At 67.8% G+C, this 57671-nt stretch carries 47 protein-coding genes and 1 riboswitch (2 of these 48 cut by a window edge); of the genes, 19 read left to right on the top strand and 28 right to left on the bottom strand.

The window, feature by feature from the left end:
• The 9 genes from AE618_RS16980 to AE618_RS16940 all read left to right on the top strand — a co-directional run.
• A protein-coding gene (locus AE618_RS16980; RefSeq protein ID WP_054210250.1) for an ABC transporter permease crosses the window boundary here: on the top strand, positions 1 to 137 show its 3' portion. It extends 775 nt beyond the left edge of the window; the window shows 137 of its 912 coding nt (coding positions 776–912); the start codon falls outside the window, past its left edge; the stop codon is at positions 135 to 137.
• Between the two features lie 126 nt (positions 138 to 263).
• Positions 264 to 1967, top strand: a complete 1704-nt coding sequence (locus tag AE618_RS16975) for a dipeptide ABC transporter ATP-binding protein (protein ID WP_054210486.1) — start codon at positions 264 to 266, stop codon at positions 1965 to 1967.
• Between the two features lie 110 nt (positions 1968 to 2077).
• On the top strand, positions 2078 to 2977 hold the full coding sequence (locus AE618_RS16970; protein ID WP_054210249.1) for a polysaccharide deacetylase family protein: 900 nt from the start codon (positions 2078 to 2080) through the stop codon (positions 2975 to 2977).
• Positions 2978 to 4141: 1164 nt separating this feature from the next.
• Positions 4142 to 5179: an OmpA family protein gene (locus tag AE618_RS28850; protein WP_248310914.1), complete on the top strand. Its 1038-nt coding sequence runs from the start codon at positions 4142 to 4144 to the stop codon at positions 5177 to 5179.
• A gap of 148 nt (positions 5180 to 5327) precedes the next feature.
• The gene (locus tag AE618_RS16960; RefSeq protein WP_054210248.1) at positions 5328 to 5624 is read left to right on the top strand and encodes a hypothetical protein; all 297 of its coding nucleotides are present in this window, start codon (positions 5328 to 5330) and stop codon (positions 5622 to 5624) included.
• A gap of 87 nt (positions 5625 to 5711) precedes the next feature.
• On the top strand, positions 5712 to 5909 hold the full coding sequence (locus tag AE618_RS16955) for a hypothetical protein (RefSeq protein WP_054210247.1): 198 nt from the start codon (positions 5712 to 5714) through the stop codon (positions 5907 to 5909).
• Positions 5910 to 5946: 37 nt separating this feature from the next.
• A riboswitch (TPP riboswitch) is annotated at positions 5947 to 6050 on the top strand.
• Positions 6051 to 6126: 76 nt separating this feature from the next.
• Positions 6127 to 8019: a phosphomethylpyrimidine synthase ThiC gene (gene thiC / locus AE618_RS16950; protein ID WP_054210246.1), complete on the top strand. Its 1893-nt coding sequence runs from the start codon at positions 6127 to 6129 to the stop codon at positions 8017 to 8019.
• A 5-nt stretch (positions 8020 to 8024) separates the two neighbouring features.
• Positions 8025 to 8756 (top strand): hydroxyethylthiazole kinase, encoded by a 732-nt coding sequence (locus tag AE618_RS16945; RefSeq protein ID WP_054210484.1) that lies wholly within the window; start codon positions 8025 to 8027, stop codon positions 8754 to 8756.
• A 65-nt stretch (positions 8757 to 8821) separates the two neighbouring features.
• Complete coding sequence (locus AE618_RS16940) at positions 8822 to 9562, top strand: M48 family metallopeptidase (protein ID WP_054210245.1); 741 nt, start codon at positions 8822 to 8824, stop codon at positions 9560 to 9562.
• Between the two features lie 16 nt (positions 9563 to 9578).
• Here the strand turns inward: AE618_RS16940 and AE618_RS16935 are convergent, their stop codons facing one another.
• Positions 9579 to 9971: a DUF5675 family protein gene (locus AE618_RS16935; RefSeq protein ID WP_054210244.1), complete on the bottom strand. Its 393-nt coding sequence runs from the start codon at positions 9969 to 9971 to the stop codon at positions 9579 to 9581.
• Between the two features lie 157 nt (positions 9972 to 10128).
• Here AE618_RS16935 and AE618_RS16930 point away from each other — a divergent pair, with 157 nt between their 5' ends.
• Positions 10129 to 11325: a multidrug effflux MFS transporter gene (locus AE618_RS16930; protein ID WP_054210243.1), complete on the top strand. Its 1197-nt coding sequence runs from the start codon at positions 10129 to 10131 to the stop codon at positions 11323 to 11325.
• Between the two features lie 3 nt (positions 11326 to 11328).
• On the opposite strand, the gene AE618_RS16925 is transcribed toward AE618_RS16930, so the two are convergent.
• A complete protein-coding gene (locus tag AE618_RS16925) occupies positions 11329 to 13482 on the bottom strand; it encodes a transglycosylase domain-containing protein (protein WP_054210242.1) in 2154 nt (717 codons plus the stop codon).
• Positions 13483 to 13844: 362 nt separating this feature from the next.
• Here AE618_RS16925 and AE618_RS16920 point away from each other — a divergent pair, with 362 nt between their 5' ends.
• Positions 13845 to 14243, top strand: coding sequence for a DoxX family protein (locus AE618_RS16920; protein WP_054210241.1), 399 nt, complete (start codon positions 13845 to 13847; stop codon positions 14241 to 14243).
• A gap of 97 nt (positions 14244 to 14340) precedes the next feature.
• Here AE618_RS16920 and trxA read toward each other — a convergent pair whose 3' ends face one another.
• The 9 genes from trxA to ahcY form a co-directional block, all read right to left on the bottom strand.
• Complete coding sequence (gene trxA / locus AE618_RS16915; RefSeq protein ID WP_054210240.1) at positions 14341 to 14661, bottom strand: thioredoxin; 321 nt, start codon at positions 14659 to 14661, stop codon at positions 14341 to 14343.
• 129 nt (positions 14662 to 14790) lie between these two features.
• Positions 14791 to 15450 (bottom strand): DUF1345 domain-containing protein, encoded by a 660-nt coding sequence (locus tag AE618_RS16910; protein ID WP_054210239.1) that lies wholly within the window; start codon positions 15448 to 15450, stop codon positions 14791 to 14793.
• Positions 15447 to 18938 carry a double-strand break repair helicase AddA gene (gene addA, locus AE618_RS16905; RefSeq protein WP_054210238.1) on the bottom strand — a complete coding sequence of 1164 codons (3492 nt, stop codon included), beginning with the start codon at positions 18936 to 18938 and terminating at the stop codon, positions 15447 to 15449. Before addA ends, AE618_RS16910 begins: the two co-directional genes overlap by 4 nt.
• Positions 18935 to 22042, bottom strand: a complete 3108-nt coding sequence (gene addB, locus AE618_RS16900) for a double-strand break repair protein AddB (RefSeq protein ID WP_054210237.1) — start codon at positions 22040 to 22042, stop codon at positions 18935 to 18937. The genes addA and addB overlap by 4 nt, the downstream gene beginning before the upstream one ends.
• On the bottom strand, positions 22035 to 22757 hold the full coding sequence (locus tag AE618_RS16895) for a nucleotidyltransferase family protein (RefSeq protein ID WP_248310936.1): 723 nt from the start codon (positions 22755 to 22757) through the stop codon (positions 22035 to 22037). Before AE618_RS16895 ends, addB begins: the two co-directional genes overlap by 8 nt.
• Positions 22758 to 23189: 432 nt before the next feature.
• Entirely contained in the window at positions 23190 to 23591 is a 402-nt protein-coding gene (locus AE618_RS16890) for a sel1 repeat family protein (RefSeq protein WP_054210235.1), read from the bottom strand.
• Positions 23592 to 23674: 83 nt separating this feature from the next.
• Complete coding sequence (gene tsaE, locus AE618_RS16885; protein WP_054210234.1) at positions 23675 to 25219, bottom strand: tRNA (adenosine(37)-N6)-threonylcarbamoyltransferase complex ATPase subunit type 1 TsaE; 1545 nt, start codon at positions 25217 to 25219, stop codon at positions 23675 to 23677.
• Positions 25216 to 27606, bottom strand: a complete 2391-nt coding sequence (locus AE618_RS16880; protein WP_248310912.1) for a sensor histidine kinase — start codon at positions 27604 to 27606, stop codon at positions 25216 to 25218. Before AE618_RS16880 ends, tsaE begins: the two co-directional genes overlap by 4 nt.
• Positions 27607 to 28143: 537 nt before the next feature.
• Positions 28144 to 29544: an adenosylhomocysteinase gene (gene ahcY, locus AE618_RS16875; RefSeq protein ID WP_054210233.1), complete on the bottom strand. Its 1401-nt coding sequence runs from the start codon at positions 29542 to 29544 to the stop codon at positions 28144 to 28146.
• Between the two features lie 210 nt (positions 29545 to 29754).
• Here ahcY and AE618_RS16870 point away from each other — a divergent pair, with 210 nt between their 5' ends.
• Positions 29755 to 31074 carry a Zn-dependent hydrolase gene (locus AE618_RS16870; RefSeq protein WP_054210232.1) on the top strand — a complete coding sequence of 440 codons (1320 nt, stop codon included), beginning with the start codon at positions 29755 to 29757 and terminating at the stop codon, positions 31072 to 31074.
• Positions 31075 to 31095: 21 nt separating this feature from the next.
• On the opposite strand, the gene AE618_RS16865 is transcribed toward AE618_RS16870, so the two are convergent.
• The 5 genes from AE618_RS16865 to AE618_RS16845 all read right to left on the bottom strand — a co-directional run bounded on the left by AE618_RS16865 (position 31096) and on the right by AE618_RS16845 (position 35187).
• Positions 31096 to 31419 (bottom strand): HPr family phosphocarrier protein, encoded by a 324-nt coding sequence (locus AE618_RS16865; protein ID WP_054210482.1) that lies wholly within the window; start codon positions 31417 to 31419, stop codon positions 31096 to 31098.
• A 29-nt stretch (positions 31420 to 31448) separates the two neighbouring features.
• The gene (locus AE618_RS16860; protein ID WP_054210231.1) at positions 31449 to 31850 is read right to left on the bottom strand and encodes a PTS sugar transporter subunit IIA; all 402 of its coding nucleotides are present in this window, start codon (positions 31848 to 31850) and stop codon (positions 31449 to 31451) included.
• Positions 31851 to 31961: 111 nt separating this feature from the next.
• The gene (locus tag AE618_RS16855) at positions 31962 to 32453 is read right to left on the bottom strand and encodes an HPr kinase/phosphorylase (protein WP_197280809.1); all 492 of its coding nucleotides are present in this window, start codon (positions 32451 to 32453) and stop codon (positions 31962 to 31964) included.
• Positions 32454 to 32591: 138 nt separating this feature from the next.
• Entirely contained in the window at positions 32592 to 34202 is a 1611-nt protein-coding gene (locus AE618_RS16850) for a phosphoenolpyruvate carboxykinase (protein ID WP_054210229.1), read from the bottom strand.
• 208 nt (positions 34203 to 34410) lie between these two features.
• A complete protein-coding gene (locus AE618_RS16845) occupies positions 34411 to 35187 on the bottom strand; it encodes a HugZ family protein (protein ID WP_248310911.1) in 777 nt (258 codons plus the stop codon).
• 142 nt (positions 35188 to 35329) lie between these two features.
• Here AE618_RS16845 and AE618_RS16840 point away from each other — a divergent pair, with 142 nt between their 5' ends.
• The 3 genes from AE618_RS16840 (at position 35330) to AE618_RS16830 (ending at position 39009) form a co-directional block, all read left to right on the top strand.
• Positions 35330 to 36031 (top strand): response regulator transcription factor, encoded by a 702-nt coding sequence (locus tag AE618_RS16840; protein ID WP_054210227.1) that lies wholly within the window; start codon positions 35330 to 35332, stop codon positions 36029 to 36031.
• Positions 36032 to 36144: 113 nt separating this feature from the next.
• Positions 36145 to 37944, top strand: a complete 1800-nt coding sequence (locus tag AE618_RS16835) for a sensor histidine kinase (RefSeq protein ID WP_054210226.1) — start codon at positions 36145 to 36147, stop codon at positions 37942 to 37944.
• Positions 37945 to 38001: 57 nt separating this feature from the next.
• On the top strand, positions 38002 to 39009 hold the full coding sequence (locus AE618_RS16830) for an Lnb N-terminal periplasmic domain-containing protein (RefSeq protein WP_054210225.1): 1008 nt from the start codon (positions 38002 to 38004) through the stop codon (positions 39007 to 39009).
• Between the two features lie 9 nt (positions 39010 to 39018).
• On the opposite strand, the gene AE618_RS16825 is transcribed toward AE618_RS16830, so the two are convergent.
• From AE618_RS16825 to AE618_RS16815, 3 genes are read right to left on the bottom strand one after another with little or no spacing between them, the layout of a single operon-like run.
• On the bottom strand, positions 39019 to 39825 hold the full coding sequence (locus tag AE618_RS16825) for an ABC transporter ATP-binding protein (RefSeq protein WP_054210224.1): 807 nt from the start codon (positions 39823 to 39825) through the stop codon (positions 39019 to 39021).
• Positions 39801 to 40553: an ABC transporter permease gene (locus AE618_RS16820; RefSeq protein WP_054210223.1), complete on the bottom strand. Its 753-nt coding sequence runs from the start codon at positions 40551 to 40553 to the stop codon at positions 39801 to 39803. The genes AE618_RS16825 and AE618_RS16820 overlap by 25 nt, the downstream gene beginning before the upstream one ends.
• Positions 40554 to 40557: 4 nt before the next feature.
• Complete coding sequence (locus AE618_RS16815) at positions 40558 to 41583, bottom strand: ABC transporter substrate-binding protein (RefSeq protein WP_054210222.1); 1026 nt, start codon at positions 41581 to 41583, stop codon at positions 40558 to 40560.
• Positions 41584 to 41744: 161 nt separating this feature from the next.
• Here AE618_RS16815 and AE618_RS16810 point away from each other — a divergent pair, with 161 nt between their 5' ends.
• Entirely contained in the window at positions 41745 to 42212 is a 468-nt protein-coding gene (locus tag AE618_RS16810) for an Lrp/AsnC family transcriptional regulator (RefSeq protein ID WP_054210221.1), read from the top strand.
• 298 nt (positions 42213 to 42510) lie between these two features.
• Here AE618_RS16810 and AE618_RS16805 read toward each other — a convergent pair whose 3' ends face one another.
• The 9 genes from AE618_RS16805 to AE618_RS16765 form a co-directional block, all read right to left on the bottom strand.
• The gene (locus AE618_RS16805; RefSeq protein ID WP_156330317.1) at positions 42511 to 44361 is read right to left on the bottom strand and encodes an ABC transporter ATP-binding protein; all 1851 of its coding nucleotides are present in this window, start codon (positions 44359 to 44361) and stop codon (positions 42511 to 42513) included.
• A gap of 42 nt (positions 44362 to 44403) precedes the next feature.
• Positions 44404 to 45345, bottom strand: a complete 942-nt coding sequence (locus tag AE618_RS16800) for an ABC transporter permease (RefSeq protein ID WP_054210220.1) — start codon at positions 45343 to 45345, stop codon at positions 44404 to 44406.
• The gene (locus tag AE618_RS16795; protein ID WP_054210219.1) at positions 45311 to 46270 is read right to left on the bottom strand and encodes an ABC transporter permease; all 960 of its coding nucleotides are present in this window, start codon (positions 46268 to 46270) and stop codon (positions 45311 to 45313) included. The genes AE618_RS16800 and AE618_RS16795 overlap by 35 nt, the downstream gene beginning before the upstream one ends.
• Positions 46271 to 46427: 157 nt before the next feature.
• Complete coding sequence (locus AE618_RS16790; protein WP_054210218.1) at positions 46428 to 48215, bottom strand: peptide ABC transporter substrate-binding protein; 1788 nt, start codon at positions 48213 to 48215, stop codon at positions 46428 to 46430.
• A 212-nt stretch (positions 48216 to 48427) separates the two neighbouring features.
• Positions 48428 to 49291, bottom strand: coding sequence for a formyltetrahydrofolate deformylase (gene purU, locus AE618_RS16785; RefSeq protein ID WP_054210480.1), 864 nt, complete (start codon positions 49289 to 49291; stop codon positions 48428 to 48430).
• Between the two features lie 87 nt (positions 49292 to 49378).
• Positions 49379 to 50017, bottom strand: a complete 639-nt coding sequence (locus tag AE618_RS16780) for a sarcosine oxidase subunit gamma (protein WP_054210217.1) — start codon at positions 50015 to 50017, stop codon at positions 49379 to 49381.
• Positions 50010 to 53006 carry a sarcosine oxidase subunit alpha family protein gene (locus tag AE618_RS16775; RefSeq protein WP_054210216.1) on the bottom strand — a complete coding sequence of 999 codons (2997 nt, stop codon included), beginning with the start codon at positions 53004 to 53006 and terminating at the stop codon, positions 50010 to 50012. Before AE618_RS16775 ends, AE618_RS16780 begins: the two co-directional genes overlap by 8 nt.
• A complete protein-coding gene (locus tag AE618_RS16770) occupies positions 53003 to 53278 on the bottom strand; it encodes a sarcosine oxidase subunit delta (protein ID WP_054210215.1) in 276 nt (91 codons plus the stop codon). Before AE618_RS16770 ends, AE618_RS16775 begins: the two co-directional genes overlap by 4 nt.
• A gap of 247 nt (positions 53279 to 53525) precedes the next feature.
• Complete coding sequence (locus tag AE618_RS16765; RefSeq protein ID WP_054210479.1) at positions 53526 to 54776, bottom strand: sarcosine oxidase subunit beta family protein; 1251 nt, start codon at positions 54774 to 54776, stop codon at positions 53526 to 53528.
• Positions 54777 to 54851: 75 nt separating this feature from the next.
• On the opposite strand from AE618_RS16765, the gene AE618_RS16760 reads away from it, so the two are divergent.
• The 3 genes from AE618_RS16760 to iolG all read left to right on the top strand — a co-directional run.
• Positions 54852 to 55862, top strand: coding sequence for a GlxA family transcriptional regulator (locus AE618_RS16760; RefSeq protein WP_054210214.1), 1011 nt, complete (start codon positions 54852 to 54854; stop codon positions 55860 to 55862).
• A 131-nt stretch (positions 55863 to 55993) separates the two neighbouring features.
• On the top strand, positions 55994 to 56785 hold the full coding sequence (locus AE618_RS16755) for an SDR family oxidoreductase (protein WP_054210478.1): 792 nt from the start codon (positions 55994 to 55996) through the stop codon (positions 56783 to 56785).
• 129 nt (positions 56786 to 56914) lie between these two features.
• Positions 56915 to 57671, top strand: partial view of an inositol 2-dehydrogenase gene (gene iolG / locus AE618_RS16750; RefSeq protein WP_054210213.1) — the 5' portion only. 242 nt of this gene lie beyond the right edge of the window; only the first 757 of its 999 coding nucleotides appear in the window; its start codon is at positions 56915 to 56917; the stop codon falls past the right edge of the window.

The raw sequence follows: 57671 nt of genomic DNA, 5'->3' as shown, positions 1-57671 counted from the left end.
ACGGCTTCCAGTACATGCTGTCGGGCCGCTACTGGATCTCGATCTATCCCGGCATTGCGCTGATCGTGCTGATCGTCGCCATCAACCTCGTCGGCGACCGCATCCGCGACCAGGTCAATCCGAGGCTGAAGCGATGAACCGCGCTCTTCGTCATTGCGAGCGTAGCGAAGCAATCCAGGGGGGCGTAGAGCTCTGCCGCGCCTGGATTGCTTCGTCGGCTGCGCCTCCTCGCAATGACGGCAAAAGCCATCGGAGCCCCGCCGATGAGTGACACCCCCCTCCTCGAAGTCACCGACCTCGCCACCTTCTTCCACGCCCGCGCCGGCGTGGTGAAGGCGGTCGACGGCGTCTCGTTCAGCCTGGCGCGCGGCGAGGTCATGGGCCTCGTTGGCGAATCCGGTTCGGGCAAAAGCATCACCGGCTTCTCGATCATCGGGCTGATCGACCAGCCCGGCCGCATCGAGCATGGCTCGATCAAGCTGGAGGGCCGCGAGCTCGTCGGCTTGCCCCCGGCGGAGCTGCGCGCCATCCGAGGCAAGGCGATCTCGATGGTCTTCCAGGACCCGATGATGACGCTGAACCCGATGCTGACCATCGGCGACCAGATCGGTCTGGCACTCGAAGCGCATGAGAGCGTCTCAGGCGCCGAGCGCCGACAGCGTTCGATCGCGGCCTTGGCCCAGGTCCGCATTCCCGATCCCGCAACCAAGATCGATTTCTACCCGCACCAGTTCTCCGGCGGCATGCGCCAGCGCGTCGCCATCGCCATCGCGCTGCTGCACCGACCCAGGCTGATCATCTGCGACGAGCCGACGACCGCGCTCGACGTCTCGATCCAGGCCGAGATCCTGGCGGAGATGAAGGAGCTGGTCGCCGAGCTCGGCACCGCCCTGATCTGGATCAGCCACGACCTCGCCACGGTCGCCTCGATCGCCGACCATGTCTGCGTCATGCGCTATGGCCGGATCGTCGAGGCCGGGCCCGTGCTCGAGGTCCTGACGAAGCCGAAGCATCCCTATACGCAGGGCCTGCTCGATGCGCTGCCCTCGCGCGCCAGGCCTGGCGCCCTGCTGGCGCGCGGCGCCGGCACCGATGCCGCGCCGCCGCCCCGCCTGCCGCGTCAGGCCGAGACCGGCCGTCGCAGCGCCGACGTGCCCTATGTCGTCATCGACGCGGTCGGCAAGCGCTTCCAGCGCAAATCGGGCGTGCTGCACCTGCTGGGACAAAAGCTCGGCATTGCCCGCCCGCTGCCGCTGGTCCAGGCGGTCGATGCCGTCAGCCTGTCGATCGCGCGCGGCGAGGCCCTCGGTCTCGTCGGCGAATCCGGCAGCGGCAAGTCAACGCTCGGCCGCATGGTGGCCGGCATCTATGCGCCCGACAGCGGCCATGTCCTGCTCGATGGCGAGCCCGTGATGAGCGCGGGCGAGCGCCCCCACAAGATCACGACGCGCATCCAGACGATCTTCCAGGACCCCTTCGCCTCGCTCAACCCGCGCATGCGGATCGGCGACAGCATCGCGGAAGGCCCACTCGCCCATGGCCTCGTCTCTCGCGCCGATGCCGCAACCTATGTTGCGCAATGGCTGGCGGCCGTCGGGCTCGATCCCGCCTTCGCAGGCCGCTACCCGCATCAGTTCTCGGGCGGCCAGCGCCAGCGCGTCGCCATCGCACGCGCGCTCGCCATGCAGCCCGACGTCGTCGTCTGCGACGAGCCGGTGGCCTCGCTCGACGTCTCGATCCAGGCGCAGATCATCAATCTGCTGATCCGCCTGCGGCAGGAACTCGGCCTGACGCTGCTCTTCATCTCCCACGACCTCTCGGTGGTGCGCCATCTCTGCGACCGGGTCGCGATCATGCATCGCGGCCGCATCGTCGAGAGCGGCCCGGCCGGCGAGGTCTACGACAATCCGCGCGACGATTATACGAAGCGGCTGCTGGCGGCGGTGCCGGTCTTGCCGGTGGCGTGACCCTTCCGTCATTGCGAGCGGAGCGAAGCAATCCAGAAGGGCCACGGCGAGACGCTGGATTGCTTCGCTGCGCTCGCAATGACGGCGAAGACAGCAAAGGAGACCACATCATGTCCGAACCCGAACTTCTCCCCTGGCAGTGGCCGGAAGAGACCTGGCGCGCCAAGGTCGAGCGCGTCCGCGCCGGCCGCAATCTGAAGCCGGCAAAATGGCGGAACGGCGCCCGCTGCGCGGTCGCCCTCTCCTTCGACGTCGATCATGAGACCAACGAACTGCGCGACGGCGGCAAGTCGGTCGGGCGGCTCTCCTGGGGGCAATACGGCAATCGCGTCGGCATGCCCCGCATCCTCGATTTGATGAAGAAGGAGGACATCCAGGCGACCTTCTTCGTGCCGGCCGTGACGGCTTTGCTCTACCCCGACGAGCAGCGCCGCGTCATCGCCGAAGGTCACGAGATCGGCCTGCATGGCTGGATTCACGAGGTCAACACGGCGGTTCCACCAGACGCAGAGCGCGAGCTGCATCTGCGCTCAGCCGACACGCTGGAAAAGATCACGGGCGTCAGGCCTGTGGGCATGCGCACCCCCTCCTGGGATTTCTCGGAGGTGACGCTGTCGATCGAGCGCGAACTCGGCCTGCTCTATGATTCATCGCTCTTCGCCGATGACGACCCCTACGAGATCGTCGAGAAGGGCGAGCCGACCGGCATGGTCGAATTGCCGGTCGAGTGGATTCGCGACGACGCGGTCTATTTCAACATGAACCGCTTCCAGGCGCTGCGGCCCTATACGGCGCCCGAGGTCGTGTTCGACATCTTCCGGCGCGAATTCGACCGCGCCTATGAGGAGGGCGGGCTGTTCCTGCTGACCATGCATCCGCATGTCATCACCTACCGCTCGCGCATCTGGATCCTCGAAAAGCTGATCGCCCATATCAAGGAGATGCCGGATGTCTGGTTCGCCAGCCATGCCGAGATCGCCGCTTTCGTGAAGGCGGAATCCGGCATCTGAATTTCCCCGCTCAAGACCCCGTGCCGGGCATGCCTGGCACGGGATTGAGGTGGTTCCGGGCGGATGGCCCTGCCGCGATCTCTCGCGGCGCGGAACCAAGCCCGATTTCCGCCGTTTTTGGTTCAGGACGGGTTCAGCGCATCGGGTGCGTTCTGGCTCGCAGTTGAACTGGAAACGGATCTCATGACGCGTACCAAGAATTGGCTTCTGGTCGGCACCATCCTGCCCGCTATCGTGCTGGCGCAGGGCGGTTTCGCGGCTCCCACGACAACGCTGCCTCCGTCCTTCGACCTCGCTCAGGCGCCGCCGCCGGCTCCAGCCGACGACCAGCCCGGCCAGCCGCGCCGCGAACGTGCTCCCGGCGTGCCGCGAGCCCCCGGCGCTCCCGTGGCCCCAGGCGCACCGGGGCCGGCCGCGCCCGCAGCCGGTGCGCCTCCGGCGGTCCAGCGCCCGGTTGCGCCACCGGCCCCGTCCGCCGCTCCGCCCGCTGCTCCGCGTCCCCCTGTGCCAGCCCAGGCTGCGCCGCCACCTGTCCAGGCTGCGCCGCCACCCGCCCAGGCTGCGCCGCCCCCGGCCGCACCGCCTGCCGCCGCGCCAGAACCGCGCCGCGCGCCGCCGATCCCTGCGCCCGTCGCGCCGGCTCCGGGGCAAACGGCCCCGCGCCCGGTTCCGGTGCCGCCCGCCAATGGCGAGCCCGCTGTTCGCCCGACGCCCCCGCGCCCGCCGGCCGCCGATCCCGCGCGGCCTGTCCCACCTGCGGCGGCCCCAACCCAACGCGCGCCGGCCACCGCGCCTGCGCCCTCCGCGCCGACAGCGCCGCGCGCCGCTCCGCAGCCGGGCGCACCCCCGCAGCCCGCGCCGGCTCAGCCTGGCGCCCCGCTTGCGCCACACACGGCGCCTGCACCCCAGACCGCACCCGTGCCGCCGGCGGCACCGCAGGCAGCACCTCCCGCCGCAGCGCCTCCGCAGCCCTCGGCTGCTCCTGCTCCTGCGCCAGCGCCGCAGGCCGCGCCAGCAGCCCCGCCTGCGGGCAGGGCACCCGGGGCTCCCCCGCGTGACGGCCGGTCTCGCCCCGGCCAGACGCAAGCCGTGCCGCCCGCTGCTCCCGGCGCAGGTCCCGGCCAGCCACCGGCTCCGGGCCAGCCGCCGGCCGCGGCTCCCACTGTGACTCCCGGTCAGCCGTCCGCTCCCGGCCAGCCGCCCGCAGTCGATCCGCGCCAGGGTCGTCGCGGCGGAATCGGGCTCGGTGGCGCTGCTGCGATCGGTGCCGGCGCGGCGATCCTCGGCGGCATCATGGCGACGCAGGGCGCCGATCAGCTCGAGGACGTACGTGGCCGACGCGAGGAGCGGCGCGAGGGCGACGTCACCATCATCCGCGAGCCGGGCCGGACCATCATCCGCGACGACGACCGCACGATCATCCGCCGCGACGAGACGCAGCGCTTCCGCGATCTCGGGCTGGAAGGCCGCACCGAGCGACGCGGCGGCGAGAACCGGACCGTCTTCGAGCGAGCCGACGGCAGCCGCATCGTCACCGTGACCGACGCCGATGGCCGCCTGATCCGGCGCACAAGGCTCGATCGCGACGGGCGAGAGGTCATCATCATCGACAACACCAGGCGTGATCGGCCCAGCGATCGCTTCTCGGACGAGATCGTCGTGCTGGAGCGGCCGGCCCTGCGCATCCCGCGCGATCGCTACATCGTCGATGCGGAACAGGCCGATCAGCAATTGATCTACGAGACGATGGTGGCACCGCCGGTCGCGCCGATCCCGCGCCGCTATACGCTCGACGAAGTGCGCTATTCGCCGGACCTGCGGGCGCGGATGCGCAGCGTCGACGTCGACAGCGTCACCTTCGAATCGGCCTCGTGGATCGTTCCCGCCGGTCAGGTCCAGCGCCTCTCGGTCATCGCGGAGTCGATCCGGCGTGCGCTGCAGCGCTCGCCCAACGAGGTCTTCCTCGTCGAGGGTCATACGGACGCCGTTGGCCCCGACATCGACAACCTGTCGCTCTCGGACCGCCGGGCCCAATCCGTTGCCGAGATCCTCACCAAGGACTTCGGCGTACCGCCCGAGAACCTCACGACGCAAGGCTATGGCGAGCAATATCTCAAGGTCCCGACGCAGGAAGCGGAGCGCCAGAACCGCCGCGTCACGCTCCGGCGCATCACGCCGTTGCTGGCAGGGCAGGGCGGCTGATCGGCCGCGAATTTGGAAAGACACGGAAAGGCCGCCGCGAGGCGGCCTTTTTGATGCCGCATCGGCGGAACCGCGAAGACGCCCGCGTCGTTTCATCCCAGGCGAGGCCAATTCTGGCCATGGGGTGAGACGACAAAGGAGCAAGCCGATGCCTGTTCGCAGCAACCTTTTGGCCGGTGCCCTCATGATCGGCGTGGTCGCCGTCCCGGCCATCGCCATGGCCCAGACGAAGGTGGTGGCTCCGTTGCCGCCGATGTCCCGCCCGCACACGCTCGCCGCTCCGCAAAAGCCTGCACCGGTCAGGATCGATCCCGACGCGGCCCTGGTCGAGAGCGCCATGGCCCGCAGCCGGATCGAACGCCGCCAGCAGGCTCAGATCGCACAGCCCCGCCTCGACCGCGACGTGCCGATGCCGCGCCCGGTCCAGTCGATCATCGCACCGTGAGAACACCAACGGAACGCGGCTTTCGCCGGCCTGCGATTCACGATCGGTCAACGTCATCAGCCTATGCCAGGGGCAGGAGGCGCGTTCATGAGTGATTCCCTCGCCATCGTCCAAAGCTTCGCCGTGACCCAAGCCAGCGCGACGCAGCAGGTGCTGCAGACCGAATTTCTGCGGCAGCAGGCGCAGGCCGATCAGTCCGTCGTCGCGCTGCTTCAGCAGAGTCTGGAGCAGACGCAAGCCGCCTTGCCGGCAGGGCAGGGACAGGCCGTCGACATCACCGCCTGAGACGGTTGCACATCGTCATACATCCGCCTAACCTCGCGCTCGTTCCGAGGGGTGCTCGCAAGAGCTGAGATGGCCTGATGGCCGAACCCATCGAACCTGATCCGGGTCATGCCGGCGGAGGGACTGGAACGCGGCGCCGGCATATTTGCGTCCGCATCACAGCACTAGACCGCTTCGACGCCGGATCTCCTGACCCTTGAACCAAGGCGGAGATCCCATGAACACCCACACCAAACCCCCACAGCAGAACGCCGAGTCCATCAGCAGATTCGGCGCGCCGACCGGCGTGACGACCGGGCCGATCATCGGCTCGCGCAAGATCTACGTGCCGACGCCGCAGGACCCCTCGATCCGGGTGCCGTTCCGCGAGGTTGCTCTGACGACCGATTCAGAGCCCGCGGTGCGCATCTACGATCCCTCCGGCCCCTTCACCGAGACCGATGTCACCATCGACCTGAATGCTGGGCTGCCGCAGATCAGGCGCGACTGGTTGGCGGCGCGTAGTTTCGACACCGTGCCGGGCCGGGCGGTGACGGCGGCCGACAACGGTAACATCTCGCCGCAGCAGACGGTGCCGGCTTGTCCGGCGGAGCGCCCGGTCCTGACCGCGCGCGACGGCCAGATGGCGACGCAATATGAATTCGCCCGCGCCGGCATCGTCACGCCGGAGATGATCTATGTCGCCCATCGCGAGAATCTCGGCCGCGCCGCGATGCTGGAGGGCGCCAGGGAGCGCCATGCCGATGGCGAGAGCTTCGGCGCGAGCGTGCCGGAGTTCGTCACGCCCGAATTCGTCCGCAGCGAGATCGCGCGCGGGCGCGCCATCATCCCCGCCAACATCAACCATCCCGAGCTGGAGCCGATGGCCATCGGCCGCAACTTCCTGGTCAAGATCAACGCCAATATCGGCAACTCTGCCGTGACCTCGGGCGCGGCCGAAGAGGTCGAGAAGCTGGTCTGGGCGATCCGCTGGGGCGCCGACACGGTGATGGACCTCTCGACGGGCCGCAACATCCACAACATCCGCTCCTGGATCATGCGCAACTCGCCGGTGCCGATCGGCACGGTGCCGATCTACCAGGCGCTCGAGAAGGTCGGCGGCGACCCGGTCAAGCTCGACTGGGAGGTGTTCAAGGACACGCTGATCGAGCAGGCCGAGCAGGGCGTCGACTACTTCACCATCCATGCCGGCGTGCGGCTGCCCTACGTCCCGCTGACCGCCAGCCGCGTCACCGGCATCGTCTCGCGCGGCGGCTCGATCATGGCGCGCTGGTGCCTGGCGCATCACAAGGAGAGCTTCCTCTACGAGCGTTTTGAGGAGATCTGCGACATCATGCGGCGCTACGACGTCTCGTTCTCGCTCGGCGACGGATTGCGTCCTGGCTCGATCGCCGATGCCAATGACCGCGCCCAGTTCGCCGAGTTGGAGACCTTGGGGGAGCTCACCAACGTCGCGTGGAAAAAGGGCTGCCAGGTCATGATCGAGGGCCCCGGCCATGTGCCGATGCACAAAATCAAGGAGAACATGGACAAGCAGCTGCGTGAATGCGGCGAGGCGCCCTTCTACACGCTGGGGCCGCTGACGACCGACATCGCGCCGGGCTACGACCACATCACCTCGGGGATAGGGGCGGCGATGATCGGCTGGTATGGCTGTGCGATGCTCTGCTACGTCACGCCCAAGGAGCATCTGGGTCTCCCCAACCGCGACGACGTCAAGACCGGTGTCATCACCTACCGGATCGCTGCCCACGCCGCCGATCTCGCCAAGGGCCATCCGGCCGCGAAGATCAGGGACGACGCGGTCTCCCGCGCCCGCTTCGACTTCCGCTGGGAGGACCAGTTCAACCTGGCGCTCGACCCCGACACGGCGCGTGCCTATCACGACGAGACGCTGCCGAAGGACGCCCACAAGGTCGCGCATTTCTGCTCGATGTGCGGGCCGAAATTCTGCTCGATGAAGATCACCCAGGATCTGCGCGCCGAGGTGCTGGCAATGGGCGACAACGAGTGCGCCACTCTCGAAGCGATGGCGTCGGAGGGAATGGCGGCCAAGTCGAAGGAATTTCTCGACAAGGGCGCCAGCATCTATCTACCTGCGGCGCCATGAGCAGCATGAACGCCAGACTCGACGCGACCCGGGTTGCGTCGATCCTCGCGCGGGTGGCGCAAGCCCGCCCGCGCGTGCATTGCCTGACCAACACGGTGGCGCAGAACGTCACCGCCAACATGCTGCTCGCCTTCGGCGCCATCCCCTCGATGGCTGTTCATCCAGACGAGGTCGCAGACGTCGCGGCCGCCGCCGGGGCGATCCTGATCAATCTCGGCACGATCAGCCCCGAGGGCGAGCGCGCCATCCCCAGGCTGCTGGAGCTGGCGCGGGCACAGGGCAAGCCGCTGGTGCTCGACCCGGTCTTCGTCGAGCTGTCGCCGCTGCGGATGCGGCTGGCGGAAGACATCCTGCGCCTGCCCGGCATCGTCGTTCGCGGCAATGGCGGCGAGATGCAGGCGCTCGCGCCCCTGCTTGCCGCGACGCCCGGCGCGACCCGCATCACCACCGGCGCGGTCGACAGGATCGAGGCGCCATCCGGCCTGTTCGAGATCGCGCATGGCCACCCGCTGATGACGAAGGTCACGGGGCTGGGCTGTGCATCGAGTGCGCTGGTCGCGGCCTGCTGCGCCGTCGAGCCTGATCCGGGCCTGGCGGCCGGCGCGGCGCTGACGGCGTTTGGCATCGCTGGCGAGATCGCGGCAGAGCGCAGCGCCGGACCCGGCAGCTTCGCGATGCATCTCATCGACGCGCTCGCGAGCCTCGACGAAGCGACACTGCTGACACGGATGGGCTGAGACCGATCCGGTCCGGCCGACAAGCCCCTTCCGCACCGGCCCCGAATCCCGCACAATCGCAGCCGATGCGGCTCTCCCTGTTCAAGCGCAAGCCCGATCCGGAGCGGATCGAGGTACCCCATGGCGGCATGCTCTATCCCGTCGCGGTCAAGCGCCGGGCGAGCGCGCGGCGGATGACGCTGCGCGTCTCGCAGGCCACCGGCGAGATCACCCTGACCCTGCCTGAGCGCGCCGATTTCGCCACCGGGCGGCTCTTCGCCGAGAACCATGGCGGCTGGATCGCGGCGCGGGTCGCCAAGCGCCCGCAGGGCGTGCCGTTCGAGCCCGGCCAGATGGTGCCGTTTCGCGGCAGGCCACACCGCATCGTGCATTGGTCGAAGGCGCGCGGCGTCACCCATGCGACGGTCGATCAGGACGGTCAGCCGATCCTCGCCGTCGCCGGTGAAGGCGCCCATGTCGCGCGCCGGATCAAGGATTTCCTGCGTCGCGCCGCGCTGGAGGATCTGGAGGAGGCGGTGCGCCGCCATACCGCCGCGCTCGGCATCCCCGCCCGCAAGATCACGATCCGCGACACCACGAGCCGCTGGGGCTCCTGCTCCTCGCAGGGGCATCTGAACTTCTCCTGGCGCCTGATCCTGGCCCCGCCTTTGGTGCTGGACTATCTCGCGGCCCATGAGGTCGCCCATCTCAAGGAGATGAACCATTCGCATCGCTTCTGGGCCCTGACCCACAAGCTCTGCCCGGGCACCGAGGAGGCCGAGGCCTGGCTCAAGCGCAACGGAGCGGGGCTGCACGCGTTCGGGTAGGCGTTGGGCCGCGACGCTATGAAATAGTGATCGTGACTGGCCCCTGGGCGAGAGCGTCGTCGATCCGCTTATAGATTTTGTTGAAGGTCGCTCGGCTGTTGCCGATGAAATTCTTCGACACCGTGTTGCCTACGAGAATGCAGCCTTCCGTATCGCCGGCCTTGTTGCCCCAATGGATCAGGATTCCGGTGAAGTCGGGGACATCGAGAAGCCGCGGCATCTTGCGCTTGAAGCGCGGCGATTCATTGATGATGACAGCGTAAGTGCCGGCCGGTATCGCCGAATTGGCATCGATCTTCTGCAGCGTGATCCGATCCTCGATCGTGTAGCAGAAGAACTTGCCGTTGATGCTTAATTTGCCAACGGTACTTGCCTGCGTCAGGATCGTTCGTTTCAACGTCATCTGCATGGTGGCCCATCACATCTGGAGAAGGCATCGCAGTGGGGCAGGATCAGTTAGGTCGTGCGCTCGCAGCTTGTCAATCGAGCCCGGGGCGCGCTAGCAGAGGCTGACCGGCGCCGGCCTGCCGCTCGGCAAACGACGCTCCGGAAAGCTTGGCGACCGCATGAAACTCCGCCCCGACACGTTGGCGATGACCGCCGTTCTGGCCATGCTGACGGCGCTCGGCCCGCTCTCGACCGATTTCTACCTGCCGTCGCTTCCCGACATCGTCAGGGTCATGCAGACCGATATTGCGGGCGCACAGGCGACGCTGTCGGCCTTCCTCTTCGGCTTCGCCGGCGGCCAGATTCTGTGGGGGCCGCTCTCCGACCGGCTTGGCCGCAAGCCGGTGCTGCTGACGGGGCTCGGCATCTTCATGGCGGCGACGCTGGCCTGTTCCTTCGCGCCGTCGATCGAGGCTCTGACCATGGCCCGCGCGGTCCAGGCGCTCGGCGCCTCCGGCCCGATCGTGCTCGGTCGCGCCATGGTGCGCGATCTCTATGAAGGGCCGCGCGCCGGTCGCGAACTCGCCCGCATGGGTATGATCATGGGGGTGGTGCCGGCGATCGCGCCGGTGCTCGGCGGCGTGCTGCAACAGGCCTTCGGCTGGCGCTCGACCTTCGTCGCCTCGCTGGTCTTTGCGGCGGCCATCGCGGCGGTGGTGGCGTTCCTGCTGCCCGAGACGATCCGGAGCCGCTCGCGCGAGCCGCTCTCCCTCATGGCGATCATCCGCGGCTTCGGCACGCTGTTGGAAAACCGCGCCTTCCGCGTCTATGTCGGGCTGACCGCGCTGGCCTATGGCGGGCTCTTCGCCTTCATCTCCGGCTCGTCCTTCGTGCTGATCGACATCCATGGCCTGACGCCGGTGCAGTATGGCTTCGCGTTCAGCTTCATGGTGCTCGGTTTCATCCTCGGCACGATCCTCGCCCAGCGCCTGGTCGGGAGGCGCGGCATGGACGGCGTGATCGCACTCGGCGTGCGTTGCCTGGCCGGGGGTGGGTTGATCATGCTGGTCTGCGTCGCCAGCGGTTTCGGCGGCGTGGTCGGGGTCGTCGTGCCGATGGCGCTCTATGCCTGCGGCGTCGGGCTGACCATGCCGCAGTCCCAGGCCTCGGCGATGATGCCCTTCCCCGACCGGGCCGGCGCCGCCTCGTCCTTCACCGGGCTCTGCCAGATGCTGTTCTCGGCCTGCGTCGGCCTTCTCGTCGGCCATGCGCTGAAGAGCGGGGCGCTGCCCTTGCCGCTGGTGATGTCGGCGATCGGCGTCGCGGCGCTCGTGCTGTTCAGGGCGAGTGCGGCAATCCGCGCTGCGAAGGCCTGACGATCAGCCGCCGAACAGCCGCTCCAGGAAGTTCTTCTCCTGCGGCGCCGGCGGAACCCAGGCACGGTCGCTGTCGGCCGTCTGGGTGCTGGCCGGCGGCCGCGCGCCGGCGACGGGTGCGCCGCCGTCGAAGATCGACTTCGGCGCGCCGTGCCAGAGACCGCCCGGCAGCGGCGCGGGCTGCATGCCGGCATGGGCCGCGCGCATGTACTTGGCCCAGATCTCGGCGGGCAGGCCGCTGCCGAAGACGCGCTTCATCGTGCTGTTGTCGTCATTGCCGAGCCAGACGGACGTCACCAGCCGCGCCGTGAAGCCGACGAACCAGGCGTCGCGGAAATCCTGCGTCGTGCCGGATTTGCCGCCGACCTCCCAGCCAGCGATGTTGGCCTTGCTGCCGGTGCCGCTGACCATGACCTCGTGGAACATGGCGTTGATCATCGACAGCGTCTGTGGCTGCACCACCGGCCCGAAGCCCGTGCCCTTGCGCGCATAGATCACCTTGCCCGACAGAGATTTCACCTCGCGGATGACATAGGGCAGCACGGCCTGCCCGCCATTGGCGAAGGTGGCATAGGCGGTGGTGAGCTCGACCGGGGTCACCTCGGAGGTACCCAGCGCCAGTGACGGGTTGGCCTGCAGCGCCGAGGAGATGCCCAGCCGCTGGGCCGTGCGCACCGCCTCGCGCGGCGTCACCTCCTGATTAAGCTTCACCGCGATGGTGTTGAGCGAATGCGCGAACGCCGTCTGCAGCGTCACCGGGCCACGATAGGTCCGGCTGTTGTTCTCCGGCGTCCAGCCCTTGATCGTCACCGGGGAATCGTCGCGGATCGTGTCCGGCGTCAGGCCATGTTCCAGCGCGGTGAGATAGATGAAGGGCTTGAAGGACGAGCCCGGCTGGCGCTTCGCCGCCGTGGCGCGGTTGAACTGGCTCTTGGTGTAGTCGCGCCCGCCGATCAGCGCGCGCAGCGCCCCGTCCGGTGCCATCGAGACCACCGCGCCCTGGCCGACGCCCTGCTTGGCGCCTTGCGCGTTCAGGGCCTCGACCAGGATCGTCTCGGCGGAGGCCTGCAACTTCGGATCGATCGTCGTCAGCACGGTGACGTCGCCCTCGACCGCGCCGATGAAGTCGTCGAGCACATCCATGACGTAGTCGGCGGCATAGTTGACCGAGCCGGCGCCGACGCGCTCGGAGGCTTCGGCGGGAGCAACCAGCGCCGTCTTGGCCGAGGCCTGCGAGATCAGCCCCTGATCCGCCATCGCCGCGATGACCAGCTGCGCCCGCTTCTCGGCGGCTTCGGGATTGCGGTTGGGCGCCAGACGCGAGGGGGCCTGCACCAGGCCGGCCAGCATCGCCGCCTCGGCGATCGTGACCGAGCGCGCCGACTTGTTGAAATAGCGTTGCGCGGCGGCCTCGACGCCATAGGCGCCCGAGCCGAAATAGACCCGGTTGAGATAGAGTTCGAGAATCTGGTCCTTGCTGTAGGTCCGCTCCAGCCACAGCGCCAGGATCGCCTCCTGGATCTTGCGCGCGGCGGTGCGCTCCTGCGTCAGGAACAGGTTCTTGGCGAGCTGCTGGGTCAGGGTCGAGCCGCCCTGGACGCCGCCGCTGCGGCGCAGATTGTTGACCATGGCGCGCGCCAGACCCACCGGGTCGATGCCGAAATGGTCGTAGAAGCGCCGGTCCTCGATCGCCACGAAGGCCTTGGGCAGGTAGGGCGGCACCTCGCCGATGGTGATGGTGCGCCCGCCGGTCTCGCCGCGATTGGCGAGAAGAGAGCCGTCGGCGGCCAGGATCGCGATGTTGGGCGGCCGCTTCGGCACCGTCAGCTGGTTGATCGGGGGCAATTGCGCCGCGTGATAGGCGATCAGCCCGCCGAGCCCGATGACGCCCCACAGGCCGAGCACCAGCGTCCAGTAGAACAACCCGCCCAAGAAGGAACGCCCGCGGCGGCCACGGCGCCGGCCACCACCCCCACCCCCGCTGCGCTTGTCGCGCCGGGGCGGCGCGTTACGCGGCTCCTGGCGCGGCGGGGCGCGGTGCCCACGGGCCGGGCGGTCGTCGTCTGACAGGCGCATGTCGAAATCGTCGCGGCTTTCGCCGCGTCCTTGTGCGAAGGAGGGCTCGCGCCGCTCAGCCCGTCTCGTCCGGTCGTTCATCCTGCCCCGTCACGCCGATCGCCACGATGATCCAGAAAACCTGATGTTCTGGAAACCTGCGGCCAAGGCTCCAGACAAGAGTGAAACATGGCGCTTTTAAGGGGCGGTTAAGCCTCGCGCGGCGCGAGACCCGTAAATTGCTCGCGGCAACGTGAACGCTTGCAATCCTGCAAGCTTCGCTCTGCCTCTCGTTTAGATTGCGCCGCCTGCGGCAATCCGTCATCAGGCTGGCAAGCCGAGGCCGCAAAGGCCAAGATGCCGCAAAGACATTTGGCAAAGGGAAACGCCGTCCCATGTCGACCTCCGGGTCGACCAACGACTTTGCTAGCAATCCGCACAGAAGAGACAGAAGAGAGAGACCGATGCCGACATTCACCTTCCTCGATCGTTATTCGCCCTACGCGCTGGGTCTCCTGCGTATCGTCGCGGCGCTGATCTTCATCGCCCATGGCACCCAGAAATTGTTTGGCTTCCCCATTGCGCCGGCCAGCGGCCTGCCGCCGATGTTCACCCTGTTCTGGTTCGGCGCGGTGCTTGAGGCGTTCGGCGGCCTTGCGATCCTGCTCGGCGTCTTCACGCGCCCGGTCGCCTTCATCCTGGCCGGCGAAATGGCCTATGCCTATTGGATGTTCCATGCGCCCAAGAGCCTCTATCCGTTGATCAACGGCGGCGATGCGGCGATCCTGTACTGCTTCGTCTTCCTCTATCTCGTCTTCGCCGGGGCGGGCGCCTTCAGCATCGACAACCGCAAGCGCGTCTGATCGCGAACAGGTTCGCCTGCCGCCATCGGCAGGGTGAAACGAGAAAAGCCCGCCATCCCCAAGGGGTGGCGGGCTTTTTGTCAGTCGTGGAGTCTTCTCAGACGGCGCCGGCAATCCAGCGCGACAGGTCGCTCTTGGGTGCGGCGCCGACCTTCTGCGAGGCCAGCTTGCCGTCCTTGAACAGCATCAGCGTCGGGATCGAGCGGATGCCGAACTGGGCGGGGATCGCCTGGTTCTCGTCGACATTCATCTTCACGATCTTGACCTTGCCGTTCATCTCGCCGGCGATCTCCTCGAGCGCCGGTCCGATCATCCGGCAGGGCCCGCACCATTCGGCCCAGAAATCCACCACGACCGGCTCAGCTGACTTGAGGACGTCGGCCTCGAAGCTCGCATCGGTCACTTTGGTCGTCGCCATGGCGTGTCGCCTTTCAATGATGTGTGGCGGCAGCGCCGCCTTCACCGCGCAAGCTATGAACGCACATGGCCTGGGTCAAGGCGCGTCCGATGCGGAGTCTGGTCTGTCCCCGGAGCATGCTTGCATCGCTCACGACCCGCCCGAGACGAGGCTTGCACCGACATTGATGCCGAGCGCGAGGATGCTGGTGTTGAAGAAAAAGGCCAGGATCGAGTGGACCAGCACGATCCCGCGGGCGCCGCGCGTGGTCACCGCGATGTCGGAGGTCTGCGAGGTGCAGCCGATCGTGTAGGCGAAGTACAGGAAGTCGACATAGTCGGGGTCGCGCTTGCCGGGAAAGTCGAGGCAGGGCTCGGTGGCGTCCTTGGCGTAGTAGGCGCCGGCATAGTGCATCGTGAAGAAGGCGTGCAGCACGGTCCAGGAGCACAGGATCGTGAAGCCGCCCAGCGCCAGATGCAGCCCGCGCTGGCCGGCGGCAAGACCGCCCAGCCCCGACAATTGCAGCCCGATGGCGGCGATGCTGGCGGTGGCCGCCAGACAGGCGATCACGAGGATCGCAAGCGCCCCCTCGTCCTGACGCTCGGCGCGAGCCTTGATCTGCTCCACGGTCTCGCCCAGCATCGTCGCCGAGAGCAGCGTGAGATACAGCACCGCTCCGGCGTCCCAGGCGATCATTAGCCGCGTCGTCCACTGCCAGTCTCCCGGCAGCAGCAGAGCCAGCGCAACGATGGCGCCAAGCGCGATCAGAAGCCGTGGCCGGACCATCAGCGAGCGCGGCAGAAATCTCACGAGGTTGGCTCCATCGCGTCGACCGTCTGGTGCTGGCCGAGGCGGGCGAGCACCGCATCGAGCTGCGCTGGGTCCGGCTCCAGACGCGTCAGGGTCGCGGTATAGACCAGCAGCGCCCGCACCCGCCGCCCCGGATAGATTTGCCCGATCAGCCTGCGATAGACCGCAAGCTGCGCTAGGGTGGACTCAGGGATCGCATCCGCGTCGCGCGGCGGGCGCGCCGTCGTCTTGAAATCGGCGATCACGATCTCCGTCGCGGAGATCGCCAGACGGTCGATCTGTCCGGAGACGGGGCGTCTATCGCCCGTGCTCAGCTCGATCAGGCCCGAGATCGGCACCTCCGCCAGCGAATCCCGTCCGAACAGCGCGGCCAGCGCCGGGTCGGCGAGCAGCGCCAGCGCGTCGGCGATGATGCTCGCGCGCCGCTCCGCGGTGACGTTGCCGGCGCGCGCCAGGCCCAGCGCCTGCGCCACCGGCTCGCGCTGATCGGGCGTGATCGCGGGCAGCATCTGCAGCAGGAGATGGGCGAAGCGCCCGGCTGCCGCCGCCGAGGCCAGGAAGGGGCCGTCCGCGGGCCGGTCGGGCGCATCGGCGGCGGCGAGCGCGCTGGAGGGCTTCAGCGGCGGGGCGGGCTCGTCCTCGCGCGGAGGCTGGGTCCACAGCCAGGCCGGCAAGGCCTCCGTCGGTGGCGCGGACTGGCGTTCGGGAACGTCCTGCGGGCGCGTCGACGAGGTCATGAAGCGCAGGATCGTGTCCTCGCCCTCGGTGATCTCGCGCAGCCCGGCATCGGTCGCCGCGAGGCCCGACGCGATCATCGCATACCAGCTGCCCTGCAGAGCCTCGCCCTTGGCCTGCGCCCCGCAGACGATCAGCCGGTCTTCCGCCCGAGTCATCGCGACATAGAGCAGCCGGTGATGCTCCTCCACCATCTGCGCGACGACGCGCGCCTTGGCGGCCGCCGTCGCGCCCGCATCCTCGGCGCTGGCCGGTGGCCAGATCGGTACGGCGGGCCGGCGCGGAGGTTCGATCGCCAGGATCTTCGGCAGGCGCTTGGCCCCGGGCTCCGGCGCGAGGTCGGCGAGAATGACGATCTTCGCCTCCAGCCCCTTGGCGCCGTGAACCGTCATGACGCGCACTTCGCCGGCGCTCGACGACAGGTCGCGCTTCACATCGGTCGCGGCACCCGCGATATGGGCCAGGAAGCCGGCAAGCGAGGGTCCGTAGCGGCGCTCATGGTCGAGCGCGGCAGACAGAAAGGCGTCGAGCGCATCGCCCGCCTCGGCGCCGAGCCGCGCCAGCGCGAGATTGCGCCCGCCGCCGGGGCCGAGCAGCCCGGCGAAGAATCGGAACGGCCCGCAGCGCGCGGCCTCCGTCGCATACGCCGCCAGTTGCTGCTCCACGGCGCCATAGCGCGGCTCGGTTTCGCCGGCCTGCCGCAAGGCCGCGCGCAGCGAACCCGTCCGACCGGGCGCCAGCCGCAGCAGGTCGTCGTCGTCGAGCCCGATCAGCGGCGTCTTCAGCGCAGTCGCGAGCGTCAGATCGTCATCGGGCAGCAGCAGCGTCTGGCCGAGCACGACGAGGTCCTCGACCGCCGGATGCTCCGCCAGCGTCAGCCGGTCGCGTCCGGTGACGGGCACACCCGCATCCTTCAGTGCCTTGACGATGCTCTCGAACAGCGCCCCGCGCTGGCGCAGCAGGATCATCACATCGCCCGGTGCGAAGGGATGGCCGAGATCGTCGACGCCGCGTCGCGTCCAGCCGGCGAGCGTGGCCGCGATGCGCTGTGCCAGCTTCGCCGTGCCGCTGCGCCGCCCTGGCGCATCGACCGGCGTCGTCCAGGCATCGGGCGGCTCGGCTGTGTCGTTGGCGCAGAGCGGCCAGAGATCGACGCAGCCGGCGGCACTGCGGCGCACGGTGTCGTGGATCTCCGGCCGGTCGGAGCCGTCGAAGACCAGCCCGCGCGCATGCTCGGGCACGGCGAAGACCGCATCGACCGCCGCCATGATGTCGGGCGCCGAGCGGAAGGAGGTGTTCAGGCTGATCGGCTCGAAGCGCTGCTGCGCCTCCTCGATGCGCTGTCCCAGTTCCCGCCGCTGCTGGTTGAAGGCGGCGGGCGCGGCGCCCTGGAAACCGTAGATCGACTGCTTCTCGTCGCCGACGACGAAGACCGTGCGTGGCTTCCCGATCTCCTCGCGCCCGCCGGCCCCGGCGCTGAACTCCTCGGCGAGCTTGCGCAGGATCGCCCATTGCGCCTCGCTGGTGTCCTGCGCCTCGTCGAGCAGGATGTGGTCTATTCCCGCATCGAGCTTGTAGAGCACCCAGGCCGCCTCGACCCGCGTCAGGAGCGAGCGCGTCCGGGCGATCTGGTCGTCATAGTCGAGCAGCGAGCGCTGGCTCTTCTGGCGCTGATAGGAGGCGAGCATCCGCGTCACCAGCAGCGCCAGCGCGTGGCTGCGGTCGCGGATCGCGATGGCGTTGAGCTGGTCGATCGCCCGGCAGAGCGTCGAGGCCAGCGTGTCGAGCGTTGCAAGCAACGCGCCCTCGAAGGCCGATTTCCCCTTGCCTGTGATGTTGCTGTTGACCGTGCCGGCCTCGGTCAGGAAGCCGCACCGGCAGAACGCCACCGGCTCGCCGTCATCGGCGCGGGCCAGCAGGGTGCGCAGCGTCGCGGCAAAATTCTGCCGCGTCTGGCTGCCGCCCGCCAACGCCTCGACCAGCGCGCCGAGCCCGTCGATATCAGCGAGATCGTCGCGGAAACGCGCCTTCACGCTGTCGCCGTCGAGATCGGCCGCGATGCCCAGCACCGCAGCGATGCCCTGCCGCATTTCTTCGGGATCGCGAGCGCGGCCATCCGCATCGTTGAACAAAGCGCGCTGGCGCAGCGCCTCCTGCATCATCGCCTCAAAAGTGTCCTGCGCCGCCTGCCGGGCGAGCAGGTCGAGCGCGCGGGCTTCAGTGCCATCGGGCGCTGCCGCGACGATCGCCAGCAGCTCTCGCCTCGCCTCGCGCAGCATCTCGGCCTGGGCGAGATCGTCGGCGACCTCGAAGCGCGGCGGCACATTGGCCTCGAACGGGGCCGATTGCAGCACGCGGGTGCAGAAGGCGTGGATCGTCTCGATCCTCAGGCCACCCGGCGTCTCCAGCGCCCGGGCGAACAGCCGCCGCGCATCCGCCCGCTGCGCGAGCGACGGCGCCGCGTCGGTGAGCTTCGTCAAGGCGGCGATCAGCTCGTCCTCGCTCATCGTCGCCCAGGCGCTCAGCGCCGCGAACACCCGGTTCGCCATATTGGCGGCGGCGGCCTTGGTATAGGTGATGCAGAGCAGCCGCCCGGGCGGGACGCCGTCGAGCAGCAGCCGCAGCACCCGGTTGGCCAGCACATGCGTCTTGCCGGAGCCGGCATTGGCCGAGACCCAGGCGCTGAGGCGCGGGTTGGCCGCCAGCGACTGGCGCTGGTTCGTCAGGGCCGGGACGATCCAGCCGTCCTTCATGCCTCGCCCCCCTCATCGCCGTCGGAGGCGGCGGACCATTCCTTGACCCGCGCGAGATGGTCGTAAGCGGAGGCATAGCGGATATAGTCCGGCGCGCGCCGCGAGACATAAGCCTCGCGCCCGCTCCTCAGCGCATCGAGATGCTCCAGCAGCCGTTCCAGATGGCGGGCGGCGACATCGGCCAGCGACTCCCCGCCGAAGTCCAGCGGCTTGTCCTTCGTCCAGCCCTTCGGGTCGTGATGCAGCTTGAGATAGAGCAGCGCCTCGACCGGCGTCGGCCCGGCCAGCGGCGGGAAGCCCGCCCGTGCCGCGAGCTCGGCCTCCAGCGTCAATTGCGGTGCGAAACCCTTCTCGACCTGCGCCTTGCTCGGCGGCGCGCCTGTCTTGAAGTCGATGATGCGCAAGGCGCCGGCCCGCGTCAGCTCGACCCGGTCGGCCCGGCCGCTCAGGCGGAACGAGGAACCGTCGGCCAGGGTGAAGTCCGCGCCTGTGCCGAGCTCGACGCCGATCCGCGCGATGTCGCCGCGACGGTTCCCCTCCCAGGCGATGAAATAGCCCGCCGTGATCACGAAGCGCGGCCACCAGAACGCCCGCACCTCCGGCGTGTCCGCGAAGGCCTGGAACTTCTCTTCGGCGATCGCGATCAGCCTCCCGAGCGCGTCAGCCGGCAATTGCTCGGGATAGGTCCGGGCGAAGGTCTCGACGATGTCGTGCAGCAGGCTGCCGCGATCCTGCGCCGTGGGGTCCTCGATCAGGGCCTGGAGTGCGTCGAGCTTCAGGATCCGGCGGGCATGGATCTGGTAGGGGTCGCGATACAGCGTCTCGACATCGGTGACGCTGAGCATGCGCGGCTGCAGTGCCCGCGGCGGTCGCGGCGCCGGACGGGCCACCGGGCGGACATCGGCAGGGGCGGAAAGGGCCGCCGCCATCTGCGTCAAGCGCGCCCCGCGACGCAGCGCCTGCGCCCAGACAGGCTCCGGCGTCACGGCCTTGAGCCGCTGCCAGAAGCGCGAGGCGATGGTCTCGGCCTCGCCGGCCTTGCGGGCCCGGGTCAGCGTGACCTGCCCGGCGCCCAGCGCCATGACGAAATCATGCGCGGTCTGGCCGATGCGCCGTTCCGGTGGCGACAGGCCGAGCTCCGTCCGCATCGGCCGGTTGATGAAGGAATCCGTTTTCGTCTCCGGCGGCCAGACCGTCTCGTTCAGCCCACCCAGCACGACATGGTCGGCCTCCAGCAGGCGGGCTTCGAGCAGGCCCCAGATCTTGACGCGCGGATGGCCGCCGCCGCTGCGCCGCACCACGCGCTCGGCCAGGAGCCCGTCGAGGATCGCAACGAAATCCGGCGGCCGCCCGCCCGCCGGCATGTCGGGCTGCGCGGCGGCGAGATCGTCGAACAGGCCCGACAGCGCCTCGCCATCGGGACCCGCGAAGGCGCAAACGTTGCCCTCCTCGTCGCGGCTCACCGCCTCGATCGCGGCTTTCGCGGCTTGGGTCACCCGATCGAGATCGGGTTCATGCAGGAACAGCGCTTCCAGCAAAGGCGCCAGAGCCCCGCCGAGCCCGTTAAGGACATCAGTGGCCGCAGCCTCGTCGCTGTCGTCGAGCCGCCGGCGCGGACGCGGCGCATGGGGCGCGGCCTTCAGCTCCGCCCATTGCGCCAGGCCCTCATGCAGCCCGGCCAGGCCCTTGCCGACGGAAACGCCGCGCCACAGCCCGATCTCGAGCGCCGAGGCCCCGTGTTCGACCTGTTCGCGCGGAAACCCGAGCCGGCAGAGCGGATGCGCCAGCAGCGGCACCAGCGTGGCCGGCGTCATCTGCGCCAGCGCCGCCTCCAGGATCAGCCGCAGCAGCGAGCCCGCCGGCCAGCGCGCCAGCGGCAGGCCGGCGGAATCGTCGACCTCGACGCCCCAGCGCTTCAATTCGACCGTGACGCGCTCGGCCAGGCCGCGATCGGGCGTGATCAGCGCCGCCTGTCGGCCGGGCTCCTCCAGCGTCTCGCGCAGGGAAAGCGCGACCGCGAGTGCCTCCTGCCGCTCGTCGCCGGTCTCGACGAGGCGCAGATCCCGGAAGCCGAGCCCGGCCTCGCTGTCGTCGAGACGCTCGCGCAGATCGGCCCAGCTTTGCGTGACCGAGGCTGGCAGCAAAGCCTCGCGCAGCAGCCGCGAGCGTGCGGCGCGCGGCGCGTCCGCCTCGGCCAGAACCCGCACATCGGCGCGGGTCGCCTGCAGCGTGTCGAGCAGGTGGTGCAGCGCCGCCTGCGGGTGCGAGGGCGCGGGCTCGCCGGTGATCGCGTCCCAGGCCGGCTGGGCTAAGTCGAGATCGAGGCCGGGCAGCACCACGGCCCCGTTCGGCAGGCGTGCGATCGCCGCCAGCAGCCTTGCCGTCGCGGGCACCGTGCCGGTCGAGCCGGCGGCGATGATCGGCCCGCTCGCCTCGCCTGCCAGCAGCCTTTCGCGCTCGGCCGCCAGCATGCGGTTGCGGAAATCGGCCGTGTCGCAGGCGCCGCGCTCGGCCAGGATGGTCGGCCAGGCTTCGCCGAGAATGGCGAGGAAGCTGGCATTGAGCTGCCAGATCCGGTCGAAGCGCGCGGCATCGAGCGTCCCCAGTCGCTCGACGGCGACGCCCTCCGTCTGCAACTGGTCGAGCAGGGCCGCGAGATCGCCGGCCAGCCCATAGGCCTCGGCCAACGTCGCCGGCACCAGCGAAGGCTCGGACGGATCGAGCCTGAGATGGCTGCGGTTGGCTGTTTTGCCCCAGGCATCGACCAGCCGGGTCAGGATCATGCGCCGCGCCAGCGGCTCGATAGGCGCGGTGCGCTCCCGTGCGAAGGCGCCAGTTCCGATCAGCGCCGTCTCGGCCTCGTCGACATCGCCGAGCGGCATGATGCGGGGCAGCAGCAGCGGCCGGCCGCCGAGCCTCTCCGACAGGCAGGCGGCAAAGGCGCGCGCCGCGCGCCGCGTCGGCAAATAGAGCGTCGTCCGCGCCATCGCGGCCGGATCGTCGGGGTCGTGGATCCTTCCGAAGCGGCCTTCGACCATCGCCTGCGCCAGCGCCGCCAGGAACGGGGCGCCGGCGGGAATGGTGAAGAGGTTGAGCTCAGGCATGGGCCTCTGTCGCTGCCGCCAAAGCGGCTTCGGTGAAGGCGGCTTCGGCGGGGGCGATCGCCTCGGGCGTGCCGACATGCAGCCATTGGCCTTCGAGCAGGAGTCCGTGCAGCCGCCGCGCCGTGATCGCCCGGTCGAACAGCAGGTTGAGCGAGAACGGCCCCTCGGGGGTGTTCGCAAACAGCTCGGGCTTCATGATGGCGACGCCGGCATAGACGTAAGGTGCGCTCTCCGCGCTGCCGCGACGCGTCAGCAGTCCGTCATCGGCGCGGAAGAAATCGCCGCGTCCATCGAAGCCGACACTGCCCTCGCGGCGCGCGAGCAGGAGCAGCATGTCCATGGCGGCGCCATCCCACGCCTCCACCATCGCGCTCATGTTGGAGCGCCCCGTCTCGCTCCAGAGCGAATCCGAATTGACGTGGAAGAACGGCTCGCGGCCGAGCAAGAGCAGCGCCTTTTTCACGCCGCCGCCGGTCTCCAGAAGCAGCGCCCGCTCGTCCGAAATCGTCACGCGCGGGTTGGTCCGGGAGGCGACATGCGCCTCGATCTGCCCGGCGAGGTGATGGACGTTGACCACCGCCTCGGTGACGCCGGCCTGGGCGAGCCGGTCGAGCGCATGGTCGAGCATCGGCTTGCCGCCGATCGCCACCAGTGGCTTGGGCAGCGTGTCGGTGATCGGACGCATGCGCTGGCCGAGACCCGCCGCCAGCACCATGGCCCGGCGGATCGATGTCGGGGCGGCTGTCGTCACGCGAATCTCCAGAGCAGGGTCGGTCCGGCGATCCATAGCGCGTCATGGTCGGGCTTGTCCCGACGATCCACGTCGTATCGGCGTTGGGCTCGAGACACGCTCGGAAATGTCACGCCGAAAGTTGGGAGCTCTGTGAAGCGGACGCATGTGCCCGTGCCTGCAGTTCACGGCCGAGCCGCCAGATGGTGAGGAACCCACGCGCTATATACCTCGGCCCAAATCGCCCTTTCGCCATCGCTCTCGCCAAATCGTGGCAGGCCACCTGATCTCCCTTCGCGCAGGCCTGATCGAGTAGCGCATAGGCAGTGGCGCGCCCACGTGCCGTTCTGTCGAATGTCAGTTTGAGGTCCGCCAGGCGACGCGTGGCTTGCGGCAATCCGCGCGCGACGCCCATCTTCAGGATGTCTTCGGCCGAGGCGGGTCTCCGTGCATGCGAGCAAGGCGCGCTCTGCCCAGTAGAGCCGCGTCGGAACCACCCTCGCAGGCCCGCCGATACCATTCATCCGCCTGCCGCGAATCGAACGGCGTTCCGGTCCCGGTCTCATAGGCCCAGCCGATCGCCGCCATGCTCCAGACCGAGCCGCCCTGCGCGAGATTGAGAAACGCGTCGAAAGCCCGCTTCGGATCAAGATCCCAGAGATCATGGGCGCGTCTCAGCCGCTCTGGATCGGATTCGCGCTCGAAGATGGCGTCACTGTTCGCCCCGGCATTTCGAAGTGTAGCCAGCTCGTTTTCTACTCTCTCGATCCAGCCCGGATCCGCCGACCCAATCAGATATCGGCACAGAAGGCATTTCATTGCCGCTCGCCCATGGCGCCACGTGAGAGACGGATATTACACGGCTCTTCGAGGAACGCATATGGCGCAGGAGTGCGCCGTCTTCACTCCACCGCAAACAGCGACGGCAGATGCGCCTGGTACCAGCCCCTGAGCTCTTCCAGCGCCGGGTGCTCCAGATTGCGGCGAAGATAGGCCTCGATGCGGGGCAGGTGCTTGAGATAGGCCGGCTTGCCGTCGCGTTTGTCGAGGCGCGCGAAGATGCCGGCGATCTTGGTGTTGCGCTGCGTGCCGAGGATCGCATAGGCGCGGGCGAAACCGGCGAGGTCGAAGGCGGGGTCGTCGCTGCGCCGTGCCTTGCCATAGGCGGCGAGCAATCGCAGTTCGAGCCCGGCCGGCACGTCGATACGCGCATCCTGCCCAAGCGAGGCGAGGTCATAGGCGGGATGGCCGATCACCGCGTCCTGGAAGTCGATCAGCCCGACCCTGGCATGGCCGCCACGCCCGGGCAGCCAGATCAGGTTGGGCGAATGGAAGTCACGCAGCGTCCAGGTGCCCGGTGCGTCCAGGATCTCGTCGAAGAGCCGATTCCAGATCCGCGTGAACTCGGCCTGCGTCACGGCCGGCAGGGTGACGCCGGCGATATGGGGCGCATACCATTCCAGGATCAGCTCGGTCTCGATCGCCAGCGCGCCGCGATCGTAATCGGGCACGACATGGTCGCGGCCCTCAGTCACCGGCAGGATCGTCGGCAGGGTGTGGCGGTGCAGATCGGCGAGCAGCAACGCGGCCGCCTCGTAGCGTTCGGCGATCGGCTCGCCGCCGTCGATGACGCCTTCAGCTCCGAGATCCTCGATCAGCAGAAGCCCGGTCGACAGGTCCTGCGCGTAGATCTCAGGCGCCGAATAGCCCAGCGAATGCAGGCCGCGATCCATCGCCACGAAGGCGTCGACGGTCTCGGCCAGATGCGCGATGGCGCTATAGGGCTTGCCGAGCCGGATCGCCGGCCCGTCGGGGCGTGGCGGTGAAATCATCAGCACCGCGCTCGTGCCGTCGGCCCGGGTCAGCCGCTCATAGGCCCGGCTCGATGCGTCGCCCTGCATGTAGTCGCGCCGCGCCGTACCCCAGCCCGCCTCGTCGATCAGCCGCCGCGTCGCGATGGCGATCGAAAGCCGCTGGCGCCAGAGCACGCCGCCGGAGAGATCGGCGATGCGGCCGGTCTCGGGATTTTCTGGGTCGACGTCGAGCACGATATCGAGCCGGCGCCCGCCGGGCAGTCGCGTGCCGGCGCGGTCGGGCCATTCGACCAGCGTGATCAGCTGGTCCAGATCCTCGACCAGGCCGATATCGTCCAGCTCGTCGGGCGAGCGGACGCGGTAGAGATCGGCATGGAGCACGCTCCCGCGCGGCGTCTCGTAGCTCTGGACCAGGGTGAAGGTCGGGCTCGGCGCCTCCAGCGCCGGATCATCGGCGAGTTCGCGCAGGATCGCGCGCGCCAGCAGCGACTTGCCGGCACCGAGATGGCCCGACAGCGCGACGATGTCGCCCGGCCTCAGGATCGCGGCGAGATCGGCGGCGAGGCGCAGCGTCGCGGCCTCGTCGCTCAGAACCAGCCGATGCGGGCCGGAGCGGCGGGACTCCTCGCTCATTCGGCCGCGTCCGACATGCGCGCGCCCTCCGACGGGAACACCGCCGTGACCCGCGTGCCGCGTCCTGGCGCCGAGTCGAGTTCGACATGGCCGCCATGGAGCTCGACGATCGAGCGCACGATCGAGAGGCCCAGCCCGACGCCGCGATGGGTGGACCCCAGCGAATGGCTTTCGAAACGGTCGAACACCTTCTCCTTGACCTCGGCGGGGATGCCGCGGCCCTGGTCGGCGACGGTGATGCTGACGTCATCGCCGCGGCGCGCGGCGCTGACCGTGATGGTCTGGCCCGGCGACGAGAAGCCGATCGCGTTGGAGATCAGGTTGAACAGCACCTGCCGCAGCCGCTTGCCGTCGGCGCGCAGCGGCCCGGTCTGCGGGGCGATCTCGACCTTGAGCTCGAGCTTGCTGTCGGTCAGCCGGTCATGCAGCCCCGCCGCCGCCTGGGCGATGGTCGCGGCGACGTCGACCTCCTCGATCTCCAGCGTCAGCGCGCCGTTGTCGATGGTGGCGAGGTCGAGGATGTCGTTGATGATCGCGAGCAGGGCGCCCGACGAGCGCACGATATGCGAGGCGTAGTCGCGCTGCTTGTCGTTGAGCGCGCCGATCGCCTCCGTGCCCAGCAACTGGGCAAAGCCGATGATGTTGGTCAAAGGCGAGCGCAGCTCGTAGGAGACGTGATGGACGAAATCCTCGCGCAGCCGCGAGATCGTCTCCAGCGCATCGTTCTTCTCGGTCAGGGCGCGCTCGACATTCACGCTGGCCGTCACGTCGGCAAACGAGATCAGCGTCGCGCCGTCGGGCAGCGGGGCGGCCGCGCAGTCGAGCACGGTGCCATCGCGCCGCTCCATCCGGCAGCCATAGTCCTCGCGCGCGTCCCGCACGCCGGTGATGACGCTGTGCAACTCGCTCCAGATCTCGTCCTGCGGGAACAGCGGCCGGCACAGCCGCACCACCTCGTCGATATGCGGAGCAGCAGCCGCGAGATCGGCTTGGATCTTCCAGTATTGCGCAAAGGCGGGGTTGGACAGCTTGAGACGCCCGTCCGAGCCGAACACGGCGACGCCCTCGCGTAGCGAGTCGAGCGTCTCGCGCTGGGTGCGGGAGAGGGCGTTGAAGCGCGATTCCAGCGTGAAGCGCTCGGTCACGTCATCGAGCAGATAGGTGACGCCGCCCTGCGGATTGGGGCTCGCCACGACATGAATGGTGCGCCCGTCGGGCAGATACCACCAATCCTCGTTGGCGCGCGTCGAGGTGTAGGCGGCCTGGACTCCGGCCTTCCAGCTCCGGTAGTCGCCGAACTCCGGCAGGCGCCGCTCGGAGCGCAGCCTGTCGAGGATCTCGCCGTCGCGCGGATTGCCGTCAAGGAAACCCGGATCGAGCGACCACAGCGTCTCGAAGCCGGGATTGCGGTAGACCAGCCGCTGCGAGGCGTCGAACACCGCGACCGCCGTCTTCAGCCGGTCGAGCGTGCGCACATGCGCATCCATCTGCCGCTGCAGATCGGCCCGCACCGCCTCGAGCTCGCTCATATCGGTGGCGATGCCGGCAAAACCCATCGGCGTCGGCAATTCCAGGATGTCGAGCGTCCGGCGCTGGCCGGCGACGATCGCCGGCGCGCGCGCCGAGAAGGGCTGGCCTTCGCGCCGGGCCCTGGAGGCACCTTCGCGCTCGCTGCGGTCGAGCAGTTCGAGCCCGTTCCGGACCGCCTCGATGCCATCGGCCGCCTCGACGGCCCGGGCATAGGCGGCGTTGCACCAGGTCAGGCGCCCCTCCGGGTTGCGCGTCCAGGCCGGTTGCGGCAGGCCGGTGAGCAGCCCTGCCAGGGCCTTGTGGTCCGTGCTGACCCGCTCCAGCTCGGCGCGCAGCGCCAGGACCTGGGCGCGTTCCCCGCTGACCTCGCGCAGGCGGATGACGGCGCGGCCCGCGACGGGCCGGCCCTCGGCATCCACGAATGGCCCTGACTTGCTGCGCAGGGTAAAGCCGAAGGCCTCGCCGCGCTCCTTCAGCGCGTCTGTCGCCAGTTCGAGCTTCTTGCGTTCGGCGGGGGGCGCCCAGGCGCCATAGGCGAGGGCGAGCGTCGCGCCGGGCGCGCCGAGAAAGCCGCTATCGCCCTCGAAGACCGGCTCGGCATTGCGGCCGTTCCAGCTGACGACCACCTGAGCGTCGGCTGCGAGCAGGGCCGAGAGCCGGTCCTGCTGTCCGCGCGCGGCCTCGAGTTCACGCGCCAGCGCGGCCTCGCGGCGGTGCCAGCGGGCCCGTTCGCGGACATAGACCAGCGACGTCGTCGCGGCGAAGACGGTCAGGCCCGCCAGGACGAGCGACAGCGCGCCGGTGCTGAACAAGTCGGGATGCATTTTGGCGAACAGGTCGCTCTGCGCAAAGGCCACGGTTGGTCCCTGGCTGGCAGCAAGAGCCGGCAGAAGCGCGTGACGGTGCCAGCCAACTCTGCCCTGTTCTCGTCGGATCGACCGTCCCATCCTGCGTCCGTGTTCCCCGAGGGCGGCGCAGGGCCGCCAAAAATGCCAGTACAAGAAGCAATGCCGGTCTGAGAAAGCGGGTCCGCTGCACACGAGGCCCTGAATCGAACGGCACCACGCCGTCCGGGAAGGCCACCTCGAGGGCACCCGACGCACGCCTGCCACGACACCGATCACCATGTATCGATCCGGTTCCCGCAGCGACGCTGCATCCGAATCAGTGCCACTCTACTCATCCGCTGAGTCCGGCAGGAAGTGCTTAATCGACGGTAAATCCGGCGAATTTTCGGGGGGGCCGGCATGATCGCGGTGGCGATCAAGCCATAGCGGTCGCGATGCCTGCGAGGTCTATTAGTAGTGGATGATGCCGAAAAGACTCGCAGTCCGACGAACGAAAAAAGGCCCGGCGCGAACGCCGGGCCTTCCTGATTCCGACGATGCCGGATGTCAGTAGCGGTAGAGCTCGGGCTTGAACGGGCCGGTCGGGGCCAGGCCCAGATACTTGGACTGCGCATCGTTGAGCACGGTCAGCTTGGCGCCGACCTTGGCCAGATGCAGCGCCGCGACCTTCTCGTCGAGATGCTTGGGCAGCGTGTAGACCTTGTTCTCGTATTTGGCGTGGTGGTTCCAGAGTTCGATCTGGGCCAGCGTCTGGTTCGAGAACGAGCAGGACATCACGAAGGACGGGTGGCCGGTGGCGTTGCCGAGGTTCACCAGGCGGCCTTCCGAGAGCAGGATGATGCGCTTGCCGTCGGGGAACTCGATCTCGTCGACCTGCGGCTTGACGTTGTCCCACTTGAAGTTCTTCAGGCCGGCGACCTGAATCTCCGAGTCGAAATGGCCGATGTTGCAGACGATGGCGCGGTGCTTCATCGCGCGCATGTGGTCGACGGTGATGACGTCGAGGTTGCCGGTGGCGGTCACGAAGATGTCGGCGCGCGGAGCGGCGTCCTCCATGGTGACGACCTCATAGCCCTCCATCGCCGCCTGCAGCGCGCAGATCGGATCGATTTCGGTGACGAGGACGCGGCAGCCGGCCTGGCGCAGCGAGGCGGCCGAGCCCTTGCCGACGTCGCCATAACCGGCGACGACCGCGACCTTGCCCGACATCATGACGTCGGTGCCGCGACGCACCGCATCGACCAGCGACTCGCGGCAGCCATAGAGGTTGTCGAACTTCGACTTGGTGACGCTATCGTTGACGTTGATCGCCGGGAAGGGCATGCGGCCGGCCTTGGCCAGGTCGTAGAGGCGATGCACGCCCGTGGTGGTCTCTTCCGAGACGCCCTTGATCGCGGCGCGGGTCTTGGTGAACCAGCCCGGATTGGCCTTCAGCTCGCGCTTGATCAGCGCGAAGAAGATGGTCTCTTCGTCATTGCCCGGCTTGTCCAGAAACTCGGCCTTGCCCGCTTCGGCCTCGGCGCCGAGGATGATCAGCATGGTCAGGTCGCCGCCATCGTCGAGGATCATGTTGGGCGTGCCGCCGTCGCCCCAGCTCGCGGTCTTGAGCACGTATTCCCAGTACTCTTCCAGCGTCTCGCCCTTGATGGCGAAGACCGGAACGCCGCTGGCCGCGATCGCGGCGGCGGCGTGGTCCTGGGTCGAGAAGATGTTGCAGGACGACCAGCGCACATCGGCGCCGAGTTCCTTCAGCGTCTCGATCAGCACGGCGGTCTGGATGGTCATGTGCAGGCAGCCGGCGATGCGGGCGCCCTTGAGCGGGAACTTGCCCTTGTGCTCTTCGCGGATGGCCATCAGGCCCGGCATCTCGTCCTGGGCCATGTTGATTTCCTTGCGGCCGTAATCCGCGAGGCTGATGTCCTTGACGATGTAATCGGTCTTCGACACGGGGCGTGCTCCACTGCTGGTTCTATGAATGACGCGCGGGTCTTTAGCAGTGCGGTCGCGTCAACGCAATCAAAGATATAAAGATGTCTTTATATCTAATTCGAACGATCGCCATCCCTGCCGATAGCGCGCTTGGCCGCGATCTTGCCCGGTGGCAAAGCGAGCGAGCCTTGCCGCGCTGCCATGATGCGCCTGTTCAGGAGACGACCCTTGCCAGCTTCCGCCTTCCTGCCGTCTCCTGCCCTGGATGCCGCTGTCGTCGCCCGTGAGACCTTCGCCGCTTCGGTCTTCGAAAGCCTGCGCGCCGACAGCGTCGATGGGCCGGGTGTGACGCGCACCTCCTACATGGCGGGCGAGCAGCGCGCCCATGACGCCGTCGCTGAGCTGGCCAGCGGCCTCGGGCTCGCCGTCTCGGTCGATGCGGCCGGCAACCTCGCGGCGCGCTTCGCCGGCCGGCGTCCGGAACTGCCGGCCTGGATCACCGGCTCGCATCTGGATTCCGTGCATGTCGGGGGCAATTTCGACGGGGCTGCCGGCGTCGTCGCCGGCCTGACGGCGATCGCGGCGATGATCGACGCCGGCTTGCGGCCGCAGCGCGACATCGTCCTGATGGCTTTCCGGGCCGAGGAGAGCAGCACCTGGTTCGTCGGGCGCCATGGCGGCCATCTCGGCAGCCGCGCGGCGCTGGGTTCGCTCTGGGAGGGCGAACTCGACAGTGCCATCCATGTCGCGACCGGCCGTCCCCTGCGCGCGATGATGACGGAGGCCGGCTTCGATCCGGGGCGGATCGAGACGGGGCCGTCGATCCTCAACCCCGCCGATTATGCGGGCTATATCGAGTTGCATATCGAGCAGGGACCGATCCTGGAAAACCGCGCCATTCCTGTCGGCATCGTCACCGGCATCCGCGGCGCCTATCGCGTGCGCAACGGCAGGGTGCTCGGCGCCTACTCGCATTCGGGTGCGGTGCCCCATGAATACCGCCAGGACGCGGTCTTCGCGATGGCCGACCTCGTCATGGCGCTGGATGGCGAGTGGGCCCGCCGTCGCGCGGCGGGCGAGGACCTCGTCGTCACGGTCGGCAAGTTCGCGACGGAGGCCGAAAGGCACTCGCTGACCAAGGTGCCGGGCCAGGTCGATTTCGCCATCGACATCCGCAGCCAGGGCCGCGATACGCTCGACGGCATGGAGACCTTTCTGCGCGACAAGGCCCGTATGATCGAGGCGCAGCGCGGCGTCGCACTGACGCTCGAGCCCTTCGATCGGTCGTCGCCTTCGCCGATGGCGCCGCTCCTCGTCGCGGCGCTGCAGGAAGGCGCGGAAGGCCTCGGTATTCCCTATCTGACGATGGCGAGCGGCGGCGGCCATGACGCCCAGGATTTCGCCGATGCCGGGATTCCCGCGGCGATGATCTTCGTGCGCAACGACAAGGGCAGCCACAACCCGAACGAGGCCATGGAGATCGCCGATTTCATGCAGGCGACGCGGGTTCTGGCGAATGTTCTGTGGGCGATGGCGGGGGAGGCATAACCCGCGCCACGACGGCAGCGACTACTCGCCCTCGCCGAACCGGTCCGCCACCAGCGTCTGCAGCGCCGTCAGCGCCTCCTTCGCCTCGCGGCCCTTGGCCACCACCGTGATCGTCGAGCCGATGCCGGCGCCCAACGTCAGGATGCCCATGATCGAGGTCGCGCCCACCGTCTCGCCGCAGCGCGTCACCGTGACGTCGGCGTCGAAGCCCGAGGCGCATTGCACGAATTTTGCCGTGGCGCGGGCGTGCAGCCCCTTCTTGTTGACGATCTGGAATTCGCCATAGAGCGCGCCGGCCGGAATCTCGACCTCGGGGCAGTCGCAGTCGTCCTCGCCATCGTTCATCTGGAAGTCCGTCGCCCTTCCGTCGACCATCATTTGCCGGCCAGCACGCGGCTGGCGACGGTGATGTATTTGCGGCCGGCATCCTGCGCGCTGGTCACCGCCTCGTCGAGGGTCTTCTCCTCGCGCACGCTGGCGAGCTTGATCAGCATCGGCAGGTTGATCCCGGCGACGACGTCGATCCGGCCGGGCTCCATCACCGAGATGGCGAGATTGGAGGGCGTGCCGCCGAACATGTCGGTCAGGACGATGACACCCTTGCCGGTCTCGACCTCCTCGACTGCCGCGATGATGTCGCGGCGACGGCCTTCCATGTCGTCATCGGGAGCGATGGCGATGGTGGCGAGGTTTGCCTGAGGGCCGACGACATGTTCGAGCGCGGCACGGAATTCCGTGGCCAGATGCCCATGCGTCACGAGGACGAGTCCGATCATTCACTATGGCACCGGAGAGCGCTTGCGGGCGCCCGGACAAGGTCGCGGTTTATGCGGCAGGTGCGAAGGATAGGCAAGCCGGCTGCGCAGAAACTTGTCGAATTTTCGACATCAGCCGTCATCCATGAACAGCCGCAGCCCTGCCAGCACCGTGCGTTCGTCGCCCGCGCGACCCATCACGGTCAGGCGCGGCAGGTCGATGCCCGCCAGTCTCTCGACCAGATCCTCGGGCTGCGGCATGCGCGCGGGCTCGGTTGCGCTGAGATCGACGACGAGGCGCACGACCACGCCAGCCAGATGCGGCTCCGGCGTCAGCCCCAGCCCGCGCCGTTCGATCAGCCCTTCCAGCGGCGCGACGGGCCGCGCCAGCAGCCGCCCGCCATGCACGGTGAGCGATGTGCGGTCATCGGCGACGAGCCGCGCGAACAGCCCGGCCCACCGCGCCTGGTCGATCAGTGCCAGCGCCAGGACGGACTTGCCGGCGCCCGACGGACCACGGATCAGCACGCCGGCCTCACCGATCGCGACGGTGGTGGCGTGAACCCGGGCGGGGCTTCGGCCGTCGTCCGGATGGGTCGGGAGCGGATCAGTATTTTGGGTCAAGCAGGCTTCCACGCTCTCCCCGGGCGGTTCACACCCAGGGTTCATCCCGGCCCGATCCGCCTGCGCCTGGATGTGCGGCCAAGGCGGCCACACCGACATGCAAGGGGGCCCCGCGCCATTGCGGGGCGGCGCCTGCGGTCAGGCCGCCAGCGAATTGACCGGCGCCGCCGCCTTCACGGCATCGTCGACATGGTCCTCGAAGCGCTTGAAGTTCTTGGCGAACATGGCGACGAGGTTCTTCGCCGTCTCCGAGAACGCGGCTTTGTCCTGCCAGGTCTTGACCGGATAGAGGATGTGCGGCTCGACGCCGGGAACCGAGGTCGGCACCGCGAAGCCGAAATAGGGATCGCGGCGGAAATCGGCGCGGTTGAGCGAGCCGTCGAGCGCCGCCGTCAGCAGGCGGCGGGTGACGCGGATCGGCATGCGGCGACCGGTGCCGTACTGACCGCCGGTCCAGCCGGTGTTCACCAGCCAGCAATCGACATGGTGCTTGGCGATGAAGTCGCGCAGCAGATTGGCGTATTCCGACGGGTGGCGCGGCAGGAAGGGCGAGCCGAAGCAGGTCGAGAATTCCGGCTCGACGCCGGTGAGGCCACGCTCGGTGCCGGCGACCTTGGCGGTGTAGCCGGAGAGGAAATGATACATCGCCTCGGCCGGCGTCAGCTTGGCGATCGGCGGCATCACGCCGAAGGCATCGGCGGTGAGCATGACGATGTTCTTCGGGATGCCGGCGCGCCCGGTGCGCGAGGCGTTGGGGATGAAGTCGAGCGGATAGGCCGAGCGGGTGTTCTCGGTCTTGCTGCCGTTGTCGAAATCGACCTCGCGCGTGATCTCGTCCATCACGATGTTCTCGAGCACGGTGCCGAAACGCTGCGAAGCGGCATAGATCTGCGGCTCGGCCTCGGCCGAGAGCTTGATCGTCTTGGCGTAGCAGCCGCCTTCGAAATTGAAGATACCGTCCTTCGACCAGCCGTGCTCGTCGTCTCCGAGCAAAGTGCGGTCGGGATCGGCCGAGAGCGTCGTCTTGCCGGTGCCAGAAAGGCCGAAGAAGATCGCCGAATCGTCGTTGGAGCCGACATTGGCCGAGCAGTGCATCGGCACCACGCCCTTCGTCGGCAGGACGAAGTTGAGATAGGTGAAGACCGATTTCTTCATCTCGCCGGCATAGGCGGAGCCGCCGATCAGCACGATCTTGCGGGTGAAGTCGATCGCGATCACGGTCTCGCTGCGGCAGCCATGGCGGGCCGGATCGGCCTTGAAGCTCGGCAGATCGACGATCGTCATCTCCGGCACATACCCGGCGATCTCCTCGACGGCCGGGCGGATCAGCAGGTTGCGGATGAACAGGGAATGCCAGGCGAGTTCGGTGAAGACGCGCGCCTTGACGCGGTGAGCCGGATCGGCGCCGCCATAGAGATCCTGCGCGAAGAGCTCCTTGCCCTGCGTATGGGCGATGAAATCCGCCAGCAGCGTCTCGAAATGCTCCGGCGACATCGCCGCGTTGTTCTCCCACCAGACCGTCTTGTCGGTCAGCGCGTCGCGCACGGTGAACTTGTCCTTGGGCGAACGGCCGGTATGGGTGCCGGTGTCGGCGCAGAGCGCGCCTTGCCGCGACAGCTCGGATTCACCCCGCGCCAGCGATTCCTCGTAGAGCCTCGCCGCCTCGAGATTCCAGTAGACCGTCTTCAGACCGCGGAAGCCGAACGTCTCCGCTCCATGGGCGGCATTGAACTGACCGATGGTTTTCACAGGAACCTCCCGAAGCGGACGCGCCGGTCGCGGCCGCTGATCTGCAAGGGTGCGCAGAGGCAAAAAAGCCCGCGCGGATGAGCCGAGTGGCGCGTCGATAACCGATCCTTAAGGCTATGATCGCGCCGGCTCAAGGCATCGAACCGTCAGGGGTGCGAACAATCGCGCCTAAATCGTTTGAATAAAATCAACGTGGTAAATCATGGCGCTAGGTCGCCTCCCGGGCCTGGGCCGCAAGCGCTGCGAGCGCCGCCCTGAGCGCGCCGGCCGACGCCACCGGCGTCGGGAAGGCCAGCCGCAGCACCGTGTCGCCGCGGGCGAGGTCGGCCCCATCCGGGTCGAGGCCGGTGAGACGCCATTTGCCGTCGGCGGCGCTGAGCAGGCCCGTGGCAAAATATCTGACCGCCTCGGCGTGGTCCGCGTTCATATGGGCGACGGCGCCCTCTTCGATCGCCGCGATCGCGTGCGCGGCGACGGCCTCGCTGAGCAGATCGGACGGTGCCAGCTCATAGGCGCGGCCGAACCCGCCATTCAGGCTCGCGCCCTCGATGCTCAACGAAAAGAACGAGAAATCGCCGAAATCGGCATAGAGCGCGGCTTTGGGTTGGCGCGACAGGAAGCGGCGGCGGATGCGGATGCCATCGGGAGTCTCGCGGTCGACCTTGGCGGCGCGCAGTTTCAGCGTGATGCGGGCATGGGCGAGCGGGTCGCCCTTGCCGCCTGGCGACAGCAGCAGCGAACAGCGTGGATCAGCCTCCAGATGGCCGGTATGGGCGGACAGCGCCGAAACCAGGATCAGCGGCGTGCCGTCGACGTCGGTCGCGAGGCTGACGAGGCTTGCCGCGGGATGGCCGTCCCGCCCCAGCGTGGCCAGCGAGCCGGATCGGGCGCTCCGCAGCAGTTGCTTCCCCAGAGATCGCGCCGTGTCGTCTGTCGGGCGGATCGGATCCTTGCGCTCAGGCGCCGGCATTTGGGACTGTTGCATGGAACTTCTCGGCCTGAGGGCTCTTTCTGTGACGGGGACATAGGCAAACCGCCATGGCACCGCTAGATTGCCGCCACGGTTTAGCCGCTCTCTCGCGAGAGTTGACCCAGTTATTGCAACGCGGCCAAGAGACAAAGAGCTTATGCCAACCATTGCGCTGGTCGATGACGACCGCAACATCCTCACCTCGGTTTCCATTGCGCTCGAGGCCGAGGGCTACCGCATCATGACCTATACCGACGGCGCCTCGGCGCTGGATGGGCTGAAGCAGAACCCGCCGGACCTGGCGATCTTCGACATCAAGATGCCGCGCATGGACGGCATGGAGCTGCTGCGCCGGCTGCGCCAGAAGTCGGACCTGCCGGTCATCTTCCTGACCTCGAAGGATGAGGAGATCGACGAGCTCTTCGGCCTGAAGATGGGCGCCGACGACTTCATCCGGAAGCCGTTTTCGCAACGCCTGCTGGTCGAGCGCGTCAAGGCGATCCTGCGTCGCTCGGGCGCCAAGGACCCGGCCGCCGCGCCGCGCAGCGAGGACGCCAAGGCACTCGAGCGCGGCCTGCTGCGCATGGACCCCGAGCGCCATACCTGCACCTGGAAGGGCGAGCCGGTCACGCTCACCGTCACCGAGTTCCTGATCCTGCAGTCGCTGGCGCAGCGGCCCGGCGTGGTGAAGAGCCGCAACGCCCTGATGGACGCGGCCTATGACGACGAGGTTTATGTCGACGACCGCACCATCGACAGCCACATCAAGCGCCTGCGCAAGAAGTTCAACCAGGTCGATGTCGACTTCGACATGATCGAGACCTTGTACGGCGTCGGCTACCGGTTCAAGGAAGGCTGACGTCCCGCCGTCATTGCGAGCGAAGCGAAGCAATTGGGCGGAGCGTTGCCACCCCTGGATTGTTTCGTCGCTGCGCGCGCAGCAGTGACGTCGAACGCAACACGGCGGACGCGATGGCGACGATCGACGACGAACGCGCGGCGCAGGCCCGCACGGGCAAGGCCGGGCCGACGCTGAGCCGACGGCTCGGCACCATGGGCCGGCGCTGGCTCCGCGCGATCTCGTCTCGGGCGGCGTCCAGTCTCACCCGGCGCATCGTCGTCCTGAACCTGGGCGGCCTCGTCGCGCTGCTTGTCGGTTTCCTCTACCTCAACCAGTTCCGCGAAGGCCTGATCGAGGCGCGGGTGCAGAGCCTGCTGACGCAGGGCGAGATCATCGCCGGCGCGATTGCGGCCTCCGCCACGGTCGAAACCGACGCGATCACCATCGACCCCGACAAGCTGCTCCAGCTCCAGGCGGGCGAGAGCGCCGGCATCGCTGAGGACCCGCTCGACTTCTCGATCAACCCGGAGAAGGTCGCGCCGCTGCTGCGCCGCCTGGTCACGCCGACCAAGACCCGGGCGCGCATCTACGATCGCGACGGCCTTCTGACCCTGGACTCGCGCAGCCTGTATTCGCGCGGCGACGTGCTGCGGCTCGACCTGCCGCGCGTCGGCGAGCCCGACGAGGCGCCGCTGCTGGAACGCACCTGGAACCTGCTGCGCAACCGGCTCGGGCGCGCCGACGTGCCTGTTTACGACGACTTCGAGAACGCCAACGGCAAATCCTATCCCGAGGTGGCGCGCGCCCTGAACGGGATGCCGGCTAGCGTCGTGCGGGTGAATACGCGCGGCCAGACCATCGTCTCTGTCGCCGTGCCGGTGCAGCGCTTCCGCGCGGTCAAGGGCGCGCTGCTGCTCTCGACGCAAGGGGGCGACATCGACGCGGTCATCGTCTCCGAGCGCTATGCGATCTTCCGGGTCTTCGCCATCTCGGCCGCCGTGATGATCGTGCTCTCGGTGCTGCTCGCCGGCACCATCGCCGAGCCGATCCGCAAGCTCGCCGACGCGGCCCAGCGCGTGCGCCGGGGCGTGAAATCGTGCGAGCAGATTCCCGATTTCGCCAGCCGGCATGACGAGATCGGCCATCTCTCCGGCTCGCTGCGCGAGATGACCAAGGCGCTCTACAGCCGCATCGAGGCGATCGAGAGCTTCGCGGCCGATGTCGCCCACGAGCTCAAGAACCCGCTGACCTCGCTGCGCAGTGCCGTCGAGACCCTGCCGCGGGCGAAGAACGACGAGTCGCGCGGGCGCCTGCTGGCGGTGATTCAGCATGATGTGCGCCGGCTCGACCGGCTGATCTCCGACATCTCCGACGCATCAAGGCTCGACGCCGAGCTCGCGCGCAACGATTCCGGCCCGGTCGATCTGGCACAGGTCCTGGAGGCGGTGGTTTCCGTCCAGAACGAGACCCGCCGCGAAGGCCAGCCCGTGATCGAGCTCGTGACCGAGCGCAGAGGCCAGCGGCCGAGCGGGCGGGACGGCTTCCTGGTGCTCGGCCATGATTCCAGGCTCGGCCAGGTCCTCGTCAACCTGATCGACAATGCCCGCTCCTTCTCGCCCGCCGACAAGCCGGTGCGCGTCATGCTCTCGCGCGTGGGCGACGACGTGCTGATCACGGTCGAGGATGACGGGCCGGGCATCGAGCCGCATGCGCTGGAGCGCGTCTTCGAGCGCTTCTATACGGACCGGCCGAATGAGGGCTTCGGCCAGAATTCGGGCTTGGGCCTGTCGATCTCGCGGCAGATCATCGAGGCCCATCGCGGCTCGATCCGGGCGGAGAACCGCCTCGGTCCCCCGGATGCCGATGGCGAGCAGCCGCGTCTGGGTGCGCGCTTCATCGTCTGCCTCCCCGCCATCCCGCAGGCGGCCTGACCACCATGGAAGCGCTCCCCGTGCTCACCGATTTTTGACCGAGAGGCTTGAAGCAGCGTGGCCATCCTGATCGTCATCGTCCGTCTCATCGCCACGCTCGTCATCCTCGGTTCGACGATCTGGGGCTCGGGCCTCTTGTTCTTCCGGTTGGATGGCACGACCGCGACCGTCGCCTCCATCGGCTTTTGCCTTGCGGGCCTGGCCGGCGCGATCGGCCTGTGGAGCGGCGCGGCCAGGCTGCCGCTGTCCTTCGCCGTGCTCTTCGTCGGCCTGCTCGGCTGGTGGAACGGCCTTGTCCCATCCCACGACCGCGACTGGATTCCCGAACTCGCCCGCCTGCCCTCGATCAGCCGCGAGGGCGAGACGCTGACGGTCTCGAACCTGCGCAATTTCAACTGGCGCAGCGAAAGCGATTACGACGAGCGCTGGGAGACCCGCCGCTACGATCTGAGCAAGGTCGAAGGCATCGACCTGTTCCTGTCCTACTGGTCGGGCGAGGCGATCGCGCATCTGCTCGTCAGCTTCCCCTTCGCCGACCAGCCGCCTTTGACCTTCTCGATCGAGGTCCGGCGCGAGAAGGGCGAGGAATGGTCGGCGCTGGCCGGCTTCTTCCGCAGCTATGAAATGGCCTATGTCGCCGCCCCCGAGCGCGACCTCATCGGCCTGCGCAGCCATGCCCGCAAGGAGGATGTGCGGCTGTTCCGCATCGCCGCCACGCCGGCGCAGGCGCGCGATGTGCTGCTCGCCTATGTCGACGACGTGAATAAGCTTGCCGCGCAGCCGCGCTGGTACAACACGCTGACGACCAACTGCACCACCGTGGTCTACACGCTCGTCGGCTCCGTCGCCCCGGCCTGGAAATTCTCGCTGCCGCTCGATCCGCGCGTGCTGCTCTCGGGCTACCTGCCGGGCTATCTGCACCGCATCGGCGCGGTCAGGAGCGACATCCCGCTGGACGATCTGGTCCGGCAGGCGCGCATCGGCGAGAGGGCGCGGACGATCTCGCTCGACGATCCGGATTTCTCGAAGAAGATCCGCGAGGGCGTGCCGCTCGGGCGGCGTTAAACGGCTGTCTCAGATCGCCGCGCCGTCGCTCACCGTATCGGCCCCCAGCCCCAGCCGGATGGCGCGCACGATGTCGGCTTCCGCCGCCCCGCCGCGCTTGCGCGGATGGGCCTCGGAGATGCGGTGCTCGGCGATGATCTGGCCGGGCGCGCCGGACAGGATCACCACCCGGTCTGCGAGATAGGCGGCCTCGTCGATATCGTGGGTGACGAAGAGCACGGTCTTGCCCGTGCGCTGCCAGACGCGGATCAGTTCGTCCTGCAGGCTTTCGCGGGTCAGTGCGTCGAGGGCCGAGAACGGCTCGTCCATCAGCAGAATCTCGGGATCGACCGCGAGCGCCCGCGCCAGCGAGACGCGCTGGCGCTGGCCGCCGGAGAGCTGATGCGGCCAGCGCTGCGCCAGCGAGCCCAATCCCACCAGATCGAGCATCTCCTGCGCCTTGGCCAGCCGCGCCGCGCGCGGAACCTGGCCTTCCAGGCCGAAGCCGACATTGACGACGACCTTGCGCCAGGGGAGAAGGCGGGAATCCTGGAAGACCAGAGCGACCGGCCGGCGGGTTGCGTCGCGCGCGTTGATCGCGACCTCGCCGGCGCTCGGCTTCGCCAGCCCGGCGATGACGCGCAGCAGCGTCGACTTGCCGACGCCCGACGGCCCGACGATGGCGAGGAACTCGCCGCGCGCCACCGACAGATCGAGCCTGCGCAGCACCTCGGTCTGCTCGCCGTCGCGGGTGAAGGTCAGCGAGAGGCCCCGAATCTCGATCACGGTCTTGTCGCTCACGCTCTTGTCGATCACGCTTTCCAACGCAGCACCCATTTCTGGAAGGCGACGAACAGGGTGTCGAGGAACCCGTAAAGTCCGGCCATGGTGAGCATGTAGACCACGACGATGTCGGTCGCGAGCAGGCTGGAGGCCTGCATCATGCGCTGGCCGACGCCGGCCACGCCGAAGATCTCGGCGGCCACGACGGCCATCCAGGCCTGCCCGAGCGCCGTCCTGACGCCGACGAGGATGCCGGGCATCGCTGCCGGCAGCAGGATCTTGGTCAGGCGCTGCCAGGGCGAGCGGAAGCCGAAGGCGTCGGCCACCTCGATCAGGTCGCGGTCGACGCCGCGGATTGCGCCTTGCGCCGCGAAGAAGACGATCCAGAACACGCCGATCGCGATGATGAAGACGGCGGCAGACGGGTTCACGCCGAACCAGATGATCGCGAAAGGCACCCAGGCGAGGCCGGGAATCGGCCGCAGCACGCGCACGACCCAGGCGGTGGCCTCCTCGGCCGTGCGCGACATGCCGACGAGCACGCCGAGTGCGGCCCCCAACAGCGAGCCGGTGAAGAGCCCGACGAAGTAATGCCAGAGCGAGCCGAGGATCGCCGAGAGCCAGGCGCCGGACCGGATTTCGGACAGGAACGCCTTTGGCAGCACGCTCGGACCCGGCAGGAAAGCTGGGTTGACGATCCCGAAGAACGGGATCGCCTCCCACAGCAGCAGGAAGGCGACAAGGCCCAGGAAGGCGAGGGCGGGCGCCCGGAGCGAGGCCATGCTGTCAGCCGGCCGCCTTGACGGCGCGTTCGTAAAACTGTGTCTCGAACAACCCGTCGAAGGGCAGTTCCTTCTCCAGCGAGCCGAGCTTGACCTGGTAGGCCTGCATCGCGCGCGAGGGCTCGATGATCTTGCGCGGGTCGATCTCGAAGGTCGAGGCCGGCGAGACCAGCGCCTTGCGGATCAAAGCGGGGTCGACGATGCCCTTGCCGAGCGCGGCGCCGACATGGGGCGCGGCCTTGTCGGGGTTCTTGGCGATCAGATCGGCGGCGCGCACCAGGCTGTCGACGAGCTTCTGCACCGCCTCGGGATTCTTGGTGACGAAGGCGCCGGAGCCGGCGACGACCGTACCGGGCTGGCCCGGGAAGAGCTCCTGCCCGCCCGCGATCAGCCTGATGCCGGGGTTGCGGGTCTGGACGATGGTCAGCGCCGGCTCGCGCACGATGCCGCCCTCGACAGCGCCGGCGAGCACCGCCTGCTGCGTCGCGTCGATCCCCATCGGCACGATCTCGACATCGCCCTTCTCGGCCTTCGCGACCTCCCAGAGCCAGTATTGCAGCACGGTGTTGGGGACCGAGCCGGCGGGCTGTGTGGCCAGCCGCGCTGCCTTGCCGGTCGCCGCCTTGTGCGCCTTGAAGGCTGCGGCCGGCGCCGCGCCCGGCGTGAAGAACTTCGCCAGGGCCGGCGCCGCCACGAAGACGTTCTCCGCAATGGCGGTCGCGGCCACCACCCGCACATCGACGCCGCGCGAGCGCGCGACCGCCAGAGGCGCAATGCCGGCGAGGTAGAAGTCGATCGTACCCGAGGCGAAGGCCTGGATCATGTTGGGGCCGGATTCGAAGACGGTGAAGCTCGCAGCGATCCCGGCCTCCTTCAGCCAGCCCTCGCCCTGGGCAACGAAGACAGGCGCCGTGCCGATGATCGGGATGTAGCCGATGCGGGCTGCGACGGGCGCCTGTGCGAGGACCGGCGCGAAGGGGGCGGCGGCGACCAGGCTGGAGCCTGCAAGCAGGAACTGGCGGCGATCCATGGTCGAAAATCCTCAACTTGGAGGCGTCGAAAAGACGCCTATTGACAGTCTCAGAAAAGGATTTTCTATCTGAATACAAGAGACGCCGCTTAAAAAGAAAAAGTATCTCTTATTATCACTGATGACGATATGAATGTTCTCTATTGGCTGGATGGAAGAGAATGGACGCGATAGACCGGAAAATCCTGACGGTGCTGCAGGGTGACGCCAATATCTCGATCGCCGAATTGGCCGATCGGGTCGGGCTCTCGCAGACGCCCTGCTGGAAGCGCATCCAGAAGCTGGAGCAGTCCGGCGTCATCCTCAAGCGCGTGGCGCTGGTGGCGCCGGAGAAGATCGGACTTGGTCTGACCGTCTTCGTCCAGATCGAGACATCAGACCATTCCGGGCCTTGGCTCGAGAAGTTCGCGCAGATGGTCTCCGCCATGCCGGAGGTGATGGAGTTCTATCGCATGGCCGGCGATGTCGACTACATGCTGCGCGTCGTCGTCGCCGACATGTCGGCCTATGACGGCTTCTACAAGAAGCTGATCGAGACGATTCCCCTGAAGAACGTCACCTCGCGCTTCGCCATGGAGCGGATCAAGTCGACGACCGCCTATCGCGTGCCGGATCTGCCGAAGCCGTGAGCCTCTCAATCGGGCTCCCTCCCTTCTGCTCGTCCCTGACGCCAGAGCGCCTCGCCTCGTGCTGGAAGCGCGTGTCATCCCGGACGCAGCGCAGCGGAGATCCGGGATCCATGCCTGAAGCGGGATCGTAAGCGTTCCGGAATGGGTTCCGGGTCAAGCCCGGGACGACGTCGCGTCTCCCGAGCCGGCCGCTCGATACCCAGCGAACCCGATGCCCAATGAAGAAGGGGCGGGCACGTGTCGTGCCCGCCCCTTCGGGTTCCGATCCTGCGGAAAACCTCGCGCCAGCGTCGCCCGATCAGGCGGCGACGGCCTCGATCGTCTTCTTCTCCCATTCCTCGCCCCAGATCATCACGGCATGGCCCGGCGAGACCTCGCGGAACTGGCGGATCGGCGGAACGAAGTCCGGCGCGCGCACCGGGCTCTTGATTTCGTCGTTGGACGGCGGGGTCTTCTCGTGGCGGCGGGTCGGATCGGCGATCGGAACCGCGGCGAGCAGGCGCTTGGTGTAGGGGTGCTGCGGATTGCCGAAGATCGCCTCGCGCGGGCCGATCTCGACGATCTCGCCGAGATACATCACCGCGACCCGGTGGCTGACGCGCTCCACCACCGCCATGTCGTGCGAGATGAAGAGATAGGCCAGCCCCATGCGGGCCTGCAGCTCCAGCATCAGGTTGACGACCTGCGCCTTGACCGAGACGTCGAGCGCCGAGACGGCCTCGTCGGCCACGATCAGCCGGGGCTCGACGGCCAGTGCGCGTGCGATGCAGATGCGCTGGCGCTGGCCGCCCGAGAACTCGTGCGGGAAGCGGCTGGCCATGTCGGGCTGCAGGCCGACGCGGCGCAGAAGCTCGGCGATCTGGTCGCGGGCTTCCGAGCGGGTCGCGAGCTTGTTGATCAGCAGCGGCTCGGCGATGGCTGCACCGACATTCATGCGCGGGTTCAGCGACGCGAAGGGGTCCTGGAAGATCATCTGCATGCGCTTGCGCTGCTCGCGCAGATCGGTCTGGTTGAGCTTGAGCACATCGACGCCGTCGAGCAGCACGGAGCCCGACAGCGGCTCGATCAGGCGCATCACCGAGCGGCCTGTCGTCGACTTGCCGCAACCGGATTCGCCGACCAGCGCCAGCGTCTCGCCGGCCTGGACGCTGAACGAGACGTTCTCGACCGCATGGACGCGGCCCGTGACCGAGCCCAGCAGGCCGGACCGGATTTCGAAGCGCGTCGTCAGGTCGGAGACCTCGAGCACCGGCCGCTCGGCGGCCTTGACGGTGTCGGGCGTCTCCGTCGGTACGTCCGACTCGCCCGTGGCGCGGTCGACGACGGGGAAGCGCATCGGCCGCTTGCGGCCTTCCATCGAGCCGAGCTTGGGCACCGAGGCCAGAAGCGAACGGGTATAGGGGTGTTCGGCGCGCGCGAAGATGTCCTCCGTCGCCCCGGTCTCGACGGCCTGGCCGTTATACATCACGACCGTGCGGTCAGCGATTTCGGCGACGACGCCCATGTCGTGGGTGATGAAGAGCACGGACATGCCCTCCTCCTCCTGCAGCAGCTTGATCAGCTGCAGGATCTGCGCCTGGATCGTCACGTCGAGCGCGGTGGTCGGCTCGTCGGCGATCAGGAGCTTGGGTTTGCAGGCGAGCGCCATGGCGATCATCACGCGCTGGCGCATGCCGCCGGAAAAGCGGTGCGGATATTCGTGGAAGCGCGACTTGGCGGCGGGGATGCGGACCTTCTCGAGCAGGCGCACCGTCTCGGCCTCGGCCTCCGAGCGCGACATGTTGCGATGCAGGATCAGCGCCTCGGCGATCTGGAAGCCGATCGTCAGCACAGGATTGAGCGAGGTCATCGGCTCCTGGAAGATCATCGCGACGTCGTTGCCGCGGATCTTGCGCATCTGCGGCTCGGGCAGCGTCAGCAATTCCTGGCCGGCGAGCTTGATCGAGCCCTCGATCTTGCTCGAACCCTGCGGTGTCAGCCGCATGATCGACAACGCCGTCACGCTCTTGCCCGAGCCGGATTCGCCGACGACCGCCAGGGTCTCCTTGGGCGCGATGTCGAAGGAGACGCCGCGGACGACCGGCTTCCACAGGCCCTCGACCCGAAACGACGTGGTCAGGTTGGAGACGGACAGGATGGGCGTTGTCATGCGGATGCCTTCCGAAGGTTCAAGGTCAGATGCCTTGCTGCGTTAGATGACTCGGCGCGGATCGAGCGCGTCGCGCAGACCGTCGCCGATGAAGTTGATCGAGAGCACGGTCAGGAAGATCGCCGCGCCCGGAAACAGCGCCCAGTGCGGCGCGGAATCGAGATGGTCCTTGGCATCGAACAGCAGGCGCCCCCAGGTCGGGATATCCGGCGGGAAGCCCAACCCGAGGAAGGACAGCGTCGATTCCGCGATGATGGCCGAGGACACCTCGATCGTGGCCGCGACAATCACGGGGCCGATCGCGTTCGGCAGGATGTGGTGGACCATCTGGCGGAATTTCGTCGCGCCATGGGCCTTGGCGGCTTCGACGAACTCCTTTTCGCGCAGCGACATGAACTGGGCACGCACAAGCCGTGCCACGGGCATCCATTTCAACCCGCCGATGACCACGACGATCAGGACGAAGACGCCGCCTTCGACGCCGAAGGCCGCCTTGAGCTGCTCGCGGAAGAAATAGATCACCAGCAGCAGCAGTGGCAGCTGCGGCAGCGATAGGAACAGGTCCGTCAGCCACATCAGGAAGTTGTCGACAGAGCCGCGCGACATGCCGGCGACCGCGCCGATGACGATGCCGAAGAAGGTCGCGACGAACATCGCCGCCAGCCCGACGGCGAGCGAGATCCGCCCGCCATAGATCATCCGCGCCAGCAGGTCCTGGCCGAGATCGTCCGTGCCGAACGGGTGCGCCCAGGAGGGGGTCTGGAGCTGCGCCGAGAAATCGATGTCGTTGATCGCCACCGGCCACAGCCAGGGGCCGATCACGACGCCGAGGATCAGCGTGGCGAGCACGAAGCTGCTGGCCATCGCCAGCTTGTGACGACGGAAACGCTTCCAGGTCTCGCGCCCTGGCGAGGTGGCAGCGCTCGTCTGAGCCGGGCCCGACATGGGCTCAGCTGAAGGAGATGCGAGGGTCGAGCCAGCCATAAAGCAGATCCGCAATGAGATTGAACAGGACGACGAGGCAGGCGAAGACGAAGGTCACGGCCATGATGACCGGAGTGTCGTTGGCCAGGATCGCGTCGATCAGGAGCGAGCCGATCCCCGGAATCCGGAAGATCTGCTCGGTGACGATGGCGCCGCCGAACACGGCAGGCATCTGCAGCGCGACGAGCGTGACGACCGGGATGAGCGCGTTGCGCGTGATGTGGCGCAGCGTCACGGTCTTTTCGCCGAGGCCCTTGGCGCGGGCGGTGGTGACGTAGTCCAGCCGGATCACGTCGAGAACGGCGGAGCGGACATAGCGGGTGTACGAGGCCGCCTGGAACAGGCCGAGCACGGTGATCGGCATGATCGCCTGCCGGAACATCTCCCAGTACCAGCGCCATCCGGTCGCCGCGAGGTCGGAGCGGTAGACGAAGGGGAACCAGTCGAGCGTCACCGAGAAGATCAGGATCAGCAGCAGGCCGGTGAAGAAGGTCGGCAGCGAGAAGCCGACGAAGGCCAGCGTGTTGGCGACCTGGTCGAACACCGAATAGGGCCGCGTCGCCGCATAGATGCCGACCGGGAGCGCGATGCACAAGGCCAGGATCTGCGAGGAGCCGACGACGAACAGCGTCGTCGGAACGCGCTGCAGGATCAACTGGTCGACGTCGATTCGGCTGGCGAAGGAGAAGCCCCAGTCGCCCTGCACCATGTTCGAGAGCCAGCGCAGATAGCGCACCATGATCGGGTCGTTGAGGCCGAAACTGGCCCGCAGCGCCTCGCGCACTTCAGGGGGAACATTGGGATTGGTCGCCATCTCCGAAAACGGATCGCCCGGCGCCAGGGCGAGCACGGTGAACAGGATCAGGCTGATGCCGAGCAGGCTCGGAATAGCAATCAGCATTCGCCTCAGCAGGTAAGCGCCCATCAAACAGAACTCTTTTCGAACGCGGTCTTCACAACACCGCAAACAGCGGACCGCCGGTCATCAGGATGCCGGGCGTCTCCGCTTCGTCAAAAATAAAGAGGGAGCGGCGCCTCCCCGCGCGGCGCGCGCCGCGCGGGGCTGCCCGCTCCCCTCGGTCTTAGCTGCGATACCAGGCTGCGAGGTTCCAGGTATCGACGTCCCAGCCGCTGTGATCATGCGACAGGTTGTTCAGCGCAGCGGCGACGCGCGTGCGCGACAGCAGCGGCAGAACCACATGGGCCTCGCAGAAGATCTCGTTGACCTTGATCAGCAGCGCGGCGCGCTTGGCGGGGTCAAGTTCCTTCTGGGCCGCCAGATAGGCCGCGTCGGCTTCCTTGTCGGTGTAGCGCGAGACGTTGCGGCCCAGCCATTTGTTCTCCTTGGTGGCGACCTCCCAGGAGACGAACTGGTTGAGGAAGCGCTCCGGGTCGGGCTGGGGCTGCGTGGTCGTGTACATCTCCATGTCGACATAGAGCTTGGTGTAGGTGTCGGGGTTTGCCACGTCCGACGAGAAGAACACCGACGCCGTCACCGACTTCAGCTCGAGGTCGATGCCGGCGCGCTGGCAGGCCTGCTTGATGATCTGCTGCGTCTTCTGGCGCGGCGCGTTGATCGAGGTCTGGAAGACGTATTTGAGCTTCTTGCCGTCCTTCTCGCGGATGCCGTCGGAGCCCTTCTTGTAGCCGGCCTCATCAAGGATCTTGTTCGCCTTGTCGACGTTGAACTCGTATTTCAGCTTGCTCGACTTGAACTGCGCCGGCTGGTTCACGAAGCTCGCCGTGGCAACGCCGCCGCGCCCATAGATGAACTTCTGAACCGAGTCGCGGTCGATCAGCAGGTTGATCGCCTCGCGGACCTTCGGATCCGACAGGGTCGGGTGCTTGGTCTTGATGCTGGAGCGCTCGCCATCGACCTCGGTCAACGGATCGGTGGTGTTGAGGATGATGAACTCGATGTCGCCCGACGCCACGGCGCTGATCTTGCCGCGCCCGCCGGTCTCCATGCGCTTGAGGACCTCGTCCTCGACCTGGAGGTTCCAGGCATAGTCGTATTCGCCGGTCTGCAGCACGGCGCGCGCCGCCGAGACCGCGTCACCGCCGCCCTTCACCTCGAGCTTGTCGAAATGCGGCTGGTTCTTGACGTGGTATTCGGTGTTGCGCTCGGCGGTCAGGATGTCGCCCGGCTTGAATTCGGCGAACTTGTAGGCGCCGGTGCCGACGGGCTTCAGGTTGGCCGGAGCCTCACGCGACTTGGCGCCCTTGTACTCGCCGAAGTGATGCTTGGGGATGATCATGCCGGCGACGCCGACGAAGGGGTCGGCCCAGAACGGCGTCGGCGCCTTGAATATCACCTTGATCGTCAGGTCGTCGATCTTCTCGACCTTGATGTCCTTGTAGGCGCCGGTGGTGTAGGCGGCGGTCGCCGGATCGGCGGCATATTCCCAGGTGAAGACGGCGTCGTCGGCGGTGAGGGGCTTGCCGTCATGCCATTTCACGCCCGGCTTGATCTTCCAGATCACTTCCTTGCCGTCGGCCGAGAGGCCGCCATTGGCCTTGCTCGGGATTTCGGCCGCGAGCTGCGGGAAGAGATTGCCCTCCTTGTCCCAGCCGGCGAGCGGCTCGTAGAAGATGCGCGAGGCGATCTGGTCCTTGGTGCCCGAGGCGAAATGCGGATTCAGCAGCGTCGGGGCCTGCCAGAGCAGCATCTTGAGCGGGCCGCCGCCGCCGGCCTTCGTCGGCTTGTAGGGCAGGGTGGAGTCCGCCATCGCGACGCCGTTGAAGGCCAGCAGCTGGTTGGCGAACGGGGCGGCCAGTCCGACGGCCGCCGCCTTCTTGATGAAGGAGCGCCGCGACAGGGCACCGTCCTTCACGCGGGCGATCAGCTTGCCCAGATCCTGGTCTTTCATAAGATTGTCTCCACTCATGAGCTCAATGCCGGTTGTCCGGCGCTTGCTGCGCCGTTTTCCCTCTCGGTCGCCCTCAGCAAGCCATGTGCCAACGAAAGCGTCAACTGTGCAGCGCAGAGCAAACGTGCGCCCATCGCAGGGCGGCTGGCCGGGACTTCAAACAGACGAACGTTTACGTCTTAGCCGGCCGATGAGTCGCAATTTTATGCGTCTCAATCCGGAAAAACGACGGTTTTCTTTCCGTTGAGGATAACCCGATCTTCGAGATGGTGCAGCACAGCACGTGCCAGCACCCTGCGCTCGATGTCGCGGCCCTTGCGCACGAGATCCTCGGGCATGTCGCGATGCGAGATGCGCTCCACGTCCTGCTCGATGATCGGGCCTTCGTCGAGATCGGGCGTGACGTAATGCGCGGTCGCCCCGATCAGCTTCACGCCGCGCTCATGCGCCTGGTGATACGGCTTGGCGCCCTTGAAGCCGGGCAGGAACGAGTGATGAATATTGATGCAGCGCCCGAGCAGTTTGGCTGAGAAACCGTCCGACAGGATCTGCATGTAGCGCGCCAGCACGACGAGATCGGTCTTCGTTTCCTGCACCAGCCGCCAGATCTCTGCCTCCTGCTCCATCTTGGTCTGCCGCGTCACCGGCATGTGGTGGAAGGGTATATCGCCGAGATCGGTCGAGGACAGGTGCTCGCGGCCATGGTTGGAGACGATTCCCGAAATCTCCATCGGCAATTCGCCGATACGCCAGCGATAGATGAGGTCGGTCAGGCAGTGGTCGAACTTCGAGACCAGCAGCATGACGCGCTTTTTCGCCGCACGTTCGCGCAGGCTGACATCCATGCCGAAGCGCTGTGCCAGATCGCCGACGGAGGCCGCGATGGCCTCATGCGAGCGGCTCTCGTCGAGCCGGTCGAAGACGACGCGCATGAAGAAGCGCCCGGTCTCGATATCGTCGAACTGCTGCGCGTCGAGGATGTTGCAGCCGGCCTCGAACAGCAGCGTCGACACGGCGGCGACGATGCCCGGCCGGTCGGGGCAGGACAGGGTGAGGATGGCGGTGCGGTCGGACATGGCTGACGCCGCCGGATGGGGCGGCCCTTCGCTGGAGCGGAAGACGGGACGGAAACGATAGAGAGGCTGGCGCGCGACACGCTGCACTCAACCTCGCCCGATCGACGCTCCACTGGCGACGATGTCGCAACCAAACTCCGCCACCGAGGCAGAAAGCCAGGACCAGAAGCTGCCGGCGAAGCTGCGTGCCACCATGATCTCGAAGACCGCTCCCTCCGGGCAGTCCTGCGCCCGCCAGAGATGCACGCCGATATGGGCGATGCTTGTCAAGGCGGCCATGCCGACAGGAAAGGCAACAGGGTGCAGATCGAGCATGCAGCCCTTGGCCAGGGCGTCGCGGATGCGAGGCCCGGACAGGCGCAGCGCAGCGCGCCCGGAACTCTGCTCGGCAACGGCTGCGACGCCCGACAGCGCTTGCAGCGCGTCGCTGAAGCCGCTGCGGGTCTCGGCCAGAAGCAGCCATTGGCCCGGCCCGGCCCAGACCGCCGCATGATGTCCGGCTCGGGCGATGGCGGGTGTCGCCGGCAGGTCGAGCCCGAATGCGGCTTTCACAGCCTCGGCTAGCGCCGCCTCGCCGGCGGCCGGAGCGATCAGGCTGGCGATGCCGAGCCCGTCGCGGGCCGCGATGGTGATGCTGGTCGAACCGGCAAGACCGATATGGCCCTCGTGAAGGATGCCGGCCCAGGCGCTGCGAGGCGCCCAGATCGCTGTCGTAGCGTCAGCCATGGAGGCGCGCTCCTTCCGGGTCGAGGAAGACGGGGTTGCAGATCTCGACCTCGATATCGCCGTTGCGGACGGGATCGAAGGCCCGGACCCGCTCGCCGATGCGGGCCTGCCCGTTCCTGAGCAGGCCGAGGCCCATCCAGTGCCCGAGATGGGGAGAATAGGCGACCGAGGTCATGTAGCCCTCGTCGTTCTCCATCGTCGCCGCCTTGCCGATGCCGATGAAATGGGCGCCGGCCCGCAGCCGCTCGCTGCGGTTCACCGGGCGAAACCCCACGAAGATCGGCCTGTCAGCCTCGACCAGCGCGGCGCGCTTCGCCATCAGCCGGCCGACATAATCCTTCTTGGACGACATCATCTTGCCGAGGCCCAGATCGCGCGCCGTGGTCTGGCCGCTGAGCTCGTTGCCGGCGACATGCCCCTTCTCGATCCGCATCACGCCGAGCGCCTCGGTGCCGTACGGTGTGATGCCGTGCTCGGCGCCGGCGGCCATCAAGGCCCGCATCATCGCCTCGCCCTGCTCGGCCGGGACGGCGAGCTCGTAGGCCAGCTCGCCTGAAAACGAGATTCGGAACAGACGTGCCGGCAGCCCGCCGCCGACGGTCACGGCTCGCGCCGCGAGATAGGGGAAGGCCTCGTTGGAGAGGTCGTGCTGCGGATCGACGACGCCCTGCAAGACGGCGCGCGCCTTCGGGCCGGCGATCGAGGCTTGTGCCCATTGCTCGGAGACCGAGACCATCGCCACGTCGAGATCGGGCCAGAGCACCTGATGGCAGAATTCGAGATGCTGCATCACCTTGCCGGCATTGGCCGTGGTGGTGGTCATCAGGAAATGCGTCTCGGAGAGCCGCGAGGTCGTGCCGTCATCCATGACGAAACCGTCCTCGCGCAGCATCAGCCCGTAGCGCGCCTTGCCGACCGGCAGCGCCTTCCAGCCGTTGATGTAGACGCGCTCGAGGAATTCGGCGGCATCCGCGCCCTGGATGTCGATCTTGCCGAGGGTCGAGACGTCGCAGATGCCCACAGTGCTGCGCACCGCCCTGACCTCGCGGTTGACGGTGGTCAGCCAGTCGCTCTCGCCGGGCCTGGGATAATACTGCGCCCGCAGCCATGGGCCGGCCTCGACGAAGACGGCACCCTGTTCCCGCGACCAGTCATGCGTGGGCGAAAGCCGCGTCGGGCGAAAATCCCTGGCACGGTGGTGGCCGGCCAGCGCGCCGATCGCGACCGGCGTATAGGGCGGCCGGAAGATCGTCGTGCCGGTCTGCGGAATCGTCTTAGCCGTCTGCTCGGCCATGATGGCCAGGCCGGCGATGTTGGAGGTCTTGCCCTGGTCGGTCGCCATGCCCAGCGTGGTGTAGCGCTTGAGATGCTCGACCGGCTTGAAGCCTTCGCGCGCCGCCAGCTCGATATCTCCGTCGGTGACGTCGTTCTGGAAATCGACGAAGGCCTTGCCTTTCCCGCCCTTCACCCGCCAGACCGGCGACAAACCAAGGCTTTCGGGATCGGTCTTGGGCGGCTGCATCTCGGCCCTGGGCGTGAAGCCGCAAGCGCTCGCCGCTTCCGCTCCGAGCCGCGCGCCATCCTCCAGCGCCTGCGCGAGCGAGAGCCGCCCGGCCGCGCTCCCGGCGACGGCAAGCCCTGCCGGCAAGGCATCCGGCACGAATGCATGGATGCTCTCATCCCAGACCGGCCGCGTGTTCTGATGCGAGGTCAGGTGCAGCGTCGGGTTCCAGCCATTGGAGACGGCAAGCAGGTCGCAGGGGATGGAATGCTCGCGGCCCGATGCCTCGCGCACCGTGATGGAGCGCAATGCCCGCCCGCCCGAGGCGCTGGCGACGACCCCGGTGATGACCCGCGCGCCGATCTTGCCCGCGAGCAGGGTCAGCGCACTGTCGATCTCCCTGCGCGGATCGACGATCGCCGAGACGCTCGCGCCGGCCGCGGCGAGATCGCGCGCCGTCGCCCAGCCGTCATCGCCCGTCGTGAACACGACCGCCTGGCGACCCGGCAGCACGCCGTAGCGGTTGAGATAGGCCCGGACCGCGCCCGCCAGCATCACGCCGGGCGTATCGTTGCCGGCAAAGACAATCGGCCGTTCGATCGCACCCGCCGCCAGGATCGCGCGCCTGGCGTTGATCCGCCAGGCGCGCTGGCGCGGCTGATGCGCGGATGGCACCGGCAGATGGTCGGAGACGCGCTCGACCACGCCATAGATGCCATGGTCGTAGACGCCATAGACCGTGCTGCGCGGCATGATCGTGACGTCGGGCATGCTCGCAAGCTCGGCGAGCGCATCGGCGATCCATTCGCTGCCGGCACGCGCGTCGATCTCGCGCTTCTCGGTCAGCAACCGCCCGCCGAGCCGGAAATCCTCGTCGCAGAGGATGACGCGGGCGCCCGAGCGTCCGGCCGCCAGCGCCGCCGACAGGCCGGCCGGCCCACCGCCGATCACCAGCAGGTCGCAGAAGGCGAAGGCCTTCTCGTAATGGTCGGGGTCTTCATGACCGGCCGCACGGCCCAGGCCTGCCGCCCGGCGGATCAGCGGCTCGTAGAGCTTTTCCCAGAAGGAGGCCGGCCACATGAAGGTCTTGTAGTAGAAACCCGCCACCAGCGCCGGCGAGACCAGCCCGTTGACCGAAAGCAGGTCGAAGGCGAGCGAGGGCCAGCGGTTCTGGCTGCGCGCTTCGAGCCCGTGATAGAGTTCGGCAACGGTCGCGCGGGTGTTGGGCTCGCGCCTGGCGCCGGCGCGCAGTTCGACCAGCGCGTTCGGCTCCTCCGGTCCAGCCGAGAGAATGCCGCGCGGGCGGTGATATTTGAACGAGCGCCCAACCAGCCTGATGCCATTGGCCAGCAGCGCCGAGGCCAGCGTGTCGCCGGCATAGCCCTCATAGCGCTTGCCGTCGAAGCGGAAGGACCGCGTCTGCGTCCGGTCGATCACGCCGCCGGAGCCGAGGCGGCAAGGCTGCTTGTTGGATGCTTGCGTGCTCATGCGGCTGCTCCCGCCTTGGTCTTCCTGGCGACCTCGACGGCCTCAATCGCGTGGGTCCGCGTGTCGCGCGTCACCACCAGCCAGGCATGGCAGCCGGCGCCGTGATACCAGAGTTCGCGATGCCGCCCGGCAGGGTTGTCGCGCAGGTGGACATAGTCGTGCATGGCGGCTTCCGTCGCATCCATGCCGTCCGGGCGCTGCGGATTGGCATCGCCGAGATAGCCGAATTCCTGGGCGTCGCGGGCGCCGCAATAGGGGCAGGTGATGCGCATGATCAGCTCTCAACCTCGACGCGGGCAGGCAGGGCTCCTCCCTTCCCCCTGGTGGGGAAGGGATGGGGATGGGGGGCGAGCGACCGGGTGAGTGCGGTCTCAGTTGGATGGCTGGCAATGGCGATTGTGCGAGAACGGATAAACCGTCGCGCTGGCTTTCCGCCCCCCACCCCCAACCCCTCCCCACAAGGGGGAGGGGAGACAGCGGGGTCGCACTTCATGAAAGCAAGACCGTTCATCACCGGCCTCAATGCAGGTTCGGCTGGGCGCCGACGCCCTTTTCGTCGATGACGCGGCCGGTCGCGAAGCGGTCGAGCCGATAGGCGGCGGCGACCGGATGCGGTTCGTCCCGGGCGATCAGATGGGCGAAGCAGAAGCCCGAGGCCGGCGTCGCCTTGAAGCCGCCATAGCACCAGCCGGCATTGAGATAGAGGCCCGCGACCGGCGTGTGGTCGATGATCGGCGAGCCGTCCATCGACATGTCCATGATGCCGCCCCAGTGCCTGAGCATGCGGATGCGGCCGACGCCCGGCCACAGCGCCATCGCCGATTCCATCACGTCCTCGATGACAGGCAGGTTGCCGCGCTGCGCGTAGGAATTGTAGCCGTCGATGTCGCCGCCGAAGACGAGCCCGCCCTTGTCGGACTGGCTGACGTAGAAATGGCCGGCGCCATAGGTCACGACCGTGTCGATCAGCGGCTTGACGCCTTCCGAGACGAAGGCCTGCAGCACATGGCTCTCGATCGGCAGCCTCAGGCCCGCCATGGCCGCGACCCGCGACGAGTTGCCGGCGACGGCGAGCGCCACCTTCTTCGCCCGGATCGGCCCGCGCGTGGTCTCGACGCCGACGGCCCGTCCGTTCTCCATCGATATCGCCGTGACCTCGCAGTTCTGGACGATGTCGACGCCGTTGCGGTCGCCCGCATGGGCATAGCCCCAGGCGACGGCATCATGCCGGGCGCTGCCGCCGCGCTTCTGCAGGAGGCCGCCCTGGATCGGGAAGCGGCCGTTCTCATAGTCGAGGAAGGGCACCATCGCGCGGACCTGCTCGCGGTCGAGCAGCTCGGCATCGACGCCGGCTAGCCGCATCGCATTGCCGCGCCGGGCATAAGCGTCGCGCTGGGCGTCGGAATGGTAGAGGTTCAAAACGCCGCGCTGGCTCACCATCGCATTGTAGTTGAGGTCCTGCTCCAGCCCTTCCCACAGCTTCATCGACAGCTCGTAGAACGGCGTATTGCCCGGCAGCAGGTAGTTGGAGCGGATGATCGTGGTGTTCCGCCCGACATTGCCGGAGCCGATAAAGCCCTTCTCGATCACCGCGACGTTGCGGATGCCGTGCCGGCTCGCGAGATAATAGGCGGTGGCCAGCCCGTGCCCGCCGCCGCCGATCACCAGCACGTCGTATTCGGGCTTGGGCACGGCATCGCGCCAGGTCGGCTGCCAGCCCTTGTGGCCCTTGAGCGTCTGGGCGAGCAGGGAGAAGACGGAATAGCGCATCGGCGGTCCGGTCAGGGTCAGAGAAAGCGTCAACGGCCTTGTCAGCCGGAGATTGGCGGACATAGGCTTCCGGACATGACCACGGACGACACGAACTTATCCGCAGGCGACAGTCGAAACGAGCGCAAGCCCGCTCATGTCGGCTTCCTGCTGATTCCGGACTTCGCCTTGCTGGCCTATGCCTCGGCGGTCGAGCCGCTGCGGGCGGCCAATCGCCTCTCGGGCCGCGACCTCTACCGCTGGAGCCATGTCTCGATCGACGGCGAGCCGGCCACCGCCTCGAACGGGGTCAGCATCCGCGCGGACCACGCGGTCGGCGCGCAGATGCGCTTCGACTATGTCATCGTCTGCGCCGGCGGCAATCCGGCGGTCTTCCACCATGCCCCGACCTTCGCCTGGCTGCGGAACCTGGCCCGCCACCGGGTCAGGCTCGGCGGTGTCTCGGGCGGGCCTTATGTCCTGGCCCGGGCCAATGTCCTCGACGGCTACCGCTTCACCATCCACTGGGAGCACGCGCCGGCCTTCCTGGAAGATTATCCGGAGCTCGACCTGCGCCGCTCGCTCTACGAGATCGACCGCGACCGCCTGACATCGAGCGGCGGCACCGCCCCGCTCGACATGATGCACGCCGTCATCGCCCGCGAGCATGGCAGCGAACTCGCGCTCGCCGTCAGCGAATGGTTCCTGCAGACCCATGTCCGCGAGGGCGCAGGGCCGCAGCGCATGCCGCTGCGCGAACGCCTCGGCATCAGCCATGCGCCGCTGCTGCGCGTCGTCGGCTGCATGGAGCAGAGCCTCGAGAACCCGCTCTCGCGCGAGGAACTGGCGCGCACCGCCAATGTCTCGCTGCGCCAGCTGGAGCGCCTGTTCCGCCATCATCTCGGCCGCTCGCTCGGCGAGCATTATCTCGGCTTGCGCCTCGACCGCGCCCGCGACCTGCTGCGCCAGACCTCGCTCTCCGTGCTGGAGATCGCGCTCGCCTGCGGCTTCGTCAGCGCCAGCCATTTCTCGCGGGGTTATCGTCGGCGCTTCGGGCACCCGCCGCGCGCCGAGCGCGAGCCGTTGGCAGGCAAGGCCCTGCGCTGAGACTCGCCGGACGATTGCAGGATCCAGCCGGCCTTGACTTGCTGCATCGAAAAATGGAATGATTATTCCATAAGAAGCACAAATCAACGAACTGTGCCGTTTACGCTGGGAGAAGCGCATCAGTGCCTGAACTGCCGTCGCACAGCCGGGCTCTCGCCGGTCGGTTTGCCATCGTCACCGGCGCGAGCCAGGGGCTGGGCGAAGCCGTGGCACGCGAACTCGCGGCGCGCGGTGCATCCGGCCTGCTGCTGACCGGCCGCAGCCGCGAGCGCGGCGAGGCCGTCGCGGCGAGCCTCCGGGCTAAGGGCTGCGACGCGCGTTTCCACGCCGTCGACCTGTCCGATCTCGCTGCCGTCAGGACAATCGTTCCCGCTGCCGAACAGGCCTTCGGGCGGCTCGACATCCTCGTCAACGCGGCTGGCGACACCGATCGCGGCACGGTTTTCGACACCACGCCCGAGCTCTACGAGCGCATCATGGCGGTCAATCTGCGCGCGCCCTTCTTCCTGATCCAGGACGCCGCGGAACTGATGCGCCGGAAGGCCGTCACCGGGGCCATCGTCAACATCCAGTCGATGTCGGCCCATGGCGGCCAGCCCTTCCTCTCCGCTTACAGCGTCTCCAAGGGCGCGCTGGCGACGCTGACGAAGAATGCAGCCTACGGCCTGCTGGCCCACAGGATCCGCGTCAACGGCCTCAATATCGGTTGGATGGCGACGCCGGGCGAGGATGCGATCATGCGCCGCCGCCATGGCGCGCAGGATGGCTGGCTCGACGAGGCCGCCGCCGGCCAGCCCTTCGGGCGCCTGGTCGATCCCCGCGAGGTCGCCCGCGCGGTGGCCTATCTGGCGTCGGACGAATCCGGGCTGTTGACGGGCTCCAACATCGATTTCGACCAGACGATTCTGGGCGCGCATGACTAGGATGTCGTCATTGCGAGCGAAGCGAAGCAATCCAGAGGGCGTAGAACTCTGCGGCTCCTGGATTGCTTCGTCGCTTCGCTCCTCGCAATGACGGAAGGCGGAAATGACCATGAAGACAGGATTTTAAACATGAAGGTTGGATTGCTGGGCGCGGGGCGGATCGGGCGCATCCATGGACTGAACGTCGTGGCGCGGCCCGATGCGCATCTGGTCGCGGTCGCCGATGCCATGCCGGACGCTGCCGCCTCACTCGCTGCGGCAACCGGCGCGAAGGCCGTGAGCGCGGATGCGATCCTGTCGGATGGCAGCATCGACGCGGTGCTGATCTGCACTCCCACGGACACCCATGCCGACCTGATCGAGGCCGCGGTCTCGGCTGGCAAGGCGGTGTTCTGCGAGAAGCCGGTCGATCTCGATTCGGCCCGCATCCGCCGCTGCCTCGTCACGGTGGAAAAAACCGGCAAGCCGCTGATGATCGGCTTCAACCGCCGCTTCGATCCGAATTTCGCCGCGCTCGAAAGCCGGCTGAGAGCAGGCGAGGCGGGCGCGATCGAGATCGTCAGCGTGATCTCGCGCGATCCCTCGCCGCCGCCGGTCGAGTATGTGAAGCGCTCCGGCGGGCTCTTCCGCGACATGATGATCCATGATTTCGACATGGCCCGCTTCCTGCTGGCCGAGGAGCCGGTCGAGGTCTTCGCGCTGGGTTCGGCTTTGGTCGATCCCGCCATCGGGCAGGCCGGCGATGTCGACACCGCCGCCGTGCTGATGAAGACGGCCTCGGGCAGGATCGCGCAGATCTCGAACTCCCGCCGCGCGACCTATGGCTATGACCAGCGCATCGAGGTCCACGGCTCCAAGGGCATGCTGCGCGCCGGCAACATCCATG

This window comes from Allobosea vaviloviae (assembly GCF_001298265.1).
Taxonomy (GTDB): domain Bacteria; phylum Pseudomonadota; class Alphaproteobacteria; order Rhizobiales; family Beijerinckiaceae; genus Allobosea; species Allobosea vaviloviae_B.
Note: the sequence above shows the minus strand (reverse complement) of the source record. Positions and strands in the feature narration are given on the sequence as shown.

What these genes read in the sequence shown, in the direction of transcription:
- AE618_RS16975 (WP_054210486.1), top strand. Translation starts at nt 264, where the DNA reads ATGAGTGACACCCCCCTCCTCGAAGTCACCGACCTCGCCACCTTCTTC.
- AE618_RS16970 (WP_054210249.1), top strand. Translation starts at nt 2,078, where the DNA reads ATGTCCGAACCCGAACTTCTCCCCTGGCAGTGGCCGGAAGAGACCTGG.
- AE618_RS16960 (WP_054210248.1), top strand. Translation starts at nt 5,328, where the DNA reads ATGCCTGTTCGCAGCAACCTTTTGGCCGGTGCCCTCATGATCGGCGTG.
- AE618_RS16955 (WP_054210247.1), top strand. Translation starts at nt 5,712, where the DNA reads ATGAGTGATTCCCTCGCCATCGTCCAAAGCTTCGCCGTGACCCAAGCC.
- thiC (WP_054210246.1), top strand. Translation starts at nt 6,127, where the DNA reads ATGAACACCCACACCAAACCCCCACAGCAGAACGCCGAGTCCATCAGC.
- AE618_RS16945 (WP_054210484.1), top strand. Translation starts at nt 8,025, where the DNA reads ATGAACGCCAGACTCGACGCGACCCGGGTTGCGTCGATCCTCGCGCGG.
- AE618_RS16940 (WP_054210245.1), top strand. Translation starts at nt 8,822, where the DNA reads ATGCGGCTCTCCCTGTTCAAGCGCAAGCCCGATCCGGAGCGGATCGAG.
- AE618_RS16935 (WP_054210244.1), bottom strand. Translation starts at nt 9,971, where the DNA reads ATGCAGATGACGTTGAAACGAACGATCCTGACGCAGGCAAGTACCGTT.
- AE618_RS16930 (WP_054210243.1), top strand. Translation starts at nt 10,129, where the DNA reads ATGAAACTCCGCCCCGACACGTTGGCGATGACCGCCGTTCTGGCCATG.
- AE618_RS16925 (WP_054210242.1), bottom strand. Translation starts at nt 13,482, where the DNA reads ATGAACGACCGGACGAGACGGGCTGAGCGGCGCGAGCCCTCCTTCGCA.
- AE618_RS16920 (WP_054210241.1), top strand. Translation starts at nt 13,845, where the DNA reads ATGCCGACATTCACCTTCCTCGATCGTTATTCGCCCTACGCGCTGGGT.
- trxA (WP_054210240.1), bottom strand. Translation starts at nt 14,661, where the DNA reads ATGGCGACGACCAAAGTGACCGATGCGAGCTTCGAGGCCGACGTCCTC.
- addA (WP_054210238.1), bottom strand. Translation starts at nt 18,938, where the DNA reads ATGAAGGACGGCTGGATCGTCCCGGCCCTGACGAACCAGCGCCAGTCG.
- addB (WP_054210237.1), bottom strand. Translation starts at nt 22,042, where the DNA reads ATGCCTGAGCTCAACCTCTTCACCATTCCCGCCGGCGCCCCGTTCCTG.
- AE618_RS16895 (WP_248310936.1), bottom strand. Translation starts at nt 22,757, where the DNA reads ATGGTGCTGGCGGCGGGTCTCGGCCAGCGCATGCGTCCGATCACCGAC.
- AE618_RS16890 (WP_054210235.1), bottom strand. Translation starts at nt 23,591, where the DNA reads ATGAAATGCCTTCTGTGCCGATATCTGATTGGGTCGGCGGATCCGGGC.
- tsaE (WP_054210234.1), bottom strand. Translation starts at nt 25,219, where the DNA reads ATGAGCGAGGAGTCCCGCCGCTCCGGCCCGCATCGGCTGGTTCTGAGC.
- AE618_RS16865 (WP_054210482.1), bottom strand. Translation starts at nt 31,419, where the DNA reads ATGAACGATGGCGAGGACGACTGCGACTGCCCCGAGGTCGAGATTCCG.
- AE618_RS16860 (WP_054210231.1), bottom strand. Translation starts at nt 31,850, where the DNA reads ATGATCGGACTCGTCCTCGTGACGCATGGGCATCTGGCCACGGAATTC.
- AE618_RS16845 (WP_248310911.1), bottom strand. Translation starts at nt 35,187, where the DNA reads ATGCAACAGTCCCAAATGCCGGCGCCTGAGCGCAAGGATCCGATCCGC.
- AE618_RS16840 (WP_054210227.1), top strand. Translation starts at nt 35,330, where the DNA reads ATGCCAACCATTGCGCTGGTCGATGACGACCGCAACATCCTCACCTCG.
- AE618_RS16835 (WP_054210226.1), top strand. Translation starts at nt 36,145, where the DNA reads ATGGCGACGATCGACGACGAACGCGCGGCGCAGGCCCGCACGGGCAAG.
- AE618_RS16825 (WP_054210224.1), bottom strand. Translation starts at nt 39,825, where the DNA reads ATGGGTGCTGCGTTGGAAAGCGTGATCGACAAGAGCGTGAGCGACAAG.
- AE618_RS16820 (WP_054210223.1), bottom strand. Translation starts at nt 40,553, where the DNA reads ATGGCCTCGCTCCGGGCGCCCGCCCTCGCCTTCCTGGGCCTTGTCGCC.
- AE618_RS16815 (WP_054210222.1), bottom strand. Translation starts at nt 41,583, where the DNA reads ATGGATCGCCGCCAGTTCCTGCTTGCAGGCTCCAGCCTGGTCGCCGCC.
- AE618_RS16810 (WP_054210221.1), top strand. Translation starts at nt 41,745, where the DNA reads ATGGACGCGATAGACCGGAAAATCCTGACGGTGCTGCAGGGTGACGCC.
- AE618_RS16805 (WP_156330317.1), bottom strand. Translation starts at nt 44,361, where the DNA reads ATGACAACGCCCATCCTGTCCGTCTCCAACCTGACCACGTCGTTTCGG.
- AE618_RS16800 (WP_054210220.1), bottom strand. Translation starts at nt 45,345, where the DNA reads ATGGCTGGCTCGACCCTCGCATCTCCTTCAGCTGAGCCCATGTCGGGC.
- AE618_RS16795 (WP_054210219.1), bottom strand. Translation starts at nt 46,270, where the DNA reads ATGGGCGCTTACCTGCTGAGGCGAATGCTGATTGCTATTCCGAGCCTG.
- AE618_RS16790 (WP_054210218.1), bottom strand. Translation starts at nt 48,215, where the DNA reads ATGAAAGACCAGGATCTGGGCAAGCTGATCGCCCGCGTGAAGGACGGT.
- purU (WP_054210480.1), bottom strand. Translation starts at nt 49,291, where the DNA reads ATGTCCGACCGCACCGCCATCCTCACCCTGTCCTGCCCCGACCGGCCG.
- AE618_RS16780 (WP_054210217.1), bottom strand. Translation starts at nt 50,017, where the DNA reads ATGGCTGACGCTACGACAGCGATCTGGGCGCCTCGCAGCGCCTGGGCC.
- AE618_RS16775 (WP_054210216.1), bottom strand. Translation starts at nt 53,006, where the DNA reads ATGAGCACGCAAGCATCCAACAAGCAGCCTTGCCGCCTCGGCTCCGGC.
- AE618_RS16770 (WP_054210215.1), bottom strand. Translation starts at nt 53,278, where the DNA reads ATGCGCATCACCTGCCCCTATTGCGGCGCCCGCGACGCCCAGGAATTC.
- AE618_RS16765 (WP_054210479.1), bottom strand. Translation starts at nt 54,776, where the DNA reads ATGCGCTATTCCGTCTTCTCCCTGCTCGCCCAGACGCTCAAGGGCCAC.
- AE618_RS16760 (WP_054210214.1), top strand. Translation starts at nt 54,852, where the DNA reads ATGACCACGGACGACACGAACTTATCCGCAGGCGACAGTCGAAACGAG.